Raw genomic sequence first — 57185 nt, forward strand, 5'->3', positions numbered from 1 at the left:
CCTGACCGTCGCGGCGGCGGTGCTGCTGCTCGTGTACCTGAGACCTCCTCGTCGAAGCCGGCGAGGAGGTCCACACGGTCACGCTGTCGCCCACACGGCAGCCCCACCCCGCGATCCCGGTGTCGCCCACACGGCAGCCCCGCCCCGCGATCCCGGTGTTGCCCGCACGGCAGCCGCATCCCGCGATCCCGGTGTCGCCCGCCGCTTCCCGGTCCGGCGGGCCGGCGCCCTCAGACGTTCCGCCGGTACTGCCCGCCCACCTCGAAGAACGCCTCGGTGATCTGCTGGAGGGAGCAGACGCGGGTGGCGTCCATGAGCACCGCGAACACGTTCTCGCCGCGCACCGCCGCGTCCTTGAGGGCGGCCAGGGCGGCCTGGGCCGCGTCGTGGTGGCGGGCGTGGAAGTCCCGTACGCGCTCCAGCTGGGACTGCTTCTCCTCCTCGGTGGCGCGGGCCAGTTCGACCACGGCCGGCTCGGCGGTGTCGGCGTGCGGGTTGCGGAAGGTGTTGACGCCGATCAGGGGCAGCGTGCCGTCGTGCTTGCGCTGCTCGTAGAGCATCGACTCGTCCTGGATACGGCCGCGCTGGTAGCCGGTCTCCATCGCGCCGAGCACTCCGCCGCGCTCGCTGATCCGCTCGAACTCCTGGAGGACCTGTTCCTCGACCAGGTCGGTGAGTTCGTCGATGACGAACGACCCCTGGAGGGGGTTCTCGTTCATCGCGAGGCCCCACTCCCGGTTGATGATCAGCTGGATGGCGAGGGCCCGGCGCACCGACTCCTCGGTGGGCGTGGTCACCGCCTCGTCGTAGGCGTTGGTGTGCAGGCTGTTGCAGTTGTCGTAGATGGCGATGAGCGCCTGGAGCGTGGTGCGGATGTCGTTGAAGTCCATCTCCTGGGCGTGCAGGGAGCGTCCGGAGGTCTGGACGTGGTACTTCAGCTTCTGGCTGCGCTCGCCGGCGCCGTACTTCTCCTTCATCGCCACCGCCCAGATGCGGCGGGCGACCCGGCCGAGGACCGAGTACTCGGGGTCCATGCCGTTGGAGAAGAAGAACGACAGGTTGGGCGCGAAGTCGTCGACCTTCATCCCGCGGGCGAGGTAGGCCTCGACGTAGGTGAAGCCGTTGGCGAGGGTGAAGGCGAGCTGGCTGATGGGGTTCGCGCCCGCTTCGGCGATGTGGTAGCCGGAGATGGACACCGAGTAGAAGTTGCGGACCTGCTGCTGGATGAACCACTCCTGGATGTCGGCCATCATCCGCAGGCTGAACTCGGTGGAGAACAGGCAGGTGTTCTGGCCCTGGTCCTCCTTGAGGATGTCGGCCTGCACGGTGCCGCGCACGTTCGCCAGCGCCTGCGCCCGCAGCCGGGCCGCCTCCTCCGGCGCGGGGTCGCGGCCCTCCTCGGCCCGGAACCGCTCGATCTGCTGGTCGATCGCGGTGTTGAGGAAGAACGCCAGGACGGCCGGGGCCGGGCCGTTGATCGTCATGGAGACTGAGGTCGTGGGCGCCACGAGGTCGAAGCCGTCGTAGAGCGCCTTCATGTCCTCCAGGGTGGCCACCGAGACGCCAGAGGTGCCGACCTTGCCGTAGATGTCGGGGCGTTCGTCGGGGTCGCGGCCGTAGAGGGTCACGGAGTCGAACGCGGTGGACAGGCGGGTCGCCGGCTGGCCCTCCGACAGGAGCTTGAAGCGGCGGTTGGTGCGGAACGGGTCGCCCTCGCCGGCGAACATACGGGCGGGGTCCTCGCCGTCGCGCTTGAAGGGGAACACCCCGGCCGTGAAGGGGAATCGGCCGGGGAGGTTCTCGTTGCGCCAGAACCGGACGAGCTCGCCGTGGTCGGTGAAGCGGGGCAGGGCGACCCGGGGGATCTTGTTGCCGGACAGGGACTCACGGGTCAGCTTGGTGCGGATCTCCTTGTCACGGACCTTCACCACCTGCTCGTCGCCGGAGTAGGAGGCGATCACGGCGGGCCAGTGGGTGATCTGTTCCGTGATCTCGTACGGCAGCTGCCTGCGCGCCTCGGTCAGCAGGGACCGTACGTCCTCGGCGTCCAGGCCGGCGTCGGCGAGCTCGCCCTCGACGGTCTCCAGCCGCTGCACCCGCCGTGCCTGCTCGGCCAGTTGAAGGGTCTCGGCGTGGTAGCCCCGGACGGCGTCGGTGATCTCGGCGAGGTAGCGCACCCGGTCGGTGGGGACCACCTGGCGGATGCCGGAGGAGTGGCGTACGTCCACCGGGTCCAGTGCCCCCTCGGACAGCGCCAGGCCCTTGTCCGTCAGCGTGTCCTTGAGGTGCTGGTAGAGCGCGGTGACGCCGTCGTCGTTGAAGGTGGCCGCCGAGGTGCCGTAGACCGGCATGTCCTCGGGCCGCTGTCCGAACGCCTCGCGGTTGCGCACGAGTTGGCGTCCCACGTCCCGCAGGGCGTCCTTGGCTCCGCGCCGCTCGAACTTGTTGATGGCCACCACGTCCGCGAAGTCGAGCATGTCGATCTTCTCCAGCTGCGAGGCGGCCCCGAACTCCGGGGTCATCACGTACAGCGAGGCGTCCACGAACGGCACGATCGCGGCGTCGCCCTGGCCGATGCCCGGCGTCTCCACGACCACCAGGTCGAACCCGGCGGCCTTCACCACGTCGATCACGTCGGAGAGGTGCTCGGGCAGCTCACGGCTGCCGCGGGTGGCCAGGCTGCGGAAGAACACCCGCTCGCCGTCGAGGGAGTTCATCCGGATCCGGTCGCCGAGCAGGGCGCCACCGCCCCGGCGCCGGGTCGGGTCCACGGCGATCACGGCGATGCGCAGGGCGTCCCGCTGGTCGACCCGGAACCGGCGCACCAGCTCGTCGGTCAGCGAGGACTTGCCCGAGCCGCCGGTGCCGGTGATGCCGAGCACCGGTACGCACCGTGCGGAGGCAGCGGCCCGCAGTTCCGCGCGGAACTCCGCGGGCAGCTTGCCGAGTTCGGCGCCGGTGACGGCCCGGGCGATCGCGAACCGGTCGCCGGCCAGGACCGCGGCGAGGTCGGCCGGCTTGCCGTCCCAGAGGTCGAAGTCGCAGTCGCGTACGACGGTGTTGACCATCCCGGCCAGGCCCATCCGCTGGCCGTCCTCGGGCGAGAAGATCGTCACGCCGGCCTCCCGGAGCCGGGCGATCTCGTCGGGGACGATGACACCGCCCCCGCCGCCCACCACCCGGATGTGCTCCGCGCCCTGCTTGCGCAGCGAGGCGACCAGGTACTCGAAGTACTCGACGTGTCCGCCCTGGTAGGACGAGACCGCCACACCGTGCGCGTCCTCCTCCAGTGCCGCGTCCACGACCTCCCGCACGGACCGGTTGTGGCCGAGGTGGATGACCTCGGCACCCTGCGACTGGAAGATCCGGCGCATGATGTTGATCGAGGCGTCGTGCCCGTCGAACAGCGCCGAGGCGGTGACCAGGCGGACGGGGTGGACGGGGCGGTGCAGATCGCTCATGGCGAGGCCTTCCCAAGACACGACGAAGAGCGGGGCTATGAAAATAGTAGGACGTCCTAGTAAATTATCAGGGGTCGGCGTGCTGGAGAACACACGCCTCGCCGTGAGACCGGGATCAGTGTCCAGGGCCGCAGCTGGTGCCGGTGCGCCTGGGGTCAGGGCATCGCGCCCGTCGCGTCGCGCAGGAGCGGCACTTCGCCTGCCTCGTACAGCCGGGTGCGCAGCCGTGCCGCGTCCTGGCCGGGCGGCAGTCCGTACGCGCGCCGGTACTCGCGGTTGAACTGGGTCGCGCTGACGTACCCGACGTCCTGGGCGACCTGGGCCGCCGTGACCTCACCGGTGAGCAGCCGCCGCCGCGCCTCCTGGAGCCGCAGGTGCTTCTGGAACCGCAGGGGGCTCATGCCGGTGGCCGCCTTGAAGTGCCGGTGCAGCGTGGCCGGGCTCATCCGGGCCACCTCGGCGATCTCGTCGATGCCGAGCCGCTCGCTGCAGTGGTCGCGGATCCAGCGGGCCGCCGTACGGATCCGGGCGGCGGCGGAGTCGGCGAGCGACCAGTGGCGCAGGACGGGCCCGAGCGGGCTCCGCAGCAGGCGGTAGAGGATCTCGGTCTCGACGCGGGGCGCCAGGGGGCCGATGTCCTCCGGGGCGTCGAGGAGGCGGACCCAGCGGGTGACCGCGTCGACGAGCTCCGGCGCCATCGGCGCGGTGACCGCCGCGGCGGCGGGCTGCGGCGACGGCGGTCCGGCCGTCGCCAGCTCCAGCTGGAGGGCGGAGAGCGCCTGGTTGTCGAGCCGCATGACGGCGGCCCGGTAGGGCACCTCCTCGAAGGCGGCGGTGACCGGCAGGTCGAGGGTGAACAGCGCCATCGAGCCGGGCGGGGTGATCCAGCTGCGCTCGGCCGCCGCGGTGCGCTTCGCGCCGTCGGCGATGAAGCAGACCATGGGCTCGTACGTCACCTCGATCGGCTCCATGACCTTGTCGACCGCGACCAGCGTCAGTCGGGGCACAGCGGTCTGCGACCACGGCCCCACGCAGTGCCGCCCGACGGCCCGTGCCAGTCCGTCCAGCATGAGAGGACCCTTCACCTGAGAGGATCAGGCAATTCTATGCGATCACAGCCCCATGACGTCAGGGCGCCACGTTCCTAGCGTGGAGCCATGACACAGCACCGCGGGAACCTCCCGCTCCGCAGGCTCGGCACCCAGGGCCTGGAGGTCGGCGCCCTCGGGCTCGGCGCGATGGGCATGACCATGGCCTACGGCACCTCGGACGAGCAGGGCAGCATCGCCGTCCTCCGCCGCGCCCACGAACTCGGGGTGACCCTCTTCGACACCGCCGAGCTCTACGGCATGGGCACCGGAAGCAACGAGCAGCTCCTCGGGCGGGCCCTGAAGGACGTCCGCGACGAGGTCGTCCTCGCCACAAAGTTCGGCTTCGACCTGAGCGACCCGACGAGGCTCGGCGCTCTCGACAGCCGTCCCGAGCACATCCGCGAGGTCACCGAGAACAGCCTGCGGCACCTCGCCACCGACCACATCGACGTGCTCTACCAGCACCGGGTCGATCCGGCCGTGCCCATCGAGGAGGTGGCCGGCACCGTGGGTGAACTGATCGCGGAAGGCAAGGTCCGCTATTTCGGTCTGAGCGAGGCGGGCCCGGACATCCTCCGGCGCGCGCACGCCGTGCACCCGGTGTCGGTGCTCCAGACCGAGTACTCGGTGTTCGAGCGGGCCGTGGAGGCGGAGGTGCTGCCCGTCGTGCGCGAGCTGGGCATCGGCTTCGTGCCCTACTCGCCGCTGGGCCGCGGCTTCCTCACGGGGGCGGTGCGGCCGGCCGCCGAGTACCCGTCGGACGACATGCGCAGCTGGGACGAGCGCTGGCAGCCCGGCAACTACGAGAAGAACCTCGCCGCCGTCCGGGAGCTGACCGCCCTGGCGGAGTCCAGGGGCATCGCGGTGACCCAGCTGGCGCTCGCCTGGCTGCTGGCCCAGGGTGACGACATCGTGCCGATCCCGGGCACCCGCAGCGTCCGCCGCCTGGAGGAGAACGTCGCCTCCGCGTCCGTCGACCTCACGCCCGAGGACCTCGCCCGCGTCCAGGAGATCCTCCCGCACGGCTCGGCCGGCTCCCGCTACCCGCAGAGCATGATGCCGATCTGGTAACGGCGGTCCGTACCGGATGCGGAAGGAGGGCGGGTCGACCCGCCCTCCTTCCCGGCGAGTTGACCCGGCTTCACCTGAAAGCACGGACCCGGCCACCACGACGACGGCCGCGGCGGCCGTAACTCGCGAGCGATCTTCGTCGGTGATCCCTACGATGAGGGCCCAGAGAAATGAGCCCAAGACAACCATCCGGCCGTCCCACAGGGGGAACACCCCGAGGGGCGGCCGGGGTCGCCGATGCCAGGGACCGCTCCCCGGGCTGCGGTGATCTTCCTGTCCAGGAGGACGCCCCCGCATGTTCCGACGTATTGGCAACGTAGTCGTCCGACATCCCGTGTGGACGATCGTGGCCTGGCTCATCGCCGCCGTGGCGATCGTGGCCACCGCCCCCAGCCTGCCCTCGAACAGTGACGAGAGCAGCTTTCTCCCCAAGAGCTATGAATCCATCAAGGCCGCGGACATCCAGGCGAAGGCGTTCCCCGCCGCCTTCACCCCGTCCGCGATCGCGCTCTACCAGCGCACCGACGGCGGCAAACTGACCGCCGCCGACACGAAGGACGTCGAGCGGATCAGCTCCGAGCTCGGCGAGAAGAAGATCGACCAGGTGCAGAAGGTCGTCCCCGGCCAGCCGTCCTCGGACGGCAGATACACCATGACCCTGGTCCAGATGGACAGCAAGAACGCAGGCCAGCCTGTACAGGCCGACGCGGCCAAGGTGCTGCGCGACGACGTGAAACAGCTCGTCAAGGGCACGGACCTGGAGGTCAAGCTCGGCGGCTCCGCCGCGCAGGCGCTCGACCAGCAGGACTCGTCCAAGCGCGGCGAGGCGCTGATCGGCATCGGCACCTTCGTCATCATCCTGGTGACCCTGCTGATCATCTTCCGGGCGCCGATCCTTGCCTTCCTGCCCCTGATCACCATCGGGTTGGTGTCCGCCATCGCCAACGGGCTGATCGCGTACGCCACCAAGCTGTTCGGCCTCCAGGCCAACAGCTCGATCTCCTCGATCCTGATCGTGGTGCTGTTCGGCGTGGGCACCGACTACTTCCTGTTCCTGATGTTCCGGTACCGCGAACGGCTGCGCCTCGGCGACGAACCGAAGCAGGCCATGGTCAACGCCGTCGACCGGGTCGGCGAGGCCATCGCCTCCGCCGCCGGCGCGGTCATCATCGCCTTCCTCGCGCTGGTCCTGTCCACGCTGGGCTTCCTCAAGCAGATGGGCCCGGCTCTCGCCATCGCGGTCACCGTCACCCTGATCGCGGGCCTGACGCTGATCCCGGCCGTCGTCTCGCTGATCGGCCCGAAGGTCTTCTGGCCGTCCAAGTCCTGGCAGCGGGAGCCGGAGAACGCCCGGTTCGCCGCCCTCGGCCGGGGCGTGCAGAAGCGTCCGGCGCTCGCCACCGCGCTCTCCGGGCTGGTCCTGGTCGTGCTGTCGCTCGGGACCCTCGGCTTCAACGCCACCTTCGACCTGGCGGCGGGCTCCATGCCCAAGACCAAGGAGTCGATGGTCGTCCAGGACGAGATGCAGAAGGCCTACTCGGCGGGTGCCGCCGCACCCACCGACGTGTACCTCTCCAGCACCGACGGCAAGGCGATCGACACGACGGTCTTCGACGCGTACGTGAAGAAGCTCGCGGCCGTGGACGGGGTGGCGAACGCCCGCCTGGCCCAGCTGAACAAGGACGGCAGCACGATCGACTTCAACGTGACGCTCAAGTACGAGGCGTCCACGGACAAGGCGATCGAGACGGTGGGCCGGGTCCGTGAGGTCGCGCACGCCGACGCCCCGCCCGGCACCGAAGCCGTGGTGGGCGGCATGTCCTCGATCTACAAGGACATCGACACCGCCGTCACCCACGACTACAAGACGGTCTTCCCCGTCGCCGCCCTGCTGATCATGCTCATCCTGGGGCTGCTGCTGCGCAGCGTGGTCGCCCCCTGGTACCTGATCGCCTCGGTCGGCCTGGGCTTCGGCGCCACGCTCGGTGCGACGGTCTGGATCTTCCAGGGCGCGGTCGGTCATTCAGGTCTGATGTTCATGCTCCCGGTGATCATGTATCTCTTCGTGGTCGCCATCGGCACCGACTACAACATCCTGATGATCGCCCGGCTCCGGGAGGAGGCCCGAGAGGGCCGCGAGCCGCGCGAGGCGGCGGGCATGGCCCTGCGGCACGCCGGTCCCACGGTGGCCGCGGCCGGGTTCATCCTGGCGGCGACCTTCGCCACGATGATGCTGGCCGGGAACGCCCTGCTCACCGAGATGGGCTTCGCGGTGTCCTTCGGCATCGCCGTCGCCGCGTTCGTCATGGCGATGTTCTTCACCCCGAGCCTCACGGCCCTGATCGGCCACGCCGCCTGGTGGCCGGGCCACGCGGACCGGGCGAAGGAGCCGGCGGCGACCCCGGCACCGGTCTCGGGCGGTGAGCGGGACACGCTCGCTCACGATCCGGCGGGGCGCCGCAACTGACCCCGCACCGACCGACGGCGGCTGCCGGGCCCTACGGCCCGGTGGCCGCCGTTCGTCTGTACGCCCCGCTCCTCACCGGCCAGCGGTCGACGTCCTGGTCAGGGGCGGGCGGCGGATCGCTGATCATTTAGGATGCGCGCAGCGAACGGCAGGGGGGCCAGTGAAAACTCGACGGCTGCACGGATGCCTCGGAACAGTCGTGGGGCTGGCTCTCGCGGTGTCCACCGCCATGCTTCTGGGCAGGGCGTGGAACGCCTGTGACGTGGGAGTGAACAACGCGGCCAACGGCGCCTTCCTGATGTGGCTCTTCATTCCGGGCCTCTGGGCGGTCCTGGTACTGGCGTGGGTCGCGGTGGGCGCTCTTCTCGGGAACCACCCCCTTGTCCATGCCCTCGCCCTCGCGGTGGCGCTTCTTGGTGTCGTCTGGTGCACTCTCTCGCTCTGGCTGGGCGACGCCACACCTGCGTGCCCCGACGGGGTGCCCCCGTGGTGGCCGCGCCTCATCCCCGCACCGGGGTTTTGAGCCGAACCGGGGTACGGAACGGAGCCGCGTTCCCCGGACGTTCATGGCGTCGATGCCATAGCCCACGGTTTCGGTGCGACCCGTCCAGCCGCGTGATCCGTCGTCATCTCACCTTGACGTCCCTGGGCACGACACGCGAGACTCCGGACATGCATGTGACCGGTCACAAACGTGGACCGGCGAGCATCCGTGATGTCGCCGCGGCCGCCGGGGTCTCCTACCAGACGGTCTCCCGGGTGATCAACGGCCACCCGAGCGTCAAGCCGTCCACGCGCGAACGCGTCCTCGCCGCCGTCGACGAGCTGGGCTTCCGCCGCAACGCCACCGCGCTCGCCCTGGCCAGGGGCCGCAGCAGGGCCGTGACCGTGCTGACCGCCAACACCACCCACTACGGCCACGCCTCGATCCTCCAGGGCGTCGAGGAGTCGGCCCGGTCGGCGGCCTACTCGGTGGGCGTGGGGGTCCTCGAGTCGGCCGACCCGGCCGCCGTCACCGCCGAGGTGCAGCGCGCCGCCGACGCGGGCGGCGGACTCGTGGTGATCGCCTACGACCCGGAGGGCGTCCGGGCCCTGGAGGCGGTCCCGGCCGGAGTTCCGGTCGTCGGCATCGTCGAGACCCCGGCGAGCCCGCCCACGGACAACCGTCCGTGGGTGTGGACCGACGACCGCGAGGCCGCCTACCAGGCGACCCGGCATCTGCTGTCCCTCGGCCACGAGACCGTGCACTACGTCGCCATCCCCTCCAGCACCCGCCGCACCGGCGCCCGCACCAGCGGCTGGCGGCAGGCCCTCAAGGAGGCAGGCGCCGCACAACCCCGTCCCGTGCAGGGCAGTTGGGGCCCGGCAGGCGGCCACGCGGCGGGGCGGAAGCTCGCCCAGGACCCCTCGGTCACGGCGATCCTGTGCGGCAACGACGACCTGGCTCTCGGGGTGCTGCGCGCCCTGCACGAGGCCGGCCGCCCGGTGCCGGGCGAGGTCAGCGTGGCCGGGTTCGACGACGCCCCGCACTCCGCCTATCTGACGCCGTCCCTGACGACCGTACGCCTGGACTTCACCGGTCTGGGCCGAGCCGCGTTCGCCCTGCTGCACGGAGTCCTGGAGGAGTCCGCGCCGATCGCTCCGCACCCCGTGTCCGTACCGGAGCTGGTGGTCCGGGAGAGCACGGGGCGGCCGTCGGCCTGAACCCTCGCCGTTCTCCGATCAGTACCGGGTGTCCCACGCCGGCAGTGACCTCGGCGCCGGACCTCGGCGCACCCAGCCGTACAGCACCACCGAGCAGACCGCCGCGAGCGCGCACCAGGTCGACACGAACTCCAGCCTCCACAGCAGCCAGCACACCAGGGCACCCGTTCCGACGAGGATCCCGAGCACGGTGAGCCGACGCTCGCCGGAGAGCAGCAGGGCGCCGACCGTGGCGACCAGGTAGCCCGCGACCAGGAGCCGGGCGTGGGGCAGACCGATGACGTAGGCCATGGTGTGTCCGCGGATCTCGGCCCGGACCGGGCGGGTGGCGAGCCCGTACGCGAGGAACGCGGCCGTCACCGTCCCCAGCAGGACGAGTGGGGTCACACGGCGCCTCGCCCGGCGTGCGGAGGCACACCAGACGCCCGCGGGCACCCACAGCGCGAGGAGGGGCAGGGCGATGACGGCCCATGCCAGGGTGGCCGCGCCGGTTCCGCCGCCCATGTGCCAGACCTGGGCCTCGACCAGTTGGTGAGCGCCCAGCAGCAGGGGCAGCGCGGCCAGCGGGAGGTCCCCGGCCCGCCGGGTCCTGGCCACACACGCCACCCCGACGGAGGTGAGGGCGGTACCCGCCACGAGATCAGCTGTCGCACTCCAGCACATGACACCACCATGTCAGCCCAGGGCACTGCACGTACGCGGGAAATCCGGCGACGCCGGTGACCATCGCCGGGATACTGGGCGTCCATGGATGAGGTCGAGGTCGTCGTCGCCCACGCCGAGCGGGCGACTCTGCGCGTCGGGGACGTGTTCCTGAAGGTGGACGCCGATCGGGCGCGCCTCGACGCCGAGGTCGAGGCGATGTCCCTCGCGCCGGTCCCGACCCCAGAAGTCCTGTGGTGCAAGCCGCCCGTCCTCGCGCTCGCCGCGCTCCCGGGGACGACGCTCGGGCGCCTGGGCGGGCCGTCGACCGGGTCACCTGCGGCCTGGGCCGCGGCGGGGGCCGCCATCCGCCGACTGCACGACGCGCCGCTGCCGCCACGGCCGGGACAGGCCGGCCGGGACGTCGCGGCGCTGACGGCGGAACTCGACGAGGAGTGCGAGGCGCTCGTGGCGAACGGTGTCCTGCCCGCCGACCTGGTCGCTCGCAACCGCCGGGTGGCCGGGGCCGCGCTCCGGCCGTGGACTCCGGCGTTCACCCACGGCGACCTCCAGATCGCGCACGTCTTCGTCGACGGCGACGAGGTCACGGGGATCATCGACTGGTCGGAGGCGGGCCGGGGCGACGCCCTGCACGACCTCGCCACCTTCACGCTCGGCCACGAGGAGCACCTCGCCGATGTCCTCGCCGGCTACGGCACGGACATCGACCTCGACGTGATCCACGCGTGGTGGTCGTTGCGCAGTCTGCTGATCGTCCGCTGGCTCGGCGAACACGGCTTCGACCCGTTCGCGCCGGGGTGTGAGGTCGATGTGCTGAGATCCCGGATGTGAGACCGAGTCCTCATGGCCGCCGGACCGCTCACCCCTGCGGCTCACAGATCGCCTGGGGCGGGCGGAAGCTGCGGTCCGTGCCCGAGTCGGTGTTCGTCTGGATGCGGATCGTCTCCAACTGGCCTAGAAGCGAGTCGAGCTGACGTTCCGTCGGGTCACGGAAGAACTCCAGGACGGCCCGGTGGAAGGCGTCGCGGAGTTCGGGTGCCATCACGTCGGAGGCGTCGAAGCACAGGGTGTGGGCGCGGGACGTGAGCAGGGAGTGGATCTCGCGCTCGACCGGGGTCGCGGACTTCGGCAGCTCCAGCCCGGCGGTGTCCGGGAAGAGGGGCCGTACCTCAGGTTCCGCCTCGGCGCGCCAGAGTTCGCGCCCGGCCCGGCTCGACAGCCGCGCCACGAGTTCCTGGGCGTCCGGGTCGTCGCTGAAGACGGCCGCCATGTCACCGGCGACCTCGAAGGCGTCCCGGTAGGCGGACGGCCCGCCCAGATAGCGGGCCGACGGCTCCACCTCGACGTCGTCGCCGGCGTAGACGTACCGGATGAAGGCGCTCTGGTGCTCGTGCGTGCAGTCGAAGCCGGGCGAGTCGAGCAGTCCGAGCGGCTGTCCGCCTGCCGTGGACGTGCCCTCGAACGACGTGGTCAGGGACTGTTCGACCGCCGCCGGGGTGCGCTTGCCGAGCAGCCGTGCCCAGCTGGTCCAGGCCCCTTTGACGGCCGGATCACGCCAGTCGAGGCGGCCCGTGGCCCACTGGGCGTAGCGCGCGGGTCCGGCCTGGCGGAGCACGAGGTCCTCGATCCAGTCGGTGCCCGGCCAGCCGGAGGTGGCCTGCGAGGCGAGGCCGACACACCACGTGGGCCGGTCGCTCGGCGCGCCCCGCTTGCTCCACACCAGGCTCTTGAGGTCGACCTTCAGCGGCACCCAGAAAGTGCGCTGCCTGTTGTCCACGATCAGGGTCGGCGACCAGGGGGCGAAGGCCCGCTCGGCGCTCTCGTCGACGAGAGGCCGCAGTTTGTCGCGGCGGGCGTACTCGGTGAGTTCGCCGATGCTGTTGAGGACCGCCACGTCCGGCGGATCGTCGGCCTCCAGCTGTGAGACGAGCGTCTCGCGGAGCGAGCGGGTGCCTTCGTAGGTGTACGTCCGTCCCGTCCCGTCGTCCAGTTCGTCCAGGGCGGCCTCGAAGGCCTTGCCCTCCTCGCCTGTCCAGGGGCCGAGCACCACGAGCGGGTCGCGGGTGTCCGAGCCGCAGCCGGGGACCAGGGCGAGCAGACAGACCGCGAGGAGGACGCGCAGCAGGCGGCTCATGCGAGGGCTCCCGGTCGGGCGACGACGAGGTACTCACGGCGGTAGGTGTGCAGGGCGCCGGCGATGACCGCCGCGGCGACCAGGCCCGTGGGGAAGACGAACGGGGCGGTCCCGTCGAGGGCGGACAGGCGTCCGCCCGCGAGGCCTTCGTCGATCCGGCCCCGGAGCGTCTCGACGGCCCGCGGGTCCGGGCCGGCGAAGGGGCGTTCCTCGGCGATCATCTCGACCGTCGGCGAGGTCCGTTCGGCCAGGGCGTCCGTGAGGGCCACCGTCCGGTGCTGGGCGTGCAGGGCGAGCAGGGCGTCGGCGGTCAGGAAGGGCACGGCGAGCAGGGGCAGGGCGGCGGCCGCGAGGGGGATGCTCAGCCGGATCCGGAAGCGGCGGCGCAGGAAGGCCACCGTGCGCCACAGCCCTGCGGCCAGGAGGACGAGGGCGAGTGCGGCGACGACCACCGCGGTGATGCCGCCCGCGCCCCACGCGGCCCGGTCGGCGAGGCGTGTGCGCAGCCGCCCCTCCAGGCCGGTCACCCGGTCCACGATCGAGGTGGCGGCGGAGCCGGTCGCGGCCGGGCACGCGGGGTAGGGGTTCGTGGGGGTGGCGTCGGTGGCCCGGGAGCAGAGCATGCTGCGCGCGTAGGAGAGTTCGGCGTCGCGCAGGACCGGGTCGCCGGCATGCCCCTGGGCCCGGCCGATCCGGCTGGTGTAGTCGACCACCAGCGCGGAGACGACCCGCAGTTCCTGTTCCTCCGCGACGGTGAGAGCCCCGCTGCGGGTGACCTGGTTCAGGCTCTGCGTGGCACGGGCGATCCGGGTCCGGTACCGGTCGCTGAGCCCGCTGAGCTCGGCCGCCCGGCCCTCGTCGAGGTTGCGCTCGGCCTCGCCCTGCGCGATGAGCAGCGAGGCCCGGGCGTCGGCGAGGTCGACCAGGGCGGGCGCGGCGCGGTCCCGGAGGTACGTGGAGTCGTCGCGCGCGCCGGTGTACGCCCAGCCGAGCGCCCCGAAGGCCACCACGGCGAGCAACGGCAGGGCGACGAGGCGGTCCCGCAGATATCCGCGGTTGCGACGGTCGGCGCCCGACGGCCAGGCGTAGCGGCGCACCCGGCGGGCGAGTTCGGCCGTCACGGCGGCTCCGGCCCGCGGGAGGCGAAGTGCGGTGTGGGAGAGGCCGCGCGGGCGGCCGCCGGAAGCCGGAGGGCGCATCTCCTGCCGAGCCATGAAGTGTCCCTGCGATGTCGGAAGGCGAACGGACGAAACTCGTATGCACGGTCCAGGGGAAGCTCGGCCACGGCGTCCTCGGCGGCGGTGGAACGGGCCGCCTGGCGAGCGAGTTCGCCCGTCACGGCGGCTCCGGTCCCCGGGAGGCGGAGGGCGTTCCCCGCGAGGACGCGTGGGCGACCGTCCTGAGCCAGTCGGTGAATCTCCTGCCGAGCCAAGGGCTGTCCCTGCGATGCCGGAAAGCGAGCGGACGGATCTCGTAGGCACGGTCCAGGAGGATCTCGGCCACGGCGGCGTCCTCGGCGGCGGTGGAACGGGCGGCCTGGTGGGCGAGGGTGACGTAACGGCGGGAGAGGTCCTCGCGCAGGGCGTGCTCGTCGGGCGGGAGGCCGAGCCGGGGGTCGGCAGCGGCGGACAGGGCCGCGAGCCCCGCCGCGTCGAGGGCACCGCGGGCGAGGGCTCCCTGTACGGCCTCCCAGACCTCGACGGTCATCCGGACCCTGGCCTCCTCGTCGGTGAGGCCGTGGGCGTGGAAGAGCAGGGCGAGACGGTCCAGCACCTCGCTCAGCCGTCGCGGCACGTCGTCGTCGCGCTCGGCGCGGCGCACGTACTCGATGCCGATCCGCACGGCCGCGGTCCGCGCGGCGGTCCGGTGCCGCGAGTGCTGCGGTACGGCGTCCAGTTCGCGTACGGCCGCCTCGCGCGCCCTTTCGCCGTCCCGTGCGAGGCGGGCACGGGCGGCGCCGAAGGCGGCGCTGCCGAGGGACGGGTTGCGCAGTCGTACGGCTTCGTAGAAGGTCAGGGCCGCGTGCCCGTGGCCGAGGCGTTCCGCGCAGTGGCCGAGGGCGAGCTTGGGCGCGTACTCGCCGGGGATCGCCGCGTACACCCGGTCGAAGTGGTCCCAGGCCGCGGTGACTTGGCCCCTGGCCAGGGCGAGGAGACCCTGGTGCCAGTCCAGCCGCCAGTCGTAGGGGGCACGCGTGGGGCCGATCCGTGTCTCGGCCGCGCGCAACTCCCTTTCCGCGGCGTCCGGTCCGTCCGCCGGGTTGCGCAACCGCAGTCGGCAGCGCAGGAAATGGACCTCGGTGGAGTCCGGCCAGTCGCCGATGTGCTGGAGCAGGGCCTCCGGAGCGGCGTCGGCCAGCCGGCTCAGCTCGGCGTGGTGCTCGTCGTGCGGGTCGGGGCGCGGGACGGGCAGGCGCTGGGCGACCTCGGCGGGCGGTGGCGGGGCGAACGGGGACGGGGCGTCGGGTGCGGCCCAGTGGGCGAGCGGCGGGGCGGAGCCGAGGGCGCCGTCGAGGGCGTAGGGCGACTGGAGGAAGAGCGGGGAGGGCTCGAAGGTCTCGGAGCCGGTCCGTAGGGATCTCAACTCACGGAAGACACCGCGTAATTGCTCGTCCATCTCGCGCGCGTCGGCGAACCGCCCGGCCGGCACGCGCAGGGTCGCGCGCCGCAGGACCCGGGCGAGGGAGACCAGTCCGAGCCCGCGGGGGACGGGAGCGGTGGCATCGGCGACGGACCAGGCGTCCTCGGAGTCCGGGGACGGCGTACGGGCAGCGGGTGCGCCCTCTGTGCCGGGCGCGTCTCCGATGCCGGGTACGACTGCGATGTCGGGCGCGTCTGCGATGCCGGGTACACCTTCGATAGCGGGTGCTCCTTCGGGACCCGGCGCCCCGTTGCGGTGCGGGGCACCTTCTCGAGCCGGCCCGCCTTCGACACCCGGGGCCGCTTCACCACCGGGCATTCCTACGACACCAGGGGTCGCTTCGCCACCGGGCCCTCCTTCGACACCGGGCGCCCCTTCGCGACGCAAGGCCCCGTCCCGCCCAGGCCCCGCCCCCGACTCGTCGCCCCGCACCCCCACCCCCCGGAACTCCCCCAGCGTCCGAAGATCGCCCAACCGCGCCAGATCCTCCGCCGACCGGCCCAGCCCGCACAGTCGGCGCAGGGTCTCCCCCAGGCTGAACAGGTCGTCCTGGCCTCTGGATTCGCCGTTCGGTCCGACCGTGGGTGCCCTGAAGCCGTCCGTCGTCATCCCCGGCGCCCCGACCGGACGTACGCTCCCCACATCGATGATCTTCGTGGTGGTGCCGTCGTGCATGACGTTGTCGGGCTTGAGGTCGCCGTAGACCTTGCCGGGCCGGTCGGCGTGCAGATACGCGAGGGCGGACAGGATCCGCACCCCGTACGCGAGCACGAACTCGTGGAAGCGCCGGTCGCCGAACTCCCCCGGGTTCAGCCCGGCCCGGGCCCGCACCTCCTCCAGCGTGAGCCCGTCCACGTACTGGAGGACGAGGAAGTCGCCGAGTTCGGGATGGTGGCCGTAGTTGAAGACGCGGATGATGTCGTCGTGGCCGAGGTCGACCAGGGCGCGCCGCTCCCGGGCCAGCGCGCCCGCCGCGGCGCCCGCCTTTTCGGGGCGCAGCATCTTGATGGCGACCTCGCGGTCGTCGACCTTGGTGTCGAGCGCGAGGTAGACCTCGCCCATGCCGCCGTAGCCGAGGGGCCGGATGAGCCGGTACTGACCGGCGAGCAACCGCCCCGCCGGCAGGGGCAGTTCCGGGGCGTCGACGAACGGGGCCCAGCCGCGGCCCAGCAGGGTGATCGAGGGCAGTACGGTCGGATCGGGGTTCTCCGCGGGCAGTTCGACCTGCGCGGTCCTCAGGTACATCGGCTGCCCGGTGACGACGAGCGGACCGAACGACCCTCCGGATTCCGGAACCTCACCGAACGCACTCCCGCCCCGAGCCCCCTTCATGCCTCCTCAGAATAGAGCCACGTGCCGGGATTGACCCCTTGCGTTCCTCCTGCGAACCGTGGGACTGCCGGTTCGGGACACGGCAAGGCCGAGAGGGGCGTCCCGCGCGGATCGGCGCCCCTCTAGAGTGAGGAGTTCCTGTCAGAGGGGTCCGGGCCGCAGCCGTCCAGGCCGGCAGCGGTGAAGGAGACATGGTGACCCTGCGCGAGCACGATCCGGAGTCCGTCGGCGGCTACCGGATCGAATCGCGGATCGGGACCGGCGGCATGGGTGTCGTCTACCTCGGCAGGTCGGCATCGGGACGGGCCGTCGCCGTCAAGGTCGTGCACACCCGCTACGCCGACAACCCCGAGTTCCGGGCCAGGTTCCGGCAGGAGATCGCCGCCGCCCGACGGGTCAGCGGCGCGTTCACGGCACCGGTGGTGGACGCCGACCCGGAGGCGGCACGGCCGTGGATGGCCACCGCGTTCGTCCCGGGCCGTACCCTCGCCGAACGCGTCGGCGGGACGGGACCGCTGGACCGGTCCGCGCTGCGCCGCCTGGGCACCGAACTCGCCGAGGCGCTGCGGGAGATCCACCGCGCGGAGGTCGTGCACCGGGACCTCAAGCCGAGCAATGTGCTGCTGCTGGAGGGCGAGGGCGACGACGGGGCGGTGCGGGTCATCGACTTCGGCATCTCCCGGGCCGCCGACAGCGACGTGCGCACGCAGACCGGCATGGTGATGGGCTCGCCCCCCTTCATGGCTCCGGAGCAGTTCAGCAGACCGCACGAGGTCGGCCCCGCCGTGGACGTGTTCTCGCTCGGCGCGGTCCTCGTGTACGCGGCCACCGGGCACAGCCCCTTCGAGGCGGAGAACGCCTACCTGGCCGCGTACAACACCGTGCACGGCGAGCCCAGGCTGGGTGAACTACCCGCGGAGCTACGCCCCTTGGTCGCCCGGTGCCTCGCCAAGGAACCCAGGGACCGGCCCACGGCGAACGAGGTGCTGGAGGCGCTGGCGGCGCTGCCGGAGGAGCTGTCCGACGGCACGCCGGACGAGGAGCGGTCCCGGGCGCCGGAGACCGCGCCGACGGAGGCCGTGGTGTCGCCGCTCGAAGGCACCGGGGCGCTCGGGCCGGAACGCCGCGGACCTCAGGGGCGGCGCGGGCGGAGGCTGTGGGCCGCCGTGGCCGCCGTGGTGCTCCTCGGCGGGACCGGGGCGGCCGCAGTCGCCGTCATGAACGACGACCCGGCGAGCACCGTCGGGGAAGCCGTGCCGGCCGCCCCGGGGTCGCCGTCGGCCGGGAAGGTCCCGGCGGGCTGGCGGCCCTGGCACAACGCGCTGGGGTCGGACGGGAAGGACCAGCCGAGGGGCCTCGGTCCCTCGTGCACTCCGGACGCGCTCGGTGTCTTCTGCGCCTCCGAGCAGGTCGCGCTGATGCGGCTGGACCCGGCGACGGGAAACACCGACTGGACCAGGCCCATGAGCCGCAAGCAGGTCAGCAGCTTCTCGCTGCGGCAACCCGTCGTCCGGGACGGCGTGGTGTTCGTCTACAGCGCGGACCGCTCGCAGGGGGTCGACGCCTACGACGCGCCAAGCGGCAAGCTGCTGTGGCAACTCAAGGGCCCCCTGGGCGACTTCGACTACATGGGCTCGTCACTGCTCGTCCGTCTCGACACGCTCGATGCCTCCGCGGCCTCCGCTCGACCCGCCGCCGCGCTCTACGCGGCGTACGAGCCGCGCACGGGCAGGGAGTTGTGGCGGCGCGACCTGAGCACCACCTCGTCGAGCCCCTTCCACGAGGGCCCCGAGGGCACGCTCTACGCGGACCTGCGCGGCGGCACCGGCGGCATCGCCCGCATCGACGCGCGGACCGGCCGGACGCTGAGCAGTGTGGCGGCCCCGAAGGGCGGCCTCTGGCTGGCCACGATCCACGACCGCACGGCCTACTACGCCCGCTGGGAGGGCGACTCGGGCGTCTCCGCCGAGTTCTTCGTGCAGGACCTCGACACCGGCAGGAGCCGCCGGATCGACTTCCCCTGGAGCGTCCAGCCGGAGGCGCCGCCGCTCGTGCAGGGCGACACGCTGTACATCTTCGACTACGGCAACGAGACGCTGCTCGCCCTCGACGTCAAGCGCGGCAAGCCGCTGTGGTCCAGCTCGCGCGACCTGCGCGTCTTCAGCGAACCGTCGTACCACGACGGCCGGTTGTACGTGACGATGCCGGACACCAGTGTCCTGGCGCTGGACCCGAGGACGGGCAAGGAGATCGGCCGTACGTCCCCGTCCTTCGACACGACGGGCCGCTCCTTCGAGGAGCTCTCCCCGAGCGCGGTACCGCCGCTGCTGGTGGGTGACGTGCTCTACGGGGTCACCGGGCCGGGCGTCTTCTCGGTGCGCGACGTCACCTGAACGGGCGGTGCGGGCCCGGCACATGGGCCGGACCCGCACCCCGAGCCGACCGGTTCAGTAGGTGTGCAGGGTCAGCCCGTAGCGGCCCAGGATCTCGTTCACGGGCTGGAACCAGGTCTCCCCGCCGCCGGTGCAGTTGCCCCAGCCGCCGGAGGTGACGCCCTGGGCCTGGTCGCCGCTGATGAACGAGCCGCCTGAGTCGCCCGGTTCGGCGCAGACGCTGGTCTTGGTCATCTGGTGCACCGCGCCCTGGCTGTAGTTGACGGTCTCGTTCATGGCGAGGACGGTGCCGCAGTGCCAGTGGGTGGTCGATCCCGAGCGGCAGATCGAGGAGCCGACGGGTGCCACGTTGGAGCCGCGCACGAGCTGGTCGGAGACGGTGCCCCAGCCGAGCACGACCGGGACGGTCCACCAGCCGCTGCCCACGTTGACCCAGGCGTAGTCGTTGTCCGGGAAGGACGAGCCCTGGAAGTTGCCCACGTAGCTGCGGTCCCAGCCGTAGACGCTGCCGGTGTGCTGGTCGCAGTGGCCCGCGGTGACGAAGCCGCCGTAGACGGAGAAGCCGATGGAGCAGCGGACGTTGCCGGTGTAGTAGGGGTCGCCGCCGACGGTGCCGGCGGCGAAGGTGGTGGGCGCGGAGGCCACTTCGCGCACGGTGACGGGTCCTGCCGCACGGGCGCGGGCGAGGAAGTCCCGGACATCGTTGTCACCCTGTCGGCCCCGGACGACGTTCACCACGACCTTGCCGGCCTTCGCGTCGACGTGCCAGCTGCTGACGGCGTCGGGCGCGGGGAGTCTGTCGATCCTGGCCTGGGTGGCGGCGAGTGCGCGGGCGCTGTGCGTGACCGTGCGGACGGCGGCACCGGTGGCGCGGATCTTCTGGAGGGTGCCGGCGGAGGCGCCGGGGGTGACGGCGACGGTGAGGGTGCCCCGGTCGGCGTCGAACCAGGAGCCGCCGAACGACGCGCCGGCGGCCTTGCGCGCCACGGGTTCCAGGGCCGTGGCCTTCTTCTCGGCGGCGAGTCTGGTCACGGCTTCCTGGCGTGTCAGACCGAAGTCCCGCTGCATGGCGGTGAGGAGGCCTGCCGAGGCGGGGGCCTCCTCCTCGGCGGTGGCGGGGGTCGTCGCGGCGGTGGCGCCGGCGCCGAGCAGGAGCAGCACGGCGAGGCCCGCGCGCAGGATGCGGGTGCGTCTCATGGAGATTGCCCTTCGTTGTACCAACGGGATGGCAGAGTTCTCTGAGAGCGCTCTCAGTGGTGTGGCGGGGCAGAGCCTAACCGCGCCCGCCTGTCAGGTCCATACCAATTTCCGGCCGCGAAATTTTCGCGCGCCCGGCACCCCTTTGTCGGACGGAGACGGCGGGCGATAGTGGGGTGACCCTTTTCCCCGCACGTGAAGGAACGCGATGACGCGGAAGAAAGCCCTGGTGGTACGAGGTGGTTGGGAGGGGCACGAGCCGGTCCGGGCCACGGAGCTCTTCCTGCCCTTCCTCCGCGACCACGCCTACGACGTCCGGGTCGAGGAGTCGACCGACGTGTACGCCGACGCCGACGCGATGGCCGAGACCGACCTCGTCGTGCAGTGCGTGACGATGTCGGAGATCAAGCCCGAGCAGCTGTCGGGGCTGAGCGCGGCGGTGGTGGCGGGGACCGGCTTCACCGGCTGGCACGGTGGGATCGCCGACTCCTTCCGGGCCTCCTCCGACTATCTCCACCTGGTGGGCGGGCAGTTCGCGACCCACCCCGGCAAGGAGCCGTGCGAGCGCACGGGCGACGAGTCCGACAACTTCCTCCCGCACACGATCACCGTCACCGACCTCGGCCGTGAACACCCGGTCACCGCCGGGATCGAGGACTTCGAGCTGGACACCGAGCAGTACTGGGTGCTGCACGACGACCTGATCGACGTCCTCGCCACCACCACCCATCCCGCCCGGCCGTGGCAGCCGTGGCACCGGCCGGTCACCTCCCCCGCGGTCTGGACGCGGCAGTGGGGCGCGGGACGTGTCGTGGTGACGACCCCGGGACACAGCCTCGACGTGCTGGAGAACCCGAACGTCCGTACCGTCATCGAAAGGGGCATGCTGTGGGCGACGCGCACCGCATCGGCGTCGTAGGTCTCGGCGTCATCTCCCGCGCCTACCTGGACACGCTCGTCGGCCCGGACGCGGTGCGGATCACCGCGGTCGCCGACCTCGACGCCTCCCGGTCGGCCGCGGTGGCCGCCGAACTGCCCGGCGTGCGGGCGCTGTCCGTCGAGGAACTGCTCAACAGCCCGGACGTGGACACGGTGTTGAACCTGACCGTGCCCGCGGCCCACGCCGAGATCGCCCTCGGCGCCATCGGACACGGCAAGAACGTCTACGGCGAGAAGCCCCTGGCCGCCGAACTCGCCGACGCCCAGGCCCTCCTGGAGGCCGCGGCGAAGGCGTCCGTGCGGGTGGGCTGCGCGCCGGACACCGTCCTGGGCACCGGGATCCAGACGGCACGGGCGGCGGTGGAGGCCGGCGCGATCGGCCGCCCGCTGTTCGCCTCGGCCGTCATGATCACCCCGGGTCACGAACGCTGGCATCCCCAGCCCGACTTCTACTACGCCCCCGGCGGCGGCCCGCTGCTGGACATGGGGCCGTACTACCTGTCCTCGCTGGTGCATCTGCTGGGCCCGGTGCGGGCCGTGATCGGGGCGTCGAGCCGGCTGCGCTCCGAGCGGGTCATCGGCTCGGGCCCCCGCGCGGGCGAGCGGATCCCGGTCGAGGTGGACAGCCATGTCTCCGGTGTCCTCGAACACGAGGGCGGGGCCCTGACGACGCTCACGACGAGCTTCGACGGCGTGGGCACCACGGCCGCGCCGATCGAGGTGCACGGCGAGAGCGGCACCCTCACGGTCCCCGATCCGAACCACTTCGACGGCGAGGTACGGCTCCTGGAGCTCGGCGGGTCCGAGCGGCGCGCGCTCCCGCCCTCGGCCGGGTACATCGGTGGCGCGCGGGGTGTCGGGCTGCTCGACTTCGTCGCCGCCGACAGCGGGCGCCCGGCACGGGCGAGCGGCGAACTCGCCCTGCACGTGCTGGAGACGATGACGGCACTGCTGCGCTCCTCGGCCGAGGGGCGCCGGATCGAGCTGTCGACGTCCGTGGAGCGGCCTGCCCCGGTGCCGCTGACCCCGGTGGAGCAGTGGCGGTGATCAGTCCACCGGCCAGGTGTGCGCGGGCGCGTTGAGGTGCATGTAGTCCATGTACGTCACCGTCATCCGGCGGAGCGCCTCCTGCCGGTCGCAGCCCGCCTTCTCCAGCCGGTGGACCGTCTCCGCCTGCCACAGGGCGCCGTTGCGGCCGGTGACACAGCGCTGCTCGATGACGCCGAGCAGGGGCTCGCGCCACTCGGCGTCCATGCCCGCCAGTTCCAGACCCTGGTGGGCGAGGGGCAGCAGGCGCCGCAACACCAGTTCCGTGACCGGCACTTCGCCCACTCCGGGCCAGAACAGACGGGCGTCGATGCCGTCACGGGCCGCGGTGTGCAGGTTCTCCTCGGCGACCGAGAAGGACATCCGCGTCCACACCGGCCTGTCCTCGTCGACGAGGGCGCGGGTCAGGCCGTAGTAGAAGGCGCCGTTGGCGATGGTGTCGGCGACCGTCGGCCCGGCGGGCAGGACCCGGTTCTCGATGCGCAGATGGGGGCCGCTGTCGGTGACGGCGTAGATCGGGCGGTTCCAGCGGTAGATCGTGCCGTTGTGCAGGGTGAGTTCGCCGAGCTCCGGGACACCGCCGCCGTCGAGGGCCTGCTGCGGGTCCTCCTCGTCGCAGATCGGCAGGAGGGCCGGGAAGTAGCGCACGTTCTCCTCGAACAGGTCGAAGACGCTGGTGATCCAGCGCTCCCCGAACCACACCCGGGGCCGTACGCCCTGCGCCTTGATCTCCTGCGGGCGGGTGTCGGTGGCCTGCTCGAAGAGGGGGATGCGGGTCTCGCGCCACAGCTCCTTGCCGAACAGGAAGGGTGAGTTGGCCGCGAGGGCGATCTGGACCCCGGCGACCGCCTGGGCGGCGTTCCAGTAGTCCGCGAACTCCCTGGGGGCGACCTGGAGATGGAACTGGGTGCTGGTGCAGGCGGCCTCGGGGGTGATGGCGTCGGCGTACATGGCGAGGCGTTCCACGCCGTCCACCCTGATGCGCAGGTCCTCACCGCGGGCCGCGAAGATCTGCTCGTTCAGCAGCCGGTAGCGGGGGTCGCCGGACAGCGCGGTCTCGTCCACGTCCGACTCGCCCAGCGTCGGCAGGATGCCCACCATGATCAGGTGTGCGCCGATCGCCGAGGCGCGTTCCTCGGCGTGGTTGAGCGCGTCCCTGATCTCCTGCTCCCAGGAGCCGGGGCCGCCGGACAGGAGCCGGCGGGGCGGGATGTTGATCTCCAGGTTGAAGCGGCCCAGCTCGGTCGACCAGGCGGGGTCGGCAATCGCCCGGAGCACCTCGGTGTTCCGCATGGCGGGGAGGCCGTCGGCGCCCACCAGGTTGAGCTCGATCTCCAGCCCGACCTGCGGCCGCTCGCTCTCGAAACCGGACTCGCGCAGCATCTGGGCGAGGACGTCCAGGCAGGTGTGCATCTTGTCCCGGTACCGTCGGCGGTCCTCCCGTGTGAACACCAGAGCCGGCACATCACGTCCCATAGGGCCCTCCCGAGTCCCCCCGGCGGTTGCCTCTCCGGTCCCAGAGTCCCACCTCGCAGGCGCCTCGCCCAGTCAGCGGGGGCCGTGGAGGCGGTGTGCGACGGGCCGGTCACGGTACGTGCACCCCACAGAAGGGGCCGCTCCTGCTCGCGTCGCGCGATGCGGTGCCCCACCGACCCAGGGTGCGCGCGGAGCAGGAGTAGGACGCCTCCGGACCAGGAACCGTCAGAACGCGGCCCCCGGATCGCAGCAGCCCTCCCGGCGCATGTGGCGGGACACCTCGAGCCAGTCCGTGGCGACAGCGGCAACGTTGCGCGGGGCGGAGCCGAAGGCGTCCACGAGGGCCGTCTGCTCGAAGAGCACGCCGCCGCGCAGGACCGCCGTCGTGCGGATCAGGGTGTCGAAGTCCTCGAAGGGGTCACCGTCCACGATCGTCAGGTCGGCGAGCTTGCCCTCCTCCAACGTGCCGAGGTCGGCGTCCGCTCCGAAGACACGGGCGGGCAGCACGGTGGCGGTGCGCAGCACCTCGGCCGGTGACAGCCCGCCGCGGTGCAGCGCCCTCAGCGCGAGATGCAGATGCAGCCCGACCGGCACGAGCGGCTGGTCGGTGCCGAGCGCCACGAGACCGCCGTCCGCGAGGATGCGCCGGTAGACGGACAGCTCGCGGTCGAGGGTGGCCAGTTGGGCCGGCGTGGGAAGCTGCGCCGCCTGCTGCCGGACCAACGCGGTGTCCCACGGCGGCATCAGCGTGGTGACCCGCCGGTCCTCGGCCGCCGCGGGGTCGGCGCCCAGCAGCGGGAACGCCGTGAACGGGGTCGCGATCAGGTGGAAGCCGGCCCGGGTGTAGATCTCCTGGACATCCTGGTAGGCCCGGCCGGTGGCGCTCGTCGCGTGCCCGAACTCCAGTCGCTGCGTCGCCTGCAGATGGGTCGTCAGATCCTGTCCCGACTGCACCCCGGGCGTGCAGAGATGGCTGCCGCTGCGGACACCGAGCCGCTCATGGGCGAACTCCGCGGCCTCCTTCATCACCCAACCCGGGGCGCGGACATACGTCTTCACGAAGTCCCAGTCCAGCGCAGCCGCCCGCCGCAGCGATCGGCGCAGCCCCTCGGGGGTCCGGTGGGCCCGGCCCATGCTGTAGGCGACGCGGGCCCCGTCCAGCAGTTCACCGGTGGTCAGCAACCGCGGCCCGGCGAGCACGCCCGCGGCGACCGCCTCCCGGATCCGGGCCTGCTCGTAGGCGAAACCGCCCAGCGAGACGGCGGTCGTGACACCGTAGGCGAGTTGGAGCGCGGTCTGGCGGCCGCCGTAGGTGCTCTGCCAGGGGTGGGTGTGCGCGTCCCACAGCCCCGGGATCACGGTCCGCCCGCTCGCGTCGACCCGTCGCACGGCGGGGCGTCCGCCGCGGTGCGGTGCGACCTCGGCGACCCGGCCGTCCCGGATCAGCACGTCGACGTCCTCGCGGACCTCCGGCCCGGTGCCGTCCCAGAACCGGCCCGCGTGCACGAGGGTGTCGACGGGGCGCGGACGGCGGTAGTCCAACGGCACCTTGACGGTCCGGGCCTTGCCGCCGCGGACGTCGACGAGGCGCAGGGTGCCCGCGGAGAGGTACAGCAGGCTGCGGGCGTCGGCGGACCAACTGGGGTGATCGGCGGGCTCGTCGGTCAGCCGGTACGGCGTCCCGTCGGGGGTGCCGTCCGCGCGGACCGGCAGCAGCCACAGGGCGGACTCGGCGACCACGGCGAGGTGGCGGCCGTCCGGTGACCAGACCGGACCGGAGTCGTAGCGGTCCGAGAGGGAGGTGTGCGGGGCGAGGGCGTGCAGGACGGCGGTGCCGGTGGTGGTGTCGACGACCCGGATGAGGTTGTAGCCCTCGCGGAAGCGCTGGTTGAGCCGGTTGCGGTCGCACAGGGCGAGGTACCGGCCGTCGGGCGACCAGCTGGGGCGGCCGGGCAGCCCGCCCGCGCCGAGGGGCGCGACGAGGGTTCTCTCGCTTCCGTCGGGCAATTCGCGCACGAGGAGGTTGCCGGACATGTCGAGGCAGGCGAGCCGCGTTCCGTCGGGCGAGAGGGCGGGGAAGACCCGGCCGCCGGCGGCGAGCACGGTCTCCTCGCCGGAGTCGAGGTCACGGCGCCGGACCGCGAACAGTCCGTCGCGGTCGTCGGCGTACACCAGGCCCGTGCCGTCGGGGGTCCAGGCCGGTGCCAGCACATAGCGGGTGGGCGGGACCTGGAGGATCCTCCGCGGCGGCCGCCCGCCCGAAGTCCCTACGGTCCACAGGGCGTTGAGGGCCGCGAAGGCCACGCTGCGGCCGTCGGGCGAGAGCGCGGGCAGGTGGAGCGAGCGCACCGGACGGGTGGCGGCGCCCTCGAAGTCGTACGGCTTGACGCGGTAGCGGGGTCGTCGCACGGGCATCGCCGCCGTGAACGGGATCCGCTCCCCCGCCGCGGGCGCCCCGGGGTCGAGCAGACGGAAGTGCCCGTCCACCGCGAGCAGGAGCCGTCCGTCGTCCGACCAGCGGGGCGGGGCGGGCAGGACGTCGCCGTCGACGGTGACGGGGGTGCCGTCCACGACGAGGGTGCAGGAGGCGGTGGGCGCGGGCGTGGTGCGCAGGTACGCCAGCCGGCCGCCCGGTGAGACGGCCGGGGTCATGAGCTGGGCGCCGGAGTCGTCGGTGTGCTCCACGGTGACCGGTCCCGAGCCGTCGGCGGCGACCGAGGCGAGGGTGTCGGCGCGCAGGCCGCCCGTCGCGGTGACGGCCGCGCGGACGAACAGCACGCGCTCGCCGTCCGCGGACCAGGTGGGGTCGAAGTCCTCCCAGGCGCCCGCCGGACCGGGGTCCTGCCCGCCGGTGAGCCGGGTCAGCGCGCCGGTGCGCACGTCGACGACCCAGACCCGGTAGGAGCTGCCGGTCACGGAGTCGCCGCCGCGCTCGGAGGCGAACGCGATCCGGGTGCCGTCCGGGGACCAGGCGGGCCCTCGGTCGTCCCAGGGCCCGTGGGTGAGCTGCCGCAGGTCGCTGCCGTCGGGCCGCAGCGTCCAGAGGTGGAAGCCGCCGCCGCGGTAGGCGCAGACGACGAGGCGGCTGCCGTCGGGCGAGAACTGCGGGCGGGTGGGTTCCAGTCCGGGCGTGGTGAGTGCGACGGCGGTGCCGCCGGTCCGCGGCAGCGACCAGAGGATGTTCTGGACCTCGGCGACGAGCCGGTCGCCGGCCGGGGAGAGGGTCGCGGAACCGCCGGTGGTGGCGGTCAGGTTCAGGGTGACCGGCCGGGCGGGGTCCGCGGCCGAGGCGGGCGTGCCGGCGGCCGGTACGGCGGTGGCGGTGGCCGTGACGCCGGCCGCCTGGAGGAAGGTGCGGCGGGAGAGCGGGCCGGGGCGGGAAGGGCCGGGAGTGCCGTGGACGTCCAAGGGAGTCTCCTGTGCGCGGGTGAGGTGCCGGATCTCAGGGCCCTTCCCCGTGAGGGCGGGTCCTGTGCCCGGGCATCGGGTCCGGGAGCGGTTTTGCGCCCCCGGACTCCAACCCCTCACCTCACAGGCCGTCACGCACCATGGCCTCGACGATCCGCACGTGGCGGTCTGCCGCCGTGCCGGAGAACTCGTTCTCGTAGTTCAGTCCGTAGGGCCAGAAGTGCCCTCCCCCGGTGGACAACTTGGCCGAGGAACCGTCGAACTGCCGCACGAGAGCAGTGGCTTGGGTACCGGTCCAGGTTCCGCTGCCGCCGAGGCGGGACCAGCCCGCGCTGGTGCCCACGCCGATGGTGTGGGCGATCTCGTGCAGGGCGGTCCGCTCGGTCATGTAAGCGCGGTCGCTGCCGAAGCGGATGGTCCCGTTGATGTTGCCGTCCGCGGTGGGCACGCTCGGGTCGTAGCGGACGGTGACGGACTTCCCCAGGTCGCTCACGTTGTTGTAGCGGTTCACCGCGGCGTTCATCGCGGAGGTGATCTGGGTGTACGCCGACTGCTGGTCCGCGGTGGGGTTGCTCGCCCGTTCCAGGGTCCAGGTGACGGTGGCGGCCGCGACCCGTTCCTGGAGTGCCGGGGCGGCGGGCGGGGCGGCGTGGGCGACGCCGGGCGCGGACAGGAGGAGGGCGGCGAGCGCGGCGGCGACCGCGCCTGTTCGTCGGTTCATGTGGGGGCCTCTCGTGGGGGGATCCCGTGGGGGGAAAGTCGAGGCAGAAATCGGAAAGCGCTTTCCGAGATGGCACGGATGCTAGGGAGTCGTCTTGTTCATGTCAATGACGCCGGCCCTGCCGCACCCGACAGCACGCGGGACGGACGCTCAGCGCACCAGGCAGGGCCGCTTCGCGTCGAACTCCCAGCCCTCGATCAGGTATTGCATCCCGGCAGCGTCGTCGCGACCCCCCGAGGCCACCTCCTCGTGCAGGTCCTGCGCCGCCTGGAGCCGGTCCCGGTCGAGGCGGACGCCCAGGCCCGGCTCGTCCGGGACGGCCACCTCCCCGCCGATGATCCGGGGCGGCTCCACGGTGAGCCGTTCCTGCCCCTCCTGCCAGATCCAGTGCGTGTCCAGGGCGTTGTACTCGCCCGGGGCCGCGGCTCCGCAGTGCGTCATCATCGCGAGCGAGATGTCGAAGTGGTTGTTGGAGTGGCAGCCCCAGGTCAGCCCCATGGCGTGGCACAGCTGAGCGACCCGGACCGACCCCTGCATGGTCCAGAAGTGCGGGTCGGCGAGCGGGATGGACACCGACTGGAGAGCGAGGGCATGGGTCAGCTGCCGCCAGTCCGTGGCGATCATGTTGGTCGCCGTGGGCAGTCCGGTGGCCCGGCGGAACTCGGCGAGGATCTCGCGTCCCGAGTAGCCGCCTTCCGCGCCGCAGGGGTCCTCGGCGTAGGCAAGAGTGCCGACCAGCGGACGGCACAGCTCGACGGCCTCGCGCAAGGACCAGGCCCCGTTCGGGTCGAGGGTGACCCGGGCCTCGGGGAACCGCTCCTTGAGGGCCCGTACGGCCTTCACCTCCTCGCTGCCGGCCAGGACCCCGCCCTTGAGCTTGAAGTCACGGAAACCGTAGTGGGCGTGGGCGGCCTCGGCCTGGCGGACGATCGCCTCGGGGGTGAGGGCCTCCTCGCGCCGGACGCGGTACCAGTCGATGTCCGCGTCGGGTTCACGGAGGTATCCGAGGTCGGTGCGGTCCGGGTCGCCGACATGGAAGAGGTAGCCGAGAACCCGTACGGCGTCACGCTGCCGGCCGTCGCCGAGCAGGGCGGCGACCGGGACGTCGAGATGCTGTCCGAGCAGGTCGAGGAGGGCCGACTCGACGGCGGTGACCGCGTGCACGGTCGTCCGCAGGTCGAAGGTCTGGGCGCCGCGGCCGCCCGGGTCCCGGTCCGCGAAGGTGTCGTGGACCGCGCGCAGGACCCGCTTGTAGTCGCCGACACGGGCTCCGACGACCAGCGGTTCGGCGTCACGCAGGGTCCGCGTGATGCTGTCGCCGCCCGGTACCTCGCCCAGGCCGGTGCGTCCCTCGGAGTCCTCCAGGACGACGACGTTCCGCGTGAAGTACGGGGCATGGGCGCCGGAGAGGTTCAGGAGCATGGAGTCACGGCCGGCCACCGGATGGACGGAGAACTTCGTGACGACGGGCTGACTCATGGGGGAGGTGTCCTTCTGGTGAGGTGCGGGGCGGATCAGGCGCGGGGCGGCGAAGGGACTGGGGCCAGATGGGATGAGGGCCGGCTGGGGTGAGCGTCAGACGTTCAGCGTGTCCAGGGCCTGCTCCAGGATCAGCACACCGGCGAGGCCCAGGATCGCCAGCACGGTCGTGTACGTGGTGCGCGCCTTGATCGCGTCGATGACGGACAGGTTGAAGTACTCCTTGAACATCCAGAAACCCGGGTCGTTGACGTGCGAGAAGGCGATCGAGCCGCACGAGACGGCGAGGACCATCACCTCGGCGTGCACCCCGCCGCCCGCGAGCAGCGGCAGGGCCACGCCGGAGGCGGTGACGACGGCGACGGTGGCGGAGCCGATGGCGACGCGGAGGATGGCCGCGATGAGCCAGGCCAGGATGATCGGCGAGACGGCCCAGCCGTCCGTCGCGTCCTTGATGTAGTCGGATATGCCGCCCTCGACGAGGACGTTCTTGAAGGCACCGCCCGCGCCGATCACCAACAGGATCGTCGCCATGGCCTGAGCGGCTTCCTTGCAGGAGGCGCTGACCTCCGCGAGGCTGCGCCCCATTCTCGGCCCGAACACCCAGACGGCCACGAGCAGCGTGAGCAGCAGGGCGATCGGCGCCGAGCCGATGAAGGCGACGAAGTGCAGTGCCGCGTTGTCACCGGAGGCGACCAGGTCGGTCACCGCGGCGCCGGCGATCAGTACGACGGGCAGCAGGGCCACCGTCAACGACCAGCCCAGGCCGGGCATTTCGTCCTCCTCGAAGACCCGTTCGCCGACCAGGCCCTTGGGGATGTCGGGGTTCATCCGGCGGACGAACGGCAGCCGCGGCCACAGCAGGGCGATGAGGGCGCCGACCGGGACGGCGATGAACAGGCCGTAGAACAGGGTGAGTCCGACGGAGGCGTGGAAGGTGGCAGCGACGGCGGTGGGGCCCGGGTGGGGCGGCAGGAAGCTGTGCATGGTGGACAGCGCGATCGACATCGGCAGTCCGACCCAGAGCAGGTCGGCCCTGGTGACGCGGACGAGCGTGAAGGCGACGGGGACGATGATGACGAAGGCGACCTCGTAGAACATCGTCACGCCGATGAGCATCGCGGACAGCACCATGGCGACCTGCACCCCGCGCGGTCCGCACACGTCGAGGACCTTGCCGGCGATCCGTTGCGCGGCACCGGAGTCGCCCATCACCCGACCGACCATGGCGCCGAGTCCGATCGTGAGCATGGTGTCGCCGATCTGGTCGCCGATGCCCTCGGAGAGGACGTCCGGGATGTCCCGCAGCCCTATCCCCTGGACCAGGGCGACTGCCACGGCGACCAGGAGGAGGGCGACGAAGCCGTTCAGTCTCAGCTTCGTCATCAGAAAGAGCAGAACGAGGACGCTGATCCCGACGACGACGAGCGGCATACGCGGTTCTCCCCACTGAACAGAATCCTCATACAGAAACGCTGTCTACATATGAGGACGGAGGCTAGGTGCATTGATCTCCCGGGGTCAATGGGTGTGCGCGGTGGAAGTGCCCTACAGTCGCCGGATGCGACGAGCAACAGCACTGGCGACGGCCGCGGTTGCCGCCCTCGCGTGGGGCGAGTGGCTGAACTGGCGTTGGTCCCGGGCTCTCGTGGGAGACCGAGCGGGGACTTCCACGGCCGTGGTGGTGTTGGGGTACCGCAATCCCCGGCCGACGGCGAACTCGATCAACCGGTGGCGAGTCCGAGCCGGCCTCCGTTCCGTCACCGCGGACGATGCCGGGAGCACCCGCGTGGTCTTCAGCGGTGGCGAGAACGGCGCCGGGTGCACGGAGGCCCGGCTGATGGCTGATTACGCCCGGTCGGTGCTCGCGTTCGACGGCACGGTGCTCCTCGAGGACCGGTCCACGACGACGTGGGAGAACATCACGAACGTCATCCCGCTGATCGAGGACGTGGACCGCGTCAAGATCGTGTCGCAGCCGGCTCATGCGCTCAAGGCCCGCGCGTATCTGCGCCGGCAGCGCCCCGATCTGGCGGCGAAACTGGTGCGTGCGGAGGACTACCGCGTGGGCGAGTGGATCCTCGTCAAACCGCTGCTGGCCCTGTACGGGCTGTGGGCCCTACGAGTCCTGAAGCCCGACGAGCGAACCGTCTCGCGCTAGGGAGGGGCGGTCGGCCGGAGCCGGGGGGAGTCCGCACGGGCGGAGGCGGCGCGCGCGGGCCGCTCACCATCCACCCAGGTCACCCGGAATCCCCCGAGACACTGCCCGTCGCATCTGCGGCGCCGCTGAAGGCCCGAAACCCTCCGGCAGACCTAACCTCCCGGAAACCGCCCGCACATGACGGCCAGGTGGGGTCGCTGCCGCGGCAGCATTCACGGCGTCCCGCGTGCGCGGCACCCACGACCCGTGGCGCAGGGTCCGGCCGGTCGGACGGTCCCCCGCGCCATCCGACCGGCCATCCGCCGTACGAGCGGGGACGCTACCGGGCCGCGGCCGACGCGGTCTTGGAAGAATTTGCACTCCCGGTCAGCGCCACCGCCCCTTCCACCCGCCGCGCCGCCACCATCCGCCCGGGCGTGGTCCCGGCGATGGCCCGGAACTCGCGGTTGAGATGGGCCTGATCGTAGAAGCCGCAAACCGTGGAGATCTCGGTCAGGCTCGCCGTCCCGCGGCCGAGCAGGGTCACGGCACGGCGGAAGCGCAGCACCCGGGCGGACGCCTTCGGGGTGAGCCCGACCTGCTGGGTGAACCGCCGGATCAAGTACCCCTGGCTCCAGCCCACTTCGGCGGCGATCCGGGCGATCGGGATCGCTCCCGCGCTGCCGGAGAGCAACTGCCAGGCCTGGTCGACCTCCGGAGCGGGATCGGGGCCGAGACCGAGCCGCTCCAGGAGGGCCGCGTCCAGCAGGTCGAACCTGGCGGCCCAGTCCCGGGTGGCCGCCATCCGTTCCACCAACACCCCTGCCCCTGAACCCAGGACGTCCCGGATCTCGACGGCCAGGTTCGTCAACTCGCCCATCGGCATGCCGAACAGCCGGTAGGCGCCGAGCGGGGTGAACTCGACCCGGATCGCCTCCTGACCGCCGGGGTGCGTACAGATCGCGGGCCGGTCCTCCAGCCCCACCACCAGCGACCCGATGGACCCGCTGCCTCCGTCCCGCATGCCGAGCCTGCGCAGCTGCGTGAACGGTTCCGCGAGACTGATCAGCAAGGTCGCGCACCCGGTCGGCACCAGCCTGGCCTCGTACGGAGTGGGCACGGCCTCCCAGTAGCCGACGTAACTGCGCAGGTACGGCCGCAATCCGGGATGCCAGGGTCGCGTGACCCGCCACAGGCCACCGAGCCGCGCGATCTCGACCGCTCCCGTCGCGGCCGTGGTGCCGTGTGCACCGAGAACCACCAAGAGGCTCCCCTCACCCCCGAGGGACCGCCCGCCCACCCGACAAGGCCGTGCCTCACCGCCGTACGGCGGGGCGGCGGATCGTCCGCCCGGCCCCAGTATCCCCATCGGCACGGCCGCTCAACGGCACGGAAGTGAAGTCGACATGCGGATCGGCGCGAACTCGACGACGCGGAAGCGAGGCGGACGGACCAGGCCAGGCCAGGCCGGACCGGACCGGACTGGACCGGCGTACGAGATACCGCGCCGCGTCCACGAACGTCCGCAGCCCCACCCTCCGCGAACCGCCCTCCACAAACCGCCCCCACACCGCCCGCCACGAACCTCCACAGCCCCACCTCCGCCCCAAACCCCCCGTCTCCGCTCAACCGAACACCCTTGCCCACACCCGAGCGCCCACCTACCCTGATTTTGTGCCGCAAATAAACAAAGCCCGGTCGCACAGCGCCGTGCGGGGCAGTCGCAGCGACCTCAGTCGGCTCCGCATCGCCCTCACCGTCTTCTTCGCCCTCGACGGATTCATCTTCGCCGGATGGGTCGTCCGCATCCCCGCGATCAAGGAACAGACGGGCGCCTCCGCCAGCGCCCTCGGCCTCGCTCTCCTCGGCGTGTCGGCAGGCGCGGTGATCACCATGATGCTGACCGGCCGCCTGTGCGGGCGCTACGGCACCCACCGCGTCACCGTCGCCTGCGCCGTCCTGCTCTCCCTCAGCGTCGCGCTGCCGCCGCTGACCCACTCCGCGGTGGCGCTCGGCACCGTCCTGCTGCTGTTCGGCGCGGCCTACGGCAGCCTCAACGTGGCGTTCAACAGCGCCGCCGTCGATCTCGTGGCCGCCCTGCGCCGGCCGATCATGCCCAGCTTCCACGCCGCCTTCAGTCTCGGGGGGATGATCGGCGCCGGTCTCGGCGGACTCGTCGCCGGGAGCCTCTCCCCCGCCCGGCACCTGCTCGGGCTCACCGTGATCGGCCTGCTCGTCACCGCCGTCGCGGGCCGGACCCTGCTGCGCATCCAGCCCCCGAGCACCCCGGAGGACAGCACCCACCGGCCCTCCGCACCCCGCCGCCCGAACACCCGTACCCGCGGTCTCGTCATCACCTTCGGCCTGATCGCCCTGTGCACGGCCTACGGCGAGGGCGCCCTGGCCGACTGGAGCGCGCTGCACCTGGAGCACGACCTCGACGCCGCACCCGGTGTCGCGGCGGTCGGCTACTCCTGCTTCGCGCTCGCCATGACCATCGGCCGCCTGACCGGCACCAGGCTGCTCGAACGTCTCGGCCAGACCCGCACGCTCGTGGGCGGCGGCACCATCGCCGCACTCGGCATGCTGCTCGGCGCCCTCGCCCCCTCCGTCTGGGCGGCGCTCCTCGGCTTCATGATCACCGGGCTCGGTCTCGCCAACCTCTTCCCCGTCGCCGTCGAACGTGCGGGCAGGCTGGCCGGACCGGACGGGGTCGCGATCGCCTCCACCCTCGGCTACGGCGGCATGCTCCTCGGTCCGCCCGCGATCGGTTTCATGGCCGACTGGTTCTCCCTGCCCGCCGCCCTCACCAGCGTGGCGGCCCTCGCCGCGACAGCCGCGGCCATCGCCCTGTTGACCCGCCGGGCGGCGGGCTGAACCACGGCATGCCGGGTCGGTGAGCCTGCGCACGCCTTGCGATCAGCGCCCTGACCAGCGACTCCATGCCGATCCACGTCGACTGATCCGTCCGCCCCCGCTCCTCGCGCCGACCGCGCACGTCGACTTGCCGCCGAATTCGAACACGCGATCTAATCCGACTATGGCGAACCACAGGGTCGACTACCTCACCAGCACCCAGGAGCAGATCCTGCGCTGCATCCGCGAGTCGATCGCCGAGCGCGGCGAAGCCCCCACCGTGCGGGAGATCGGCGCGTGGGTCGGCCTGCGCAGCCGTTCCTCCGTCCACTACCACCTGGGCCGGATCGAGGCGCTCGGCCACATCGCCCGTGAGCCGCACAGACCGCGCGGGATCAGGCTCACATGACCGGCCCCGCGCCCGATCCGCAGGGCTTCCACCTCACGGTGTCCTCCAGCGGCCGCCCGGTGATGCACGGCTGGTGGTCCCGGGAGGCCACGGCCCGCGACAAGTTCCGGGACTGGATCGGCGCGTACGGCGGGATGCCGGCCGCACACCTCCTGCTGGTCGAGCGGACCGGGGACCACGACGAGCGACTCGTGGACAGCTGGCCCGTGGACTCCCCGCCCGGACACCGGGCCAGAGCCGGGCGCTCCGAGTCCGGGCAGGGCGGGGGCCCTACCGGTGCCCCTCCACGGGACCGTCGGCCACCGACGGGTGGACGTACCGGCCCTCGTCGAACGGCGTGAACCACTCCTCGAACGCCACGAGTTCGATCCCGAGGGCACTGCCGAGCGTCTCCTCGTCGTCGACGTCCATCGAGCCGTCGTACAGCCACTCGTGATCCGTGTCCTCGAAGACGTGGCCGGCGAAGGCGTCGAGTGCCGCCGAGACGTCGTCGTCGAGAAGGCCGTAGACCTCAAGAGTCGCCGTCGCCTCGCGCAGGAGGAACCGCAGGGCGAGCTCCTCGGCCACACAGCCGAGCCGCCGGAAGCTTCCGTCGGTGAAGCGGGTGGTCAGGGCGACCACGGCCACCAGGAAGCGGCGGGCGAACAGGGCGTCGTAGCGCAGGGCGTACCGGTCGGGCAGCCGCTCCAGGTGCCACAGGGGCCCTTCGCATTCGGCGACGCTGCTGTCCTCCTGCGTCAGGACCTGCACGTCCTCGAACAGCTCGGCGACCAGGACGTCGGTCGCGAGGACGAGCGCGCCGGCGACGAGCGCGGCGCCCTCCGGCGAGACGGAGAAGCCCCCGGACTCATCCCCCTGCCCCTCCGCGCCGTCGAGCACGCCGAAGGCGGCAGGAGGGAACGAACGCAGCTGATCCGCCAGCTCCAGCATCCGGTTCCGTACGGACTTGGCCCGTACGTCCGCGTCGTACTCCTCGCCGACGCGCTCACCGGTCGGGTGCTGGGTGTGCCGGGCCTTGCGGACGGCCGGGTCGTCGGGCGGGGCGTCGGGGCCGTCGGCGGCGTCGAGGCTCTCCCTGGCGAGATCCTGGTGGAGTTCGACCTCGCAGCGCTCGATCCTCCAGTCCGCGAGCAGTTCGGAGCGCTCCAGCAGCTCGTCCACCAGGACCTGCACCGCGTCCTCGGCGAACTCCAGCGCCGGAGCGTCCACGAAGACCTTCAGCAGGGCGCCGTCCGGGTGGACGGCCACGATGCTGTCGAGGAGCTCGGCTTCCGCACCGTCGGCGCCCTCCAGGGACCTGACGGACTGGAATCCGTCCTCGAGGAGCGCCACGGCGCCGGCTCGCTGGAGGGGGTCCATCTCCGGAGTGCCTTCCGGGATGCGGGTGTCCACAGTCACTACGTACGTCACACACCGAGCTTCGCAGGAAGGAACCGTTCTGCGCGGAAGAACGGCTGGTCCGCGCGGTCTGTTCGCGATCAGTTACCCGTTGCATCACTCCGCGTGAGCCACCGCCTCCCGCTGCAGCTGGACGGCGGCCGCCAGACTCAGTTTCGGCTCCGCCTTCCGCAGTGCCCGCACCGCCGCCACCGAGGTGATGTCGCCCGTGAAGCCGACGTCGGCCAGCCGGGAGCGGACCCAGCGGGCGCGCAACTCCGCCTCGGTGGCGGCAGCGGTGGACTCGACGAGGGCGGCGGCACGTTCCAGCCCGGGGCGCTCCTCGGGCGTGGCCTCGGCCAGCGCCTGCCGCAGGGCCGCTCCGACCACGTCGGCGTCCCTGACGAGCAGCACGAAGTTGTGTTTCTTGTTCAGTCCTGTGATTCCCGGCATACGGATCATCGTGGCGGTCATGTCCCGCCCCCGCCAAGCGACTTGAGGAGCTTCAGAGGCTCACCCCTCGGGACCCGCAACACCACCGAGACGGTTTCACATTGAACAACAAGGGAGTAATCTACACGTGTACGAAACCGTTTCGTTTGGATGAGGTGGGCATGGACGGCAGCGACAGGGACGGCACCGGCACCGCCCGCGTCTCCCGCAGCCGCCGCAGCAAGCTGACACAGGCACGGCAGGCGGAGCTGTACACGAGCGTCCTCGACCTGCTGCGGGAGGTCGGCTACGACAGCCTCACCATGGAGGCCGTCGCCGCCCGCACCCGGTGCAGCAAGGCCACCCTCTACCGCCAGTGGACGGGGAAGCCGCAGCTGGTCGCCGAGGCGCTGCGCCACGAGAAGCCCGTCGCCCTGGCCGGTGTCGACACCGGCTCGCTGCGCGGCGACTTCCTGGCGGTGGTGGACCGGTTGAGCAAGCCGCGGATGGAGCGGGACACCGCCCTGCTGCGCGGGCTCCTCCAGGCCTCCCACGCCCACCCCGACCTTCTCGAGGCACTGCGTGAGCTGTTCGTGTTCCCCGAACTGACCGGTCTCGCCGAGATGTTGGGACACGCCGTCGAGCGGGGCGAGGTCTCCGCGGACACCCCCGCCCTGCCCTTCGTCCCGCACACGCTCGTCGGCCTGCTGCTCGCCCACCAGCTGGCGGAGGCCGAGCCGGCCGACCCCGCCTTCGTCCGGGACTACATCGAGGCGGTGGTCCTGCCCGCGCTGGACGTCTGAGGACCTCCCCTCACCTGGCCGCAGCCGTGGGGATTCACACAAGGTGCCGTCACGGAGCCAAGAAGACGGTGAGTCCTCACCGCTCGATCAGTCCTCCGGCCGAAGCCGCTGACGAGCGGCCTCCAGCCGCCGGCCATAGTCGGGCGCGAACAGCTCAGGAAGCGTCTTGTCGAGCGTTCCGGCGATTCGACGGATCGGGGCCCAGACCGCCGGATCGTCGACAACTCGGCCGAGGTCCGTCATCTGGAGCTTCTCCAGCCAGTGCGACAGCACCAGTGCCTCGTCGCCCGTGAGCTTGATCGTCACCTGGCTCTCACTCATGCACACCCCTATGGCTCGGTCTGCCCCGGCCCCATGAACCTACTGGCCTTCGACCTTGACCAAGCGCACAGGGGCCCCGGGCCTCAGCCCAGCTTCTTGAGAAGTTCGGCGGCGAGCGGCGCGGAGGACGCCGGGTTCTGGCCGGTCACCAGGTTGCCGTCGACGATCACGTGCGGGGCCCACGGCTCGGCCTCGTCGACCAGCACACCCGCCTCGGTGAGCCGGTCCTGGAGCAGCCACTTGGCCTTGTCGGCGAGGCCCGCCTGGGTCTCCTCGGCGTTGGTGAACGCGGCCACCCGGCGCCCGGCGAACGCGTTGGAGCCGTCGGCGCCGGTCGCGGCGAGCAGTGCGGCGGGAGCGTGACAGACGACACCGAGGGGCTTGCCGCTCTCCAGGGCGGCGGTGAGCAGCCGACCGGAGTCCGCGTCGACCGCCAGGTCCTCCATCGGACCGTGACCGCCGGGGTAGAACACGGCCGCGTAGTCGTCGAGGCGCACGTCCTCCAGGCGCAGGGGCCGCTGGAGTTCGGCGGCCGAGGCGAGCACCCCGGCGATGCGGTCGGCGTTCTCCTGCCCGCCGTTGACCTCGGCGGCGAGGCTGCCCTTGTCCACGGTCGGCACGACCCCGCCGGGAGTGGCCACCACGATCTCGTGGCCGGCGGCCTTGAAGGCCTCGTACGGGGCGACGGCCTCCTCGGCCCAGAAGCCGGTGGGGTGCTGCGAACCGTCGGCCAGCGTCCAGTGGTCGGCGCCGGTCATCACAAAAAGGATCTTCGACATGGTGAAACCGTAATCCCGCCCCGCCCCGGCAGGCCAATAGGCTCACGCATATGAGGGATAGGCACACCAATGGCTCCGGGGAGCCCGTCAAGAGCGTCGGCGCACCGCTGGACCTGAATCTGCTGCGGACGTTCCTGACGGTGCACCGCACCGGCTCCTTCACCGCCGCCGCCCGCCTCCTCGGCCTCTCCCAGCCCACGGTCACCACTCAGATCCGCAGTCTGGAACGGCAGCTGGGCCATGAGTTGTTCGAGCGCCAGGCACGGGGAGTGGCCCCGGCACCGCACGCGGACGAGCTCGCCGCCCGGATCGTGCGGCCCCTGGACGAGCTGGCCGCGGTCGCCGGGCCCGCCGACGGCACGGACGACGCCCCGGCCGAGCCGGTGCATCTGGCAGGCCCCGCCGAGCTGCTGTCCCGCTGCGTGCTGCCGGGGCTGGCTCCGCTGGTGGACGCGGGGGTACGGCTGCGCATCACGCCGGGTCTGACCGAACCGCTCCTGGAGGATCTGCGCGCGGGCCGGCACGACCTGGTGATCGCCACCTTCCGGCCCCGTGGCCGCGCCCTCACGGCCCTGCCCCTGACCGACGAGGAGTTCGTCCTGGTCACGTCCCCCACCCAGGCGGAACGGCTCACCTCCCCCGTCCGAGGAGAACGGCCGGCCTCCCCCACCCGAGCCCATCAGCCCGGCACCCCCACGCGCACCGAACGACCGTCCACCCGAGCGGAGCGGCCCGGCACCCCCGCCCGCCTCCAGGCCGCCCTGCACGCCGTCCCCCTCGTCGCCTACGCCGAGGACCTGCCCATCGTGCGCCGGTACTGGCGGCACGTGTTCGGAGGGCGCCTGGTGCGGCAGCCCGAGGTGACCATGCCCGACCTGAACGCGGTCAAGGCCGCGGTCGTCGGCGGCACCGGATTCACCGTGCTGCCCCGCTACCTGTGCGCCGCGGAGCTGGCGTCGGGATCACTGGTCCTGCTGCACGATCCCGAGGACCCACCCATCAACACCAGCTTCCTGGTCCAGCGGCCCGGCACTTCCGGCAACCCGCACGTGGCCGTGGTCCGCGACCACCTGCTGGCGGCGGCCCGCGACTGGTAGTCCCGCCGGGCGTCGCCGTGAGGCACACTCCCCCCATGGAGACAGCCGAGTTCATCCGGATCCTGGAGCGGGAAGGCCGGTCGCTGGCGTCGGCCGCCGAGCAGGCGGGCACCGACGCCAAGGTGCCGACCTGCCCGGAGTGGCAGGTGCGGGATCTGCTCAGGCACACGGGGGTGGTGCATCGCTGGGCGACCGCGTTCGCGGCCGAGGGGCACACCGCCTTCCGCCCCATGGCCGACGAACCCGGCCTGGACGGCGAGGAGTTGCTGGCCTGGTTCCGCACCGGCCACCGCCGGCTGGTCGACACGCTCGACTCGGCGGCCCCCGACGTGGAGTGCTGGCACTTCCTGCCCGCCCCCTCACCGCTGGCGTTCTGGGCCCGGCGCCAGGCGCACGAGACGGCCGTGCACCGCTTCGACGCGGAGGCGGCCCGCGGCGGCAGCCCCGGCGGACTCGGGCGGGACTTCGCGGCCGACGGCATCGACGAGTTGCTGCGCGGGTTCCACGCCCGCGCGAAGAGCGGGGCCCGCAGCGCCGAGCCCCGGGTCCTGCGGGTGCGGGCGGGCGACACCGACGGCGCGGTGTGGACCGTACGACTGAGCGAGGAGCCGCCCGCGGCGGAGCGCGGCGAGCAGGGGCCCGCCGACTGCGAGGTGTCCGGGCCGGCGGCGGACCTGTATCTGGCGCTGTGGAACCGGCTGCCGTTCCCCCGGGTGACCGGGGACGCCTCGGTCGCCGAGTTCTGGCGGCAGCGGTCCGCCGTGGACTAGGAGGGTTGCAGCATCCTGGTGAGGACCGCGCGCTGCACCGGAAGGGCGTCGCCGTGCAGCGCGCGTCCCTTCGGGGTGAGCGACACCCGGACGCCCCGGCGGTCCTCCGCGCACATCCCGCGTTCGACGAGGCCGTCCTTCTCCAGGCGGGCGATCAGCCGGGACAGGGCGCTCTGGCTCAGATGGACGCGCTCGGAGATCTCCTGGACCCGGTAGGCGCAGCCGCCGTCGGCCAGGACGTCCAGCACCTCGAAGTCACTCGCACACAGGCCGTGGCCGTGCAGCGCGCGGTCCAGTTCGCACTGCGTGCGCGCGTGCAGGGCCAGGATGTCCCGCCACTGCTCCGCCAGCTCCCGCTCGGGCTTCTTCGCCACCATGCGCGGCACCGTAGCAGAGAAAGTGGATTATTGCATCGGAATTAAATGCGCTTGCATTCGATGCATACGCATGTAGTGTCTTCGGCATGACCTCTCCGCTCACCACCCCCGCGGACCCTTCCTCGTCGGTCCGCTGGACACCCAGGCTCTGGGGCACCCTCCTGGTGCTGTGCGCCGCCATGTTCCTGGACGCGCTGGACGTGTCGATGGTCGGCGTCGCCCTGCCCTCCATCGGCGCCGACCTGGACCTCTCCACCTCGACGCTGCAATGGATCGTCAGCGGCTACATCCTCGGCTACGGCGGTCTCCTGCTCCTGGGCGGCCGGGCGGCCGACCTGCTGGGACGCCGTCAGGTCTTCCTGGTGGCCCTCGGCGTCTTCGCGGTCGCCTCGCTGCTCGGCGGCCTCGTCGACTCGGGACCGCTGCTGATCGCCAGCCGGTTCATCAAGGGCCTGAGCGCCGCCTTCACCGCGCCCGCGGGCCTGTCCATCATCACCACGACGTTCCCCGAGGGCCCGCTGCGCAACCGCGCGCTCTCCATCTACACCACCTGCGCCGCCACCGGCTTCTCCATGGGCCTGGTGCTCTCCGGCCTGCTCACCGAGGCCAGTTGGCGCCTGACCATGCTGCTGCCCGCCCCGATCGCGCTCCTCGCCCTGGTGGCCGGCCTGAAGCTGCTGCCCCGCAGCGCCCGGGAGAAGGACCACAACGGCTACGACGTCCCCGGCGCCGTCCTCGGCACCGCCTCGATGCTGCTGCTGGTCTTCACCGTCGTCCAGGCCCCGGAGTCCGGCTGGGCCTCCGCCCGCACGCTGCTGTCCTTCCTTGCCGTGGCCGCCCTGCTCACGGTGTTCGTCCTGGTCGAGCGGCGCTCGCCGGGCCCGCTGATCCGCCTCGGGGTGCTGCGCTCCGGCACCCAGCTCCGGGCCCAGCTCGGCGCCATGGCCTTCTTCGGCTCGTACGTCGGCTTCCAGTTCCTGGTGACCCTGTACATGCAGTCGCTGCTCGGCTGGTCGGCGCTGCACACCGCGCTCGCCTTCCTGCCCGCCGGCGCGCTGGTGGCGGTGTCCTCCACGAAGGTCGGCTCGATCGTCGACCGGTTCGGCACCCACCGGCTGATCCCGGCCGGCTTCGCACTGATGGTCGTCGGGTACGCGCTGTTCCTGGGCGTCGACCTCCACCCCGTGTACGCGGCCGCGATCCTGCCGTCGATGCTGCTCATCGGCGCCGCCTGCGCGCTGGTCTTCCCCTCTCTGAACATCCAGGCCACCAACGGTGTCGAGGACCACGAGCAGGGCATGGTCTCCGGGCTGCTCAACACCTCGGTCCAGGTGGGCGGCGCGATCTTCCTGGCCGTCGTCACCGCCGTGGTGACCGCGGGCGCCCCCGAGCACGCCACCCCGCAGGCCGTCCTCGACAGCTACCGCCCCGGCCTGATCGTGGTCACGGCCGTCGCCGCGGCCGGACTGCTGATCACCCTCACGGGAGCCCGCACCGCGCGCCGGCCGCAGCCGTCGGTCGTGGTCGCCAAGTCCACCGTGCGGGAGGCGGAGCGCGTCGCCGTAGGCGACTAGCACGACCAGCCCGACTCGGGGGACGCCTCCGACACCGTGCGCCCGGCGGAGCATCCTTGCTCCGCCGGGCGCACGGCTGTGAGACTTCGAGGATGGAGACGTACGGGGGACGCCGGAGCCAGGCCGAGCGGGACGCCATCACCGTGGAGATCGGATACGCCCTGTGCAGCGCGCTGTTCGCGGCCGCGGCGCTGTTCGGGGCGGTGGCCGGACCTGTGCTGCTGTTCGAACTTCCGCGCTCCGTCGAGCTGTTGCTGCTCCGCGGGGGACTCGTCCTCGCTCCCCTGCTCTTCGCGGCGCGGGTGGTGAGCGTGCTGGTGCGGTTCCGGCGGGAGGGCGCTCAGCCCAGCCAGCCCGGCCGCACCAGTCCCGACTCGTAGGCCAGCACCACCAGTTGGGCCCGGTCGCGGGCGCCGAGCTTGACCATCGTCCGGCTCACGTGGGTCTTGGCGGTCAGGGGGCTGACGACCAGGCGCCGGGCGATCTCGTCGTTGGACAGGCCGATGCCGACCAGGGCCATCACCTCCCGTTCCCGCTCGGTGAGTTCGGCGAGGGCGCCGTCGGCCGCGGGCTCCTTGGAGCGGGCCGCGAACTCGGCGATGAGACGGCGGGTCACACCCGGGGAGAGCAGCGCGTCCCCGCCGACCACCGCCCTCACGGCACGCAGGAGTTCTTCTGGTTCGGTGTCCTTGACGAGGAAGCCGGATGCTCCGGAGCGGATCGCCTCGAAGACGTACTCGTCGAGTTCGAAGGTGGTGAGCACGACCACCTTCACCTCGCCGAGAGCGGTGTCCTCCGTGATGCGCCGGGTCGCGGCGAGGCCGTCGAGCAGCGGCATCCGGATGTCCATCAGGACGATGTCGGGCCGCAGTTCACGCACCTTGCGGACCGCGTCCTCGCCGTCGGAGGCCTCCCCGGCCACCTCGATGTCGGGCTGGGCGTCGAGCAGTGCCCGGAAGCCCGCCCGCACGAGTGACTGGTCGTCGGCGAGCAGTACGCGGATCACCGGTCGTCCTCCTTGGCCTTCGCCCTGAGCGGCAGTACGGCGAGCACCCGGAACCCTCCGTCGGGACGCGGGCCCGCCTCGATGGTGCCACCGAGGGCCGCGGCCCGCTCCCGCATTCCGGCCAGGCCGTTGCCGCTGCCGCCCGCGTCGGCGCCGGTCGCGGGCCCGTCGTCGTCGACGCGGAGCCGTAGGGCGTCCTTGTCGTGATCGAGCCGCACGCGCGCGTGCCGCGATCCGGAGTGCCGTACGACATTGGTGAGCGCCTCCTGGACGATGCGGAAGGCGGCGAGGTCGGCGCCGGGCGGCAGGGGCGGTGCCGTTCCGGTCACCTCGACGGTGAGGCCGGCGGCCGCGGCCTGGGAGGTCAGTTCGGGGAGGCGGTCGAGCCCGGGGGCGGGGGCGCGGGGCGCGTCGCCCGGGGTGCGCAGGGTGTCGAGGACCTGGCGGACCTCGCCGAGCGCCTCCTTGCTGGCGGCCTTGATGGTGGTGAGCGCGGTGCGGGCCTGTTCGGGGTCGGAGTCGAGGAGGGCGAGGCCGACGCCCGCCTGGACGTTGATCACGGAGATGCTGTGCGCGAGGACGTCATGGAGTTCGCGGGCGATCCGCAGCCGTTCCTCGTCGGCGCGGCGCCGGGCGGCCCGGGCGCGTTCGGCGCGTTCCCGGGCCCACTGTTCGCGCCGGGTGCGGGCGAGTTCCGAGACGGCGACGATCGCGACCACCCAGGCCGCGGTCACGCCCTCCTGCCCCCAGGGGGCGGCGGGGTCGTGGTCCGGCGGCAGCCACCGGTACAGCCAGTGGGCGACCAGGACGTGCCCGGCCCAGAGCATTCCGAGGGCGCTCCAGGCGGCCTTGCGGTGTCCGGCCACGACGGCGTTGAAGCAGGCGAGGGCGACGGGGAGGAAGACGGGCCCGTAGGGGTAGCCGGCGCCCAGGTACAGGACGGCGGCGACCGCGGTCCCGAACACGACGAGGACCGGCTGCCGGTGCCGCCACAGCAGCAGCCCCGAGCCGATCACCAGGAGCGTCCGCGCGAACGGGTCGAGTCCGGCCCGCTCCCCGGCCTGCTGGTGGGCCGCGTAGTTCGACCCCACGAGCACGAAGAGGGTCAGCAGCAGGGTGGACGCCCACGGCCACCGGCTCTGCCGCCGTTCCCCCCCGAACCGCTGCCACCACGGCGAACGATCCCCGCGCATGCCCCGCACACCGTCCATGACAGCCACGCTAGGGCCCCGTACCGGTCCGGGCGTCCTCTGAGCGGGGTGATCACCCGTACTCCCGGCGAAGTACGCGAGCCGTCGGCCGGAGCGCCGGGCCCGGAGCCGCTACCGCAGCCCCACGCCCCACCCCAGCTGCCGTACCGCATGACGGAAGAACGGCGCGCGGGCCTCCACGACCCGGTTGAACTGGCCGAAGAGCTCGAAGCCGACCAGGCCGTAGAGCTGGGACCAGGCCGCCACCATGGCCGTGATCGCCTCGGGCGGGAGGTCCGGCGCGAGGTCGCCGGCGATGCGGTCGGCCTCGGGGCGGAGCTCCTCGGGCAGCGGGGGCAGCCGGCGCAGGCCGCCCGGGGCGAGGTGCGCGTCCCGTACGACGCCGATCAGGAGCAGGCCGACCCGGGCGGCGGGCGGGACCGTGGTCTGCGGTGCGCTGTAGCCGGGGACGGGAGAGCCGTAGATCAGCGCGTACTCGTGCGGATGGTCGAGGGACCAGCCGCGGACCGCCTCGCACACCGCGACCCACCGGTCCAGCGGCTCCGCCCCCGCGGCCGCCTCATGGGCCCGCTCCGCACTCTCCCCCAGCGAGTCGTACGCGTCGATGATCAGCGCGGTGAGCAGGTCGTCGCGGCTCGGGAAGTAGCGGTACAGCGCGGAGGAGACCATCCCCAGCTCACGGGCCACGGCCCGCAGCGAGAGCTTGGCCGCCCCCTCGGCCGCGAGCTGGCGGCGCGCCTCGTCCTTGATGGCTGCGGTGACTTCGATCCGGGCCCGGGCCCGGGCGCCCTGTGCGGTGTTCATGAGCCCCAGTCTCGCAAAAAGAGAGCGGTGCACACAAGAGAGAGCGCCGCTCTTGCTTTGCCGTGCTGATGCGTGCAGACTGATGCCACGAAACGAGAGCACCGCTCTCTCAACTCGATGGGGAGACACCATGTCGTCGTCGCCGTACTACCTCAAGGGCAGCCCGCTCAACGTCCGCCTCAACGGCGTCATCGGCTGGCTGGCCCGGCACGGCTTCAGCCTCGCGGGCACCGCGGAGATGTCGGTGCGCGGCCGCAAGAGCGGACAGCTGCAGCGCATCCCGGTCAACCCGCACACGTACGACGGCGGGCAGTACCTCGTCTCGGCGCGCGGGCACTCCCAGTGGGTGCGCAACATGCGGGCCGCCGGCGGCGGGGAACTCCGGGTCGGCCGCAAGGTGCGCGCGTTCACCGCGGTGGAGCTGCCCGACGCGGAGAAGCTGCCGATCCTGCGGACCTATCTGGAGAAGTGGGGCTGGGAGGTCAACCAGTACTTCCAGGGCGTCACCGCGAAGTCCTCCGACGAGGAGATCATCGCGGCCGCCCCGGACCACCCGGTGTTCCGGATCACGGTCAGGAAGTGACCGTGGGGCAGGCGCACCCCACGGACACCGACCGTCAGGACGCGGCCTCCTCGCCCTTGTCGGTCTCCCGCTCGCCCGAGCCCGCCCCCCGCTCCGCCGGACGCGGGTCCAGGGCGGCCAGCGCCCGCTGGGCCATCGGCCGGCCCCGGACCAGCTCGCCCAGCGAGGTCGCGCCCTGGGTGATCTCCTTGAACGCGTTCCACGCGGGCCGGAAACCCGTCAGCGCCGCGTGGAAGAGGCCGGGGCGGCGCTCGAACGCGGTCAGCATCCGCTTGCCGACGCTCATCTCGACGCCGAGCCCCGCCTTGATGGCGAACGCGTAGTTCAGCGCCTGGCGCCGGGTGTCGACCGCGTCATGGGCCTCCGCGATCCGTACCGCCCACTCCCCCGCGAGCCGGCCGGAGCGCAGCGCGAAAGAGATGCCCTCACGGGTCCACGGCTCGAGCAGCCCGGCCGCGTCACCGCACACCAGCACCCGGCCGCGCGAGAGCGGCGAGTCGTCGGCACGGCAGCGGGTCAAGTGCCCCGAGGAGATGCTCGGTTCGAACCCGGCGAGACCGAGCCGCCCGACGAAGTCCTCCAAGTACCGCTTGGTGGCCGCGCCTTCACCGCGTGCCGAGATCACACCGACGGTCAGGGTGTCGCCCTTCGGGAAGACCCAGCCGTAACTGCCGGGCATCGGGCCCCAGTCGATGAGGACCCGCCCCTTCCAGTCCTCGGCGACGGTCTCCGGCACCGGGATCTCCGACTCGAGACCCAGGTCGACCTGGTCGAGCTTCACCCCGACATGCGCCCCTATACGGCTGGCGCTGCCGTCGGCCCCGACGACCGCCCGCGCGAGGAGGGTCTCGCCGCCCTGGAGCACCACCGCGACCGTGCGCCGGTCGGGCACCGCCGAGCCGTGCTGCTCGACGCGCTGCACGGTGACGCCGGTGCGCAGCTCGGCGCCCGCCTTCTGCGCGTGCTCGACGAGCTGCTGGTCGAACTCGGGCCGGTTGATCAGCCCGAACAGCATCTGCTTGGAGCGCCGGGTGCGGGTGAAGCGGCCGTTGTTCGAGAAGGTGACCGCGTGCACCTTGTCCCGGAAGGGCAGCTCGAAGCCGGGCGGCAACGCGTCCCGCGAGGGTCCGATGATGCCGCCGCCGCACGTCTTGTACCGCGGCAGCTCGGCCTTCTCCAGCAACAGCACACGCCGCCCGGTGACCGCCGCCGCATAGGCGGCCGAGGCCCCCGCGGGTCCCGCGCCCACCACGACGACGTCCCACACCCGCTGCGCCTCGTCCCGCGCGCCGTCCGCCGGGGAGTCGCCCGCCGAGGGGCCGGCCGCCGAAGGGCCGTCCGTCGAAGGGTCGCCCGCCGAAGAGTTCTCGCTGCTCACGATGGTCTACTGCTCCTGATCAAGCCGCTGCCGCACCTGTCTCCCGCATCCTACGGCGGGCCCGCCCACAACCCGCTGTGGGAGGATCTACGGCACTCACAGGTACAACGTCGCACCCACAAGGAGCGTGCCCATGTCGCCGAATCCGGTCGCCGAGACCGTCGCCTCGCTGATGCCGAGGGCGCGGGCGGAGCTCACCGAACTGGTGGCGTTCAGGTCGGTGGCGGACTTCGACCAGTTCCCGAGGAGCGAGAGCGAGGCCGCCGCGAACTGGGTCGCGGACGCGCTCACCGCCGAGGGCTTCCAGGACGTGGCCCTGCTCGACACCCCGGACGGCACACAGTCGGTCTACGGCTGTCTGCCGGGCCCCGAGGGTGCGAAGACCGTCCTGCTCTACGCCCACTACGACGTGCAGCCCCCGCTGGACGAGGCGGGCTGGCAGACCCCGCCGTTCGAGCTCACCGAGCGGGAGGACGGCCGCTGGTACGGGCGCGGGGCCGCCGACTGCAAGGGCGGTGTGATCATGCACCTGCTCGCGCTGCGCGCCCTGAAGGCGAACGGCGGGGTGCCGGTCCACGTCAAGTTCATCGCCGAGGGCTCGGAGGAGCAGGGCACGGGCGGGCTGGAGCGGTACGCCGAGGCGCATCCCGGGCTCCTGGAGGCGGACACCATCGTCATCGGCGACGCGGGCAACTTCCGCGCCGGTCTGCCGACGGTCACCGCCACCCTGCGCGGCATGACCATGATGCGGGTCCGGATGGACACCCTCGAGGGCAACCTCCACTCGGGCCAGTTCGGCGGTGCCGCCCCGGACGCGCTGGCGGCGCTGATCCGGGTCCTGGACTCGCTGCGCGCGAAGGACGGTTCGACCACGGTCGACGGGCTCACCCCGGACGCGTCGTGGGAGGGTCTCGCGTATGACGAGGAGCAGTTCCGCAAGGACGCCAAGGTCCTGGACGGCGTCGAGCTGATCGGCGACGGCACGGTCGCCGACCGCATCTGGGCCCGCCCTGCGGTGACGGTCCTCGGCATCGACTGCCCGCCGGTGGTCGGCGCCACCCCGTCCGTGCAGGCGAGCGCCCGCGCCCTGGTCAGCCTGCGGGTGCCGCCGGGCATCGACGCGGCCGAGGCGAACAAGCTGCTCCGGGCCCACATCGAGGCGCACACGCCGTGGGGCGCCCGGGTGAGCATCGAACAGGTCGGCCAGGGTCAGCCGTTCAGCGCGGACACCACCAGCCCGGCCTACGCGGCGATGGCCGAGGCGATGGCGGTGGCCTACCCGGGCCAGGAGATGCAGTACGCCGGCCAGGGCGGCTCGATCCCCCTGTGCAACACCCTCGCGTCGCTCTACCCGCACGCCGAGATCCTCCTCATCGGCCTGAGCGAGCCGGCGGCCCAGATCCACGCCGTGAACGAGAGCGTCTCCCCGCAGGAGCTGGAGCGCCTGTCGGTCGCGGAGGCCCTGTTCCTGCGCAACTACGCGGCGAGCTGATCCGACGGCGCCGCCCTCGACGGAAGGCCCTCGCCCGCGGGCGAGGGCCTTTCCAGGGTGGTCTCACGGAGGTCGGTCAGGCCCACCTCCGGCGCGACGACGACGAGTCGACCCTGATCGACGCGGGCCCGGCGGGTGCGGCGCCGCCGATCACCGCCGACATCCAAGGGCGCCTACGACGGATCGTGCTCACCCGCTGCCACGCTCGCCCGTGTCGGCCACGGAGACCCGATCATGGGCCCATGGACTCCCTCGCCCGCCTCCGCACCCACGCCGACCTCGCCACCGCCTTCGCGCTCCTGAGCGACGGCGACCTCGCGGAGCTGGTGGCGTCGGGCACGCCCGCCGGTACCGGTATCGGCGGGCGGGCGGTGCTGTTGGAGGTGGACGGAGTGCAGGTGTTCGTGAAGCGGGTACCGCTCACCGACACCGAACTCCGCCCGCACCACGTCCACTCCACAGCGAACGTCTTCGACCTGCCGGTCCACTGCCACTACGGCATCGGCGCGATCGGCAGCCCCGGCTTCGGAGCCTGGCGCGAGCTGGCCACGCACGAGATGACGACGAACTGGGTCCGGTCGGGCCGCTTCCCGGGCTTTCCGCTGCTCCACCACTGGCGCGTGCTTCCCGACACTCCGCAGCCGCTGCCCGAGGAACTCGCCGACGGGGAGCGGACTGTGGCCTACTGGGGCGGCGGACGTGACCGCCTCGAAGCTCTGCGCACCGCGTCCGCGAGCCTCACCCTGTTCCTGGAGTACGTGCCGCACACCCTCCACGACTGGTTCCACGCACAACTGCGCACGGACGACGCCGACTCGGCCTGCGCCCTGGTGGAGCAGGGCCTCGACGCCGTCACCGGATTCCTGCGGGAGCAGGGACTCGTCCACTTCGACGCCCACTTCCGCAACGTCCTCACCGACGGGCACCGGCTCCACCTGACCGACTACGGCCTCTCCCTGTCCGGCCGCTTCCGACTCGACCCACAGGAGCGCGACTTCTTCGACCGGCACCGCCCCTACGACCGCGCCTACGTCTTCTCGTACCTCGTCCACTGGCTGGTCGTCGACCAGTACGGCCTCGGCCGGGACGAGCGCGAGGACTTCATCCGCGCGTGCGCGGACGGCAGGCGGCCCGAGGGGATCCCCCGGGCCGCCGCCGAGCTCGTCTCACGGCACGCCCGGCTCGCCGTCGTCGTAGGGGACTTCAACCGGCGTCTGGAGCAGGAGAGCCGGATGACGCCCTACCCTCACGAGGCCGTGGACGCGTTGTCCTCCAGGGTCGTCAGCGCCGGGTCGAGCACGATGTCCTCCGCGCGTGCCTCGACACTCGGGTCCTCCGGGAAGTGACAGGCCGTCAAGTGGCCCTCCGCGTTGCCCCCGAGCCGTACCAGCGGCGGTTCCTCGGTCGCGCACTTCTCCTGGGCCTTCCAGCAGCGGGTGCGGAAGCGGCAGCCGGACGGCGGGTCGACCGGTGAGGGCACGTCCCCGGCGAGCCGGATGCGCTCGCGCCGGTGCACGGCGTCCGGGTCGGCCTCGGGGACCGCGGACAGCAGCGCGTGGGTGTAGGGGTGCCGGGGCCCGGTGTAGAGGGTCTGCCGGTCGGCGACCTCGACGATCTTGCCGAGGTACATCACCGCGACCCGCTCGCAGAAGTGCCGTACGACGGCGAGGTCGTGGGCGATGAAGACGAACGCGATGCCCAGTTCCCGCTGGAGGTCCTGGAGCAAATTGACGATCTGCGCCTGGATGGACACGTCCAGGGCGGAGACCGGCTCGTCGGCCACGATCAGCTTGGGCCGCAGCGCGAGGGCGCGGGCGATCCCGATGCGCTGGCGCTGACCGCCGGAGAACTCGTTCGGGTAGCGGTTGTAGTGCTCGGGGTTGAGGCCGACCGTCTCCAGGAGTTCCTGGGCGCGCTTCTTGTGCCCCTGCGGCGGGTTGATGTCGTTGAGCCGCATCGGCGTCTCGACGATCGTGCCGACCGTGTGCCGGGGGTTCAGCGACGAGTACGGGTCCTGGAAGATCATCTGGAGGTTGCGGCGGGCCTCTTTCATCCGGTTCTCCGGGGTGTGGGTGATGTCCTCCCCGTCGAACATCACCTTCCCTGCCGTGGGTTCCAGCAGCCGGGTGATGAGCCGGCCCGTGGTCGACTTGCCGCAGCCGGACTCGCCGACCAGTCCGAGCGACTGGCCCGCGCCGACCGTGAAGTCGATGCCGTCGACGGCGTGCACGGCCCCGATCTGCCGCTGGAAGACGATCCCGCGCCGGATCGGGAAGTGCTTGGTGAGGCCGCTGACGTCGAGCAGGGGCTCCCCGGCGGCGGGCTGGGTGGTGGTCACGGGCTGCTCCTGTTCGTCCGCCGCGCTCACTGCGCCGCCCCCGTGGCCGTACGGACGCGGATCTCTTGCCGGGTCTCGGGGGTGAGGTGGCAGGCGGCGAGGTGCCGTCCGGTGCCGGTCACCGCGACCAGTTCGGGCCGGTCGACCGCGCAACGCCCCTCGGGCACCCAGCCCTTGTAGGTGCAGCGGGGGTGGAAGGCGCACCCGGAGGGCGGGTTGATCAGACTCGGCGGAGAACCGGCGATCGGGTTCAGCCGCCGTCCGACGTCGCCGGTGATCTGCGGCATGGACTCCAACAGACCCCAGGTGTAGGGGTGCTGGGGCTCCTTGAGCACGTCGTGGACGGTGCCGTACTCGATACGCCGGCCGCCGTACATCACCAGGATGTCGTCGGCGATGTCGGCCACCACCCCGAGGTCGTGGGTGATGAGGATGACCGCGGAGCCGAACTCCTCCTGGAGGTCCCGGATCAGGTCCAGGATCTGTGCCTGGACGGTGACGTCCAGGGCGGTGGTCGGCTCGTCGGCGATGAGCAGTTCGGGGTCGCAGACCAGCGCCATGGCGATCATGGCGCGCTGGCGCATACCGCCGGAGAACTGGTGGGGGTAGTCCCGCACCCGGCGTTCGGGCTGCGGGATGCCGACCCGCTTCAGCATCTCCACGGCCCTTTCCCGGGCCTCCTTCTTGGAGACCTTGTGGTGGACCTGGTAGGCCTCGGCTATCTGGGCGCCGACGGTGAAGTAGGGGTGCAGCGCGGACAGCGGGTCCTGGAAGATCATGGAGACGGTACGGCCCCGCAGCGAGCGCATGGCGTGCTCGGGCAGGGAGACCAGCTCCCGGCCGTCCAGCCGGATCTCGCCGGAGACCTGGGCGCGCGTGCCCTTGTGCAGTCCGAGCAGGGCCAGCGAGGTGACCGACTTCCCCGAGCCGGACTCGCCGACGATGCCGAGGGTGCTGCCCTTCTCCAGGCTGAAGGAGACGCCGTCGACGGACTTGACGATCCCGTCCTCGGTGGGGAAGTGCACACGCAGGTCCCGTACGTCGAGGAAGGGCGCGGCCGCGTCGTCGGCGGCCGCCGGTTGCGGTGAGGTCAGGAGGGACACGGGCTTTCCTTGCTGCGGGTGAGGGGCTCAGGCGAGGCGGACACGGGGGTCGATGAGGCCGTAGACCACGTCGACGACCACGTTGGCGAGGACGACGAAGGTGGCCGCGAAGAGCGTGGTGCCGAGGATGACCGGCAGGTCGGAGTTCTGTACCGAGTCGACCGCGAGCTTGCCGATGCCGTTGATGCCGAACACCGACTCGGTGATGACCGCGGAGCCGCCGATCAGCGAGCCGACGTCCATGCCGAAGATGGTGATGATCGGGGTGATCGCGGCCCGCAGACCGTGCTTGAGGACGACGCGCCGACTCGACAGGCCCTTGGCGCGGGCGGTGCGCATGTAGTCCTCGGCGAAGACCTCCAGCATGGAGGAGCGGGTGAGCCGGGTGTACAGCGCGAGGTAGACGATGACCAGGGTGAACCAGGGCAGGATCAGTCCCTGGAACCAGGCGCCCGGGTTCTGGGTGATCGGGGTGTAGCCGGAGGCGGGCAGGATCTGCCACTTGTCGACGAACAGGTAGAGCAGCAGCAGTCCGACGAAGTAGATCTGCACGGAGACACCGAGCAGGGCGAGTCCCACCGCCGCCTTGTCCGCGGCCTTGCCCCGGCGGACGGCGGCGACCGTGCCGAGGCCGACGCCCAGGATCAGGAAGAACACCGCCGCGCCGAGACCGAGCGAGAGGTCGGCGGGGAAGTCGTCGAGCAGGGTGGTCAGGACCGGGGTGTCGGTCTGGAAGGAGATGCCGAGGCAGGGTGCGCCGCAGTGGATGTGCACGCTCTCGTCGCCGAAGTCCCGGCCGACGAAGAGTCCCTTGAAGAACTCCCAGAACTGCTTGAGGAAGGTCTGGTCGAGGCCCAGCGAATGCTTGATCTCGGCCAGCCGGGACGGCGAACAGGTCTTGCCGCAGGCCAGGAGGGCGGGGTCGGACGGCAGCGCGAAGAAGATCACGAAGGTGATCACGGTGATCACCAGGAGGATCGCGACCGCTGCCAGCAGGCGCCGGATGAGGTAACGAAGCATGTCGTGCTGGACCCTGACGTGAGAGGGGGTGCCCCGCCGGCCGGGACCGCCGGCGGGGCTGGGAGGGGTGCGTCAGCTCTTGACGTAGACGTGGACCAGGCTGGGCTCGGCGAGGATCGGGTCCGAGATGACTCCGCCGACCTTGGAGCCCGCCAGATCGCTGAACTTCATGTACATCAGCGGGATCACGGCGGCGTCCTTCATGATCTGCTGGTCCAGGGCGCCGTAGGCGGCGTCGGCCTGCTTGACGTCCGTCATCTTGGCGATCTTGTCGATCTGCGCGTTGACCGCGGGGTCGTTCAGGTACGACAGGTCCTGGTTGGACTGCGGCAGCTTCGCGATCTGACGTCCGTCGAAGAGGACGGGCAGCACGGTGGAGGCGTTCGGCCAGTCCGCGATCCAGTCGCCCCAGGTGAGGTCGTACTGGTTCTTGACGTTGTCGATGTTGCTGAAGTAGTTCGCCGCGTCGATCGGGGTGATGTTCACCGTGATGCCGATCTTCGCGAGCGAGGTCTTCACGGCGTCGCCGAAGTGCTCCAGGGTCGGGGTGTTCTCGACCGCGAGCGACATGGTGAGCTTGGGGTCGCCGGCCTGCTTCATCAGCGCCTTGGCCTTGGTGATGTCCCCGGCGGGGTTGGTGCTGTAGAGGTTGAACTTCTGGTAGCCGTCGATGCCGGGGCTGAGCATGGTGCTCGCGTAGTCGCCGTACGCCGAACCGCCGAACGCGCCGCGGACCGTGGTCTTGTCGATCGCGTACTCGATGGCCTGACGGACCTTCAGGTTCTTGGTCCGGGTGGTGTTGATGGCCAGGTAGTTGATGCCGGGGGCCGGGATGTTGTAGAGGCGCGACTTCAGGGACGGGTCATTGGTGATCGTCGTCAGGTCGGAGCCCGCGATCGGCCACTGCATGATCGAGGTCTGGGCGGTACCCGCGTCGGACTTGATCTGCTGGTCGATCGCCGACTGGTCCTGGCCGAGCTGCACGTCGATCTCGTTGACGTTCTGCTGCCGGATCGGGTCGGTCGACTGCTTCCAGTGGGTGTTCCTGACGAGGACGAGTTCCTTGTTCTTGGTGTACGACTTGATCATGTACGGCCCGTCGGACCAGACGTGCGTGTCGTACGTGGCGCCGGTGTCGTGCGCCTTGGGCACCCCCGACCAACCGGGCATGGCGGTCGTCTGGTTGAAGTCGGCGACCGGCTGGTTCAGGTGGAAGACGATGGTGGACGCGTCCGGCGTCTGGATGGAGGCGAGTTCCTTGCCCGAGTAGGGGCCCTTGTAGGAGGAGCCGCCGACCAGCCACTGACTGGCGTACGGCGGGCCGCCGTTGATGTCGGGCGAGAAGGTCCGCTCGACGCCGTACTTGACGTCCTGCGAGGTGACCGCCGTGCCGTCCTGCCAGGTGACGCCCTTGCGCAGGTGGAAGGTCCACACGGTGTCGTTCGCGCTGGGCGTTCCGGTGTCGGTGGCCAGGTCGCCGACCAGCTTGGGCGTCGAGCTCGTCTCGTCCCAGCCGGTCAGGGTGCGCACGAGCTCCTGGTCCATGCTCGAACCCTCGGTCGTGTAGACGCGCTGGGGGTCGAGGTGGTCGAAGTCGGCGTGGTCGAGGACGGTCAGGGTGCCGCCCTTGGCCGGGGAGCCGCTTCCGCTGGTGCTGGAGGAGCCTCCGCATGCGGTGGCCCCCAGGGCGATCGCCACGGCGGTGGCCGTGAGCGCGATCGAGCGCCTTCTGCGCGTCATGAGGTAACACTCCGTTCTTCTACGGCTCGGCGACGACGGCTCAAGTGGGGCCGCGCGCGCCGCTGTTGAGGGGGACCGCGTCAGCCGCGGGCCGCGCGGGGGTCCAGGGCGTCCCGGACGCCGTCGCCGAGGAGGTTCAGCGCCAGGACGAGAATCAGCAGCAGGACTCCGGGGACGAACAGGTACATGGGGTCCTGGAGGAAGAACTGGGAGGCGTCCGAGAGCAGCGCTCCCCAGTCCGGGTTGGGCGGGATGACGCCCACGCCGAGGTAGGACAGGGCCGCCTCGGTGGTGATGTTCTGCGGGACGGCCAGCGCGAAGGAGATCAGCACCGGCGCCCACAGGTTCGGCAGCAACTGCCGGAAGAGGATGTGCCACTTGCCGGCGCTCATGATCCGCGCCGCGTCGACGAACTCCCGCTCGCGCAGGGACAGGACCTGTCCGCGGACCAGGCGGGCGGTGTAGGCCCAGGCGAACACCGCGATGTTCAGGACGAGGACCAGCAGCCGCAGGTTCTCGTCGGTGCCGCCGTGGTCGTTGGTCTGCATCGCGTTCTGGATGACCGGGGTCAGCGCGATGATGAACAGCAGCTGCGGGAAGGCCAGCATCACGTCCATGATCCGCGACAGCACGGAGTCGACCCAGCCGCCGGAGTACCCGGCCGCGAGGCCGGCCACAACGCCGACGACGGTGGACAGGACGGCCGAGGCGAAGCCGACGAAGAGCGAGGTGCGCAGGCCGTAGACGATCCGGGCGAACAGGTCGTAGCCGGTGCCCGGTTCGACGCCCAGCAGATGGGTGAGGCTGATGCCGCCCAGCGAGCCGCGCGGGAAGTTGCCGGTGTCGGGGTTGATCGCCTTGCCGTCGGGGGTGATCGGGCCCCAGCCGGTGATGTCGGTCAGGACCGGCGCCAGCAGCGCGATCAGGATGAAGAGCACTGTGATCACGAACGCGGCCATGGTGACCTTGTCGCGTCTGATGCGCCGCCAGGCCATGCGGGCGGGCGACCGTCCGGTGATGGCCGTGCCGTCGCTCAGCGGCGTCGGCGAGGGTTCGCCGGCCGCTTGCGTGGCGCCGGTGGCGGGCATCGGCTGCTGTTGCGTCGTCATCGTGCGGACGTCCCGGGTATGTGCTGAAGCGGGCGCGGGGGTCTCGGCATGAGGCAGTCCCCTGGAGAAAAAGGCGTCGGTCGCCGGCCGTTGTCGGCGCCGTGAGGCTGAGCGGGACTGTCGCAACACGCCGAGAGACCGGTCAAGCCCGAAAATGACCGAAAAGGGGATTGTTTGCGCTCGTTGCCAAGAGTTGACGAGGGCGGGGTGTTCCGTTAGCTCTGACATGGAGGTACCGCGACGATTCCCTTGGCGGGTTCTCGCCTTCCACTTGCCAGATCCGAACATGCTTCGAACGTGACGAGGCCCCGCCGGACGCGAACGCCGGCGGGGCCCCGAACGGTCCTCAGCCTGTCGGAATCCCCGCTTCCAGGTACAGCGCGGCCCCGCGTTCCCGGGCCCTGAGCGCCCACCGCAGCCGCTCGTAGCGCACCGGCGGGAGCAGATCCGCGGCCTCCTCCTCGCTCGCGAAGCACCAGCCGCGCAGCTCGGGTCCGGGCAGCAGGACACGGCTCGCCTCGGTGGAGTCGAGCCGTCCGCCGTCGAAGAGCAGCCGCAGTCCGCCGTACCCGGGAGGCGCGGGCGGTTCCCAGTCGACGACCAGGAGACGGGGCACGTCGTCCAGCTGGATGCCGGTCTCCTCCGCGACCTCGCGCACCCCGGCCCGCGCCGGCGCCTCGCCGGATTCGACGACTCCGCCGGGGAACTCCCAGCCGGCCTTGTAGGTGGGGTCGACCAGCAGCACCCGGTCCTGCTCGTCGAAGAGGAGGACCCCGGCGGCCACGGTCTCGGCGGTGGGCTCCGGGGTCTGCACGATGTCGCACGCGGGCACGGTCCCGGCACCGAGGTCCTCGGCGATCCGGACGGCCGTCTCGTACGGGGTGAGTGCGCTGGTGTCGATCGGATGGGCGTCGGTGGTGAGCCAGGAGGCGAGGGCGGCGCGGTAGGGCTCGATGCGGTCGTACGCCCACCGGCCCTGCCCCGTCGCGCCGAGCGGCAGGGCCGGTGTGGCGCCCCGCCCGGCTATTCGCTCGCGCAGGATCGTTTCCGCCGGGGCGAGGAGCAGATGCCGGACAGTGATCCGGCGAGCGGCGAGGCCGCCGAAGATCTCGTCGCGGTACTCCTGGCGCAACAGGGTCATGGGGACCACCAGAGTCCCGCCGAGCTCGGCGAGCATCGCGGCCGCCGTGTCTATCACCAGACGTCGCCAGATCGGCAGGTCCTGGAAGTCGCCGACCTCGGC

The 57185-nt window shown here is 71.7% G+C and carries 48 protein-coding genes (2 of these 48 cut by a window edge); 20 read left to right on the top strand and 28 right to left on the bottom strand.

Translation table 11 applies throughout. The annotated features are described in order from the left end of the window. Positions 1–280, top strand: partial view of an MFS transporter gene (locus H295_RS43375; protein WP_106960894.1) — the end only. The gene continues 1160 nt to the left of window position 1, outside the view; the window shows 280 of its 1440 coding nt (coding positions 1161–1440); its start codon lies beyond the left edge, outside the window; it ends in the stop codon at positions 278–280. Here the strand turns inward: H295_RS43375 and icmF are convergent. Together icmF and H295_RS0119495 are read right to left on the bottom strand one after the other, a co-directional pair. Continuing rightward, the gene (gene icmF / locus H295_RS0119490; RefSeq protein WP_020137020.1) at positions 231–3461 is read right to left on the bottom strand and encodes a fused isobutyryl-CoA mutase/GTPase IcmF; all 3231 of its coding nucleotides are present in this window, start codon (positions 3459–3461) and stop codon (positions 231–233) included. The two genes, H295_RS43375 and icmF, sit on opposite strands and share 50 nt — an antisense overlap. 155 nt (positions 3462–3616) lie before the next feature. Then, complete coding sequence (locus H295_RS0119495; RefSeq protein WP_020137021.1) at positions 3617–4531, bottom strand: AraC family transcriptional regulator; 915 nt, start codon at positions 4529–4531, stop codon at positions 3617–3619. Between the two features lie 87 nt (positions 4532–4618). Here H295_RS0119495 and H295_RS0119500 point away from each other — a divergent pair, with 87 nt between their 5' ends. The 4 genes from H295_RS0119500 to H295_RS0119515 all read left to right on the top strand — a co-directional run bounded on the left by H295_RS0119500 (position 4619) and on the right by H295_RS0119515 (position 9794). Continuing rightward, on the top strand, positions 4619–5623 hold the full coding sequence (locus H295_RS0119500; protein ID WP_020137022.1) for an aldo/keto reductase: 1005 nt from the start codon (positions 4619–4621) through the stop codon (positions 5621–5623). A gap of 295 nt (positions 5624–5918) precedes the next feature. Next, positions 5919–8090: an MMPL family transporter gene (locus tag H295_RS0119505; protein WP_028809530.1), complete on the top strand. Its 2172-nt coding sequence runs from the start codon at positions 5919–5921 to the stop codon at positions 8088–8090. 199 nt (positions 8091–8289) lie between these two features. Beyond that, complete coding sequence (locus tag H295_RS0119510) at positions 8290–8613, top strand: hypothetical protein (protein WP_020137024.1); 324 nt, start codon at positions 8290–8292, stop codon at positions 8611–8613. 149 nt (positions 8614–8762) lie between these two features. Next, entirely contained in the window at positions 8763–9794 is a 1032-nt protein-coding gene (locus H295_RS0119515) for a LacI family DNA-binding transcriptional regulator (RefSeq protein WP_043217645.1), read from the top strand. 18 nt (positions 9795–9812) lie between these two features. Here H295_RS0119515 and H295_RS0119520 read toward each other — a convergent pair whose 3' ends face one another. After that, positions 9813–10457 (bottom strand): DUF6629 family protein, encoded by a 645-nt coding sequence (locus H295_RS0119520; RefSeq protein WP_028809531.1) that lies wholly within the window; start codon positions 10455–10457, stop codon positions 9813–9815. An 84-nt stretch (positions 10458–10541) separates the two neighbouring features. On the opposite strand from H295_RS0119520, the gene H295_RS0119525 reads away from it, so the two are divergent. Next, positions 10542–11288, top strand: coding sequence for a phosphotransferase family protein (locus H295_RS0119525; protein WP_020137027.1), 747 nt, complete (start codon positions 10542–10544; stop codon positions 11286–11288). A 28-nt stretch (positions 11289–11316) separates the two neighbouring features. Here H295_RS0119525 and H295_RS0119530 read toward each other — a convergent pair whose 3' ends face one another. The 3 genes from H295_RS0119530 to H295_RS0119540 form a co-directional block, all read right to left on the bottom strand. Beyond that, on the bottom strand, positions 11317–12591 hold the full coding sequence (locus H295_RS0119530) for a hypothetical protein (protein WP_020137028.1): 1275 nt from the start codon (positions 12589–12591) through the stop codon (positions 11317–11319). After that, the gene (locus H295_RS0119535; RefSeq protein WP_028809532.1) at positions 12588–13805 is read right to left on the bottom strand and encodes a hypothetical protein; all 1218 of its coding nucleotides are present in this window, start codon (positions 13803–13805) and stop codon (positions 12588–12590) included. The genes H295_RS0119530 and H295_RS0119535 overlap by 4 nt, the downstream gene beginning before the upstream one ends. A gap of 121 nt (positions 13806–13926) precedes the next feature. After that, positions 13927–16563 carry a tetratricopeptide repeat protein gene (locus H295_RS0119540; RefSeq protein WP_020137030.1) on the bottom strand — a complete coding sequence of 879 codons (2637 nt, stop codon included), beginning with the start codon at positions 16561–16563 and terminating at the stop codon, positions 13927–13929. 191 nt (positions 16564–16754) lie between these two features. Between H295_RS0119540 and H295_RS0119545 the strand changes: the two genes are divergently transcribed. After that, a complete protein-coding gene (locus tag H295_RS0119545; RefSeq protein WP_020137031.1) occupies positions 16755–18956 on the top strand; it encodes a protein kinase domain-containing protein in 2202 nt (733 codons plus the stop codon). Positions 18957–19010: 54 nt separating this feature from the next. Here the strand turns inward: H295_RS0119545 and H295_RS0119550 are convergent, their stop codons facing one another. After that, positions 19011–20153: a S1 family peptidase gene (locus H295_RS0119550; RefSeq protein ID WP_020137032.1), complete on the bottom strand. Its 1143-nt coding sequence runs from the start codon at positions 20151–20153 to the stop codon at positions 19011–19013. Positions 20154–20361: 208 nt separating this feature from the next. Between H295_RS0119550 and H295_RS0119555 the strand changes: the two genes are divergently transcribed. Continuing rightward, a complete protein-coding gene (locus H295_RS0119555) occupies positions 20362–21072 on the top strand; it encodes a ThuA domain-containing protein (protein ID WP_020137033.1) in 711 nt (236 codons plus the stop codon). Continuing rightward, complete coding sequence (locus H295_RS0119560) at positions 21042–22139, top strand: Gfo/Idh/MocA family protein (protein ID WP_020137034.1); 1098 nt, start codon at positions 21042–21044, stop codon at positions 22137–22139. Before H295_RS0119555 ends, H295_RS0119560 begins: the two co-directional genes overlap by 31 nt. Here the strand turns inward: H295_RS0119560 and H295_RS0119565 are convergent, their stop codons facing one another. The 5 genes from H295_RS0119565 to H295_RS0119585 form a co-directional block, all read right to left on the bottom strand. After that, positions 22140–23615 (bottom strand): glutamate--cysteine ligase, encoded by a 1476-nt coding sequence (locus H295_RS0119565; RefSeq protein WP_020137035.1) that lies wholly within the window; start codon positions 23613–23615, stop codon positions 22140–22142. A 225-nt stretch (positions 23616–23840) separates the two neighbouring features. Beyond that, on the bottom strand, positions 23841–27023 hold the full coding sequence (locus H295_RS0119570) for an amidohydrolase family protein (protein ID WP_020137036.1): 3183 nt from the start codon (positions 27021–27023) through the stop codon (positions 23841–23843). A gap of 121 nt (positions 27024–27144) precedes the next feature. Next, on the bottom strand, positions 27145–27744 hold the full coding sequence (locus H295_RS0119575; protein WP_020137037.1) for a hypothetical protein: 600 nt from the start codon (positions 27742–27744) through the stop codon (positions 27145–27147). Between the two features lie 150 nt (positions 27745–27894). Then, on the bottom strand, positions 27895–29223 hold the full coding sequence (locus H295_RS0119580; protein ID WP_020137038.1) for an enolase C-terminal domain-like protein: 1329 nt from the start codon (positions 29221–29223) through the stop codon (positions 27895–27897). Between the two features lie 96 nt (positions 29224–29319). Further along, a complete protein-coding gene (locus H295_RS0119585; RefSeq protein WP_020137039.1) occupies positions 29320–30657 on the bottom strand; it encodes a gluconate:H+ symporter in 1338 nt (445 codons plus the stop codon). A 127-nt stretch (positions 30658–30784) separates the two neighbouring features. Between H295_RS0119585 and H295_RS0119590 the strand changes: the two genes are divergently transcribed. Continuing rightward, the gene (locus tag H295_RS0119590) at positions 30785–31384 is read left to right on the top strand and encodes a YdcF family protein (RefSeq protein ID WP_028809534.1); all 600 of its coding nucleotides are present in this window, start codon (positions 30785–30787) and stop codon (positions 31382–31384) included. A 319-nt stretch (positions 31385–31703) separates the two neighbouring features. Here the strand turns inward: H295_RS0119590 and H295_RS0119595 are convergent, their stop codons facing one another. Further along, complete coding sequence (locus H295_RS0119595; RefSeq protein WP_020137041.1) at positions 31704–32624, bottom strand: helix-turn-helix domain-containing protein; 921 nt, start codon at positions 32622–32624, stop codon at positions 31704–31706. A gap of 449 nt (positions 32625–33073) precedes the next feature. On the opposite strand from H295_RS0119595, the gene H295_RS0119600 reads away from it, so the two are divergent. Then, positions 33074–34240 carry an MFS transporter gene (locus tag H295_RS0119600; protein WP_020137042.1) on the top strand — a complete coding sequence of 389 codons (1167 nt, stop codon included), beginning with the start codon at positions 33074–33076 and terminating at the stop codon, positions 34238–34240. Between the two features lie 163 nt (positions 34241–34403). Further along, entirely contained in the window at positions 34404–34628 is a 225-nt protein-coding gene (locus H295_RS0119605) for a LexA family protein (RefSeq protein WP_020137043.1), read from the top strand. Positions 34629–34898: 270 nt separating this feature from the next. On the opposite strand, the gene H295_RS0119610 is transcribed toward H295_RS0119605, so the two are convergent. Together H295_RS0119610 and H295_RS0119615 are read right to left on the bottom strand one after the other, a co-directional pair. Further along, positions 34899–36038 (bottom strand): hypothetical protein, encoded by a 1140-nt coding sequence (locus H295_RS0119610; protein WP_043217647.1) that lies wholly within the window; start codon positions 36036–36038, stop codon positions 34899–34901. Between the two features lie 84 nt (positions 36039–36122). Then, the gene (locus H295_RS0119615; protein ID WP_028809535.1) at positions 36123–36458 is read right to left on the bottom strand and encodes a hypothetical protein; all 336 of its coding nucleotides are present in this window, start codon (positions 36456–36458) and stop codon (positions 36123–36125) included. Positions 36459–36619: 161 nt separating this feature from the next. Here H295_RS0119615 and H295_RS0119620 point away from each other — a divergent pair, with 161 nt between their 5' ends. Then, complete coding sequence (locus H295_RS0119620; RefSeq protein ID WP_020137046.1) at positions 36620–37240, top strand: TetR/AcrR family transcriptional regulator; 621 nt, start codon at positions 36620–36622, stop codon at positions 37238–37240. An 87-nt stretch (positions 37241–37327) separates the two neighbouring features. Here H295_RS0119620 and H295_RS0119625 read toward each other — a convergent pair whose 3' ends face one another. Together H295_RS0119625 and H295_RS0119630 are read right to left on the bottom strand one after the other, a co-directional pair. Further along, positions 37328–37561 carry a hypothetical protein gene (locus H295_RS0119625; protein ID WP_028809537.1) on the bottom strand — a complete coding sequence of 78 codons (234 nt, stop codon included), beginning with the start codon at positions 37559–37561 and terminating at the stop codon, positions 37328–37330. 83 nt (positions 37562–37644) lie between these two features. Beyond that, entirely contained in the window at positions 37645–38340 is a 696-nt protein-coding gene (locus H295_RS0119630) for a type 1 glutamine amidotransferase domain-containing protein (RefSeq protein ID WP_028809538.1), read from the bottom strand. Between the two features lie 50 nt (positions 38341–38390). Here H295_RS0119630 and H295_RS0119635 point away from each other — a divergent pair, with 50 nt between their 5' ends. After that, positions 38391–39437, top strand: coding sequence for a LysR family transcriptional regulator (locus H295_RS0119635; RefSeq protein ID WP_020137049.1), 1047 nt, complete (start codon positions 38391–38393; stop codon positions 39435–39437). Between the two features lie 35 nt (positions 39438–39472). Next, positions 39473–40207 (top strand): maleylpyruvate isomerase family mycothiol-dependent enzyme, encoded by a 735-nt coding sequence (locus tag H295_RS0119640; RefSeq protein ID WP_020137050.1) that lies wholly within the window; start codon positions 39473–39475, stop codon positions 40205–40207. Here H295_RS0119640 and H295_RS0119645 read toward each other — a convergent pair. Continuing rightward, positions 40204–40584, bottom strand: a complete 381-nt coding sequence (locus H295_RS0119645) for a MarR family winged helix-turn-helix transcriptional regulator (protein WP_020137051.1) — start codon at positions 40582–40584, stop codon at positions 40204–40206. The two genes, H295_RS0119640 and H295_RS0119645, sit on opposite strands and share 4 nt — an antisense overlap. A gap of 86 nt (positions 40585–40670) precedes the next feature. Here H295_RS0119645 and H295_RS0119650 point away from each other — a divergent pair, with 86 nt between their 5' ends. Both H295_RS0119650 and H295_RS0119655 read left to right on the top strand, forming a co-directional pair. Continuing rightward, complete coding sequence (locus H295_RS0119650) at positions 40671–42158, top strand: MFS transporter (protein WP_020137052.1); 1488 nt, start codon at positions 40671–40673, stop codon at positions 42156–42158. Between the two features lie 92 nt (positions 42159–42250). Continuing rightward, entirely contained in the window at positions 42251–42538 is a 288-nt protein-coding gene (locus H295_RS0119655; RefSeq protein ID WP_020137053.1) for a DUF6332 family protein, read from the top strand. Here H295_RS0119655 and H295_RS0119660 read toward each other — a convergent pair. From H295_RS0119660 to H295_RS0119670, 3 genes are all read right to left on the bottom strand, one after another. Continuing rightward, positions 42499–43164 carry a response regulator gene (locus H295_RS0119660; RefSeq protein ID WP_020137054.1) on the bottom strand — a complete coding sequence of 222 codons (666 nt, stop codon included), beginning with the start codon at positions 43162–43164 and terminating at the stop codon, positions 42499–42501. The genes H295_RS0119655 and H295_RS0119660 overlap by 40 nt on opposite strands. Further along, the gene (locus tag H295_RS0119665; RefSeq protein WP_020137055.1) at positions 43161–44375 is read right to left on the bottom strand and encodes a sensor histidine kinase; all 1215 of its coding nucleotides are present in this window, start codon (positions 44373–44375) and stop codon (positions 43161–43163) included. Before H295_RS0119665 ends, H295_RS0119660 begins: the two co-directional genes overlap by 4 nt. Before the next feature lie 111 nt (positions 44376–44486). Further along, positions 44487–45179 carry a TetR/AcrR family transcriptional regulator gene (locus tag H295_RS0119670; protein ID WP_020137056.1) on the bottom strand — a complete coding sequence of 231 codons (693 nt, stop codon included), beginning with the start codon at positions 45177–45179 and terminating at the stop codon, positions 44487–44489. 130 nt (positions 45180–45309) lie between these two features. Here H295_RS0119670 and H295_RS0119675 point away from each other — a divergent pair, with 130 nt between their 5' ends. Next, positions 45310–45762, top strand: a complete 453-nt coding sequence (locus H295_RS0119675) for a nitroreductase family deazaflavin-dependent oxidoreductase (protein WP_020137057.1) — start codon at positions 45310–45312, stop codon at positions 45760–45762. 34 nt (positions 45763–45796) lie between these two features. Here H295_RS0119675 and H295_RS0119680 read toward each other — a convergent pair whose 3' ends face one another. Further along, the gene (locus H295_RS0119680; RefSeq protein ID WP_051135584.1) at positions 45797–47029 is read right to left on the bottom strand and encodes a geranylgeranyl reductase family protein; all 1233 of its coding nucleotides are present in this window, start codon (positions 47027–47029) and stop codon (positions 45797–45799) included. Positions 47030–47273: 244 nt separating this feature from the next. On the opposite strand from H295_RS0119680, the gene H295_RS0119685 reads away from it, so the two are divergent. Together H295_RS0119685 and H295_RS43380 are read left to right on the top strand one after the other, a co-directional pair. Next, entirely contained in the window at positions 47274–48632 is a 1359-nt protein-coding gene (locus H295_RS0119685) for a dipeptidase (RefSeq protein ID WP_020137059.1), read from the top strand. A 242-nt stretch (positions 48633–48874) separates the two neighbouring features. Then, positions 48875–49978 carry a hypothetical protein gene (locus H295_RS43380; protein WP_020137060.1) on the top strand — a complete coding sequence of 368 codons (1104 nt, stop codon included), beginning with the start codon at positions 48875–48877 and terminating at the stop codon, positions 49976–49978. On the opposite strand, the gene H295_RS0119695 is transcribed toward H295_RS43380, so the two are convergent. The 6 genes from H295_RS0119695 to H295_RS0119720 form a co-directional block, all read right to left on the bottom strand. After that, complete coding sequence (locus H295_RS0119695) at positions 49879–51000, bottom strand: ABC transporter ATP-binding protein (RefSeq protein ID WP_020137061.1); 1122 nt, start codon at positions 50998–51000, stop codon at positions 49879–49881. The genes H295_RS43380 and H295_RS0119695 overlap by 100 nt on opposite strands. Further along, positions 50997–52073: an ABC transporter ATP-binding protein gene (locus H295_RS0119700; protein WP_020137062.1), complete on the bottom strand. Its 1077-nt coding sequence runs from the start codon at positions 52071–52073 to the stop codon at positions 50997–50999. Before H295_RS0119700 ends, H295_RS0119695 begins: the two co-directional genes overlap by 4 nt. Positions 52074–52100: 27 nt before the next feature. Then, a complete protein-coding gene (locus tag H295_RS0119705; RefSeq protein WP_020137063.1) occupies positions 52101–53093 on the bottom strand; it encodes an ABC transporter permease in 993 nt (330 codons plus the stop codon). 72 nt (positions 53094–53165) lie between these two features. Continuing rightward, positions 53166–54833: an ABC transporter substrate-binding protein gene (locus H295_RS0119710; RefSeq protein ID WP_020137064.1), complete on the bottom strand. Its 1668-nt coding sequence runs from the start codon at positions 54831–54833 to the stop codon at positions 53166–53168. Positions 54834–54913: 80 nt separating this feature from the next. Continuing rightward, positions 54914–55942 (bottom strand): ABC transporter permease, encoded by a 1029-nt coding sequence (locus H295_RS0119715; RefSeq protein WP_020137065.1) that lies wholly within the window; start codon positions 55940–55942, stop codon positions 54914–54916. 346 nt (positions 55943–56288) lie between these two features. Then, positions 56289–57185 carry the 3' portion of an NUDIX hydrolase gene (locus H295_RS0119720; protein ID WP_020137066.1) on the bottom strand. It continues 144 nt past the right edge of the window, so 897 of the gene's 1041 nt are visible here — the last part of the coding sequence; its start codon lies beyond the right edge, outside the window; its stop codon occupies positions 56289–56291.

It is taken from the genome of Streptomyces sp. 351MFTsu5.1 (assembly GCF_000383655.1).
Lineage (GTDB): Bacteria > Actinomycetota > Actinomycetes > Streptomycetales > Streptomycetaceae > Streptomyces > Streptomyces griseorubiginosus.

What these genes read in the sequence shown, in the direction of transcription:
- icmF (WP_020137020.1), bottom strand. Translation starts at nt 3,461, where the DNA reads ATGAGCGATCTGCACCGCCCCGTCCACCCCGTCCGCCTGGTCACCGCC.
- H295_RS0119495 (WP_020137021.1), bottom strand. Translation starts at nt 4,531, where the DNA reads ATGCTGGACGGACTGGCACGGGCCGTCGGGCGGCACTGCGTGGGGCCG.
- H295_RS0119500 (WP_020137022.1), top strand. Translation starts at nt 4,619, where the DNA reads ATGACACAGCACCGCGGGAACCTCCCGCTCCGCAGGCTCGGCACCCAG.
- H295_RS0119505 (WP_028809530.1), top strand. Translation starts at nt 5,919, where the DNA reads ATGTTCCGACGTATTGGCAACGTAGTCGTCCGACATCCCGTGTGGACG.
- H295_RS0119515 (WP_043217645.1), top strand. Translation starts at nt 8,763, where the DNA reads ATGCATGTGACCGGTCACAAACGTGGACCGGCGAGCATCCGTGATGTC.
- H295_RS0119520 (WP_028809531.1), bottom strand. Translation starts at nt 10,457, where the DNA reads ATGTGCTGGAGTGCGACAGCTGATCTCGTGGCGGGTACCGCCCTCACC.
- H295_RS0119525 (WP_020137027.1), top strand. Translation starts at nt 10,542, where the DNA reads ATGGATGAGGTCGAGGTCGTCGTCGCCCACGCCGAGCGGGCGACTCTG.
- H295_RS0119530 (WP_020137028.1), bottom strand. Translation starts at nt 12,591, where the DNA reads ATGAGCCGCCTGCTGCGCGTCCTCCTCGCGGTCTGTCTGCTCGCCCTG.
- H295_RS0119535 (WP_028809532.1), bottom strand. Translation starts at nt 13,805, where the DNA reads ATGGCTCGGCAGGAGATGCGCCCTCCGGCTTCCGGCGGCCGCCCGCGC.
- H295_RS0119540 (WP_020137030.1), bottom strand. Translation starts at nt 16,563, where the DNA reads ATGAAGGGGGCTCGGGGCGGGAGTGCGTTCGGTGAGGTTCCGGAATCC.
- H295_RS0119545 (WP_020137031.1), top strand. Translation starts at nt 16,755, where the DNA reads ATGGTGACCCTGCGCGAGCACGATCCGGAGTCCGTCGGCGGCTACCGG.
- H295_RS0119550 (WP_020137032.1), bottom strand. Translation starts at nt 20,153, where the DNA reads ATGAGACGCACCCGCATCCTGCGCGCGGGCCTCGCCGTGCTGCTCCTG.
- H295_RS0119555 (WP_020137033.1), top strand. Translation starts at nt 20,362, where the DNA reads ATGACGCGGAAGAAAGCCCTGGTGGTACGAGGTGGTTGGGAGGGGCAC.
- H295_RS0119565 (WP_020137035.1), bottom strand. Translation starts at nt 23,615, where the DNA reads ATGGGACGTGATGTGCCGGCTCTGGTGTTCACACGGGAGGACCGCCGA.
- H295_RS0119575 (WP_020137037.1), bottom strand. Translation starts at nt 27,744, where the DNA reads ATGAACCGACGAACAGGCGCGGTCGCCGCCGCGCTCGCCGCCCTCCTC.
- H295_RS0119580 (WP_020137038.1), bottom strand. Translation starts at nt 29,223, where the DNA reads ATGAGTCAGCCCGTCGTCACGAAGTTCTCCGTCCATCCGGTGGCCGGC.
- H295_RS0119585 (WP_020137039.1), bottom strand. Translation starts at nt 30,657, where the DNA reads ATGCCGCTCGTCGTCGTCGGGATCAGCGTCCTCGTTCTGCTCTTTCTG.
- H295_RS0119590 (WP_028809534.1), top strand. Translation starts at nt 30,785, where the DNA reads ATGCGACGAGCAACAGCACTGGCGACGGCCGCGGTTGCCGCCCTCGCG.
- H295_RS0119605 (WP_020137043.1), top strand. Translation starts at nt 34,404, where the DNA reads ATGGCGAACCACAGGGTCGACTACCTCACCAGCACCCAGGAGCAGATC.
- H295_RS0119615 (WP_028809535.1), bottom strand. Translation starts at nt 36,458, where the DNA reads ATGCCGGGAATCACAGGACTGAACAAGAAACACAACTTCGTGCTGCTC.
- H295_RS0119620 (WP_020137046.1), top strand. Translation starts at nt 36,620, where the DNA reads ATGGACGGCAGCGACAGGGACGGCACCGGCACCGCCCGCGTCTCCCGC.
- H295_RS0119625 (WP_028809537.1), bottom strand. Translation starts at nt 37,561, where the DNA reads ATGAGTGAGAGCCAGGTGACGATCAAGCTCACGGGCGACGAGGCACTG.
- H295_RS0119630 (WP_028809538.1), bottom strand. Translation starts at nt 38,340, where the DNA reads ATGTCGAAGATCCTTTTTGTGATGACCGGCGCCGACCACTGGACGCTG.
- H295_RS0119635 (WP_020137049.1), top strand. Translation starts at nt 38,391, where the DNA reads ATGAGGGATAGGCACACCAATGGCTCCGGGGAGCCCGTCAAGAGCGTC.
- H295_RS0119640 (WP_020137050.1), top strand. Translation starts at nt 39,473, where the DNA reads ATGGAGACAGCCGAGTTCATCCGGATCCTGGAGCGGGAAGGCCGGTCG.
- H295_RS0119645 (WP_020137051.1), bottom strand. Translation starts at nt 40,584, where the DNA reads ATGGTGGCGAAGAAGCCCGAGCGGGAGCTGGCGGAGCAGTGGCGGGAC.
- H295_RS0119650 (WP_020137052.1), top strand. Translation starts at nt 40,671, where the DNA reads ATGACCTCTCCGCTCACCACCCCCGCGGACCCTTCCTCGTCGGTCCGC.
- H295_RS0119655 (WP_020137053.1), top strand. Translation starts at nt 42,251, where the DNA reads ATGGAGACGTACGGGGGACGCCGGAGCCAGGCCGAGCGGGACGCCATC.
- H295_RS0119665 (WP_020137055.1), bottom strand. Translation starts at nt 44,375, where the DNA reads ATGGACGGTGTGCGGGGCATGCGCGGGGATCGTTCGCCGTGGTGGCAG.
- H295_RS0119670 (WP_020137056.1), bottom strand. Translation starts at nt 45,179, where the DNA reads ATGAACACCGCACAGGGCGCCCGGGCCCGGGCCCGGATCGAAGTCACC.
- H295_RS0119675 (WP_020137057.1), top strand. Translation starts at nt 45,310, where the DNA reads ATGTCGTCGTCGCCGTACTACCTCAAGGGCAGCCCGCTCAACGTCCGC.
- H295_RS0119685 (WP_020137059.1), top strand. Translation starts at nt 47,274, where the DNA reads ATGTCGCCGAATCCGGTCGCCGAGACCGTCGCCTCGCTGATGCCGAGG.
- H295_RS43380 (WP_020137060.1), top strand. Translation starts at nt 48,875, where the DNA reads ATGGACTCCCTCGCCCGCCTCCGCACCCACGCCGACCTCGCCACCGCC.
- H295_RS0119705 (WP_020137063.1), bottom strand. Translation starts at nt 53,093, where the DNA reads ATGCTTCGTTACCTCATCCGGCGCCTGCTGGCAGCGGTCGCGATCCTC.
- H295_RS0119710 (WP_020137064.1), bottom strand. Translation starts at nt 54,833, where the DNA reads ATGACGCGCAGAAGGCGCTCGATCGCGCTCACGGCCACCGCCGTGGCG.
- H295_RS0119715 (WP_020137065.1), bottom strand. Translation starts at nt 55,942, where the DNA reads ATGACGACGCAACAGCAGCCGATGCCCGCCACCGGCGCCACGCAAGCG.